This is a genomic window from Ruminococcus sp. RTP21204st1_B2_RTP21204_210225 (assembly GCF_040914135.1).
In the GTDB taxonomy this organism is placed as follows: domain Bacteria; phylum Bacillota; class Clostridia; order Oscillospirales; family Ruminococcaceae; genus Hominimerdicola; species Hominimerdicola aceti.
Genome location: NZ_JBCPGA010000008.1, coordinates 1 through 57,671, shown reverse-complemented (window position 1 = coordinate 57,671; position 57,671 = coordinate 1). Strand labels below are relative to the sequence as shown.

Sequence of the window (57,671 nt, the reverse complement as noted above, 5' to 3'; positions counted from 1 at the left end):
CCCGGGTCAAGCGAACACAACACCGGGCTTGCTGTGGATCTCGGCAGAGAGGGTGACAATGATGTGAGCGACGATTTTTACAAGACGCCTGAATCTCGGTGGCTTTGTGCAAATGCCGCAGATTTCGGCTTTATCCTTCGTTATCCTCGCCTTAAAGAGCAGATGACCGGCATTGATTTTGAGCCGTGGCATTATCGTTATGTGGGCGTTGAAGCCGCTCGTATCATTGCCGCAGGCGGGCTTTGCCTTGAGGAATTTCTGCACTTTTACTCGGAAAAATATATCTGAAAATCCTGTGAAAATAATTGACAGAAAGAGCATTGTGTAGTATAATTATAACAAAGCTATGAGCGATAGCCGCAAGTTTTTGTATGCTATTGCGAAAGAAAGGAAGTTTTGTTATGTCAAACTATTCAAGAAAAAAGTCGTTCTGGACTTTAATGGGTGCGATGATACTTGTTGTTGCGTCAACTGCGCTTTTTGTATACAAATATTTTGAGGATAAGGAGCATGCCGAAAAGTGGAAAGACTATGAGGAGTGCGGTATACAGTAAATAACAGACAGCTTTAAAGGCACTGCTTTTTGTGAGCAGTGCCTTTGTATATCAACACAATTCATTGATGTAAAGTTTATCGAAATCGCTGAAAAAGCGTGCTTGCACTTGAAATGCGGTTTGAAATGTGATATAATAGTCGTAATGACCTGATGACAAACTTGTTCTAGGGAGGGACGTTATAATGCAGATAAGAGAATCAGCTGAAAATTATCTCGAAACGATACTTATTCTCAGCCAGCGCAAGGGCAAAGGCGAGGTAAGAAGCATAGATATAGTAAACGAACTTGAGTTTTCAAAGCCGAGCGTAAGTGTGGCAATGAAAAATCTCCGTGAGAACGGCTATATAACTGTCGACAAGGACGGTTATATTCGTTTGACAGACAAGGGCTTGGAGATAGCCGAGAAAATGTATGAGCGTCATACGTTGCTTTCACAGTGGCTCATAAAGCTTGGTGTTGACGAGAAAGTTGCAGTAGAGGACGCTTGCCGTATGGAACACGTTATCAGTGCGGAGTCCTTTGCGGCTATCAAAAAGCACACAGGTATGGCTTGATAAGATGATAATTGCCGTGGGTCTTCCTGCGGCATTTTTTTGCAAACAAAAAGGAGAACAGCCTTGTGCCGTTCTCCTTTTTTTTGGTTATTTGAATTTGTCTTTGAGCTTGTCAAAGAATGTTTTGCGCTTTGCGTAGTTCTTTTCACCGAGAGACTTTTCGTAGTCACGGAGCTTTTCTTTCTGCTCTTTGGTCAGATTGCGTGGAACTTCAACTGTTACACGAACGTAGTGGTCGCCGTGGTCGTTTCTGTTTACCTTCTTTATGCCCTTGCCTCTCAGACGGAACACTGTGCCTGTCTGTGTACCCTCCGGCACTGTGTATTTTACCTTGCCATCAACTGTAGGAACTGTTATCTCGTCACCGAGAGTAGCCTGTGCATAAGTAAGCGGTATCTCTGTCCACACGTCATAGCCGTCACGCTCGAAAATAGGGTCAGGTCGAACTGTAATGTTGATGTGCAGGTCGCCGTTAGGACCTCCGTTTATACCGCAGTTGCCCTCACCGCCTACTCTAAGTGTCTGACCATCGTCGATGCCGGCAGGAACGTTTATCTCCTTTTCAGATACCTTCTTTACTCTGCCCTGACCGTTGCAGGTATGGCAAGGGTTGTCGATTATCTGACCCTTACCGCCACAGCGACTGCAAGTCGTGGTCTGAGCGATGTTTCCGAAAGGCGTTCTCTGTGTTATCCTTACTGTACCAGTGCCGTGGCAGTCAGGACAGGTCTTAGGCGAAGAACCTGCGGCTGCGCCTGTGCCGTGACAGTCAGGACATTTTTCGGCTCTGTTTATGCGAAGTTTCACAGTCTTGCCCTTGCAGGCTTCCATGAAGTCAAGAACAACGTTCGCTCTTATATCCTCGCCGCGTCTTGGTGCGTTAGGGTTAGCAGAACGTCCGCCACCGAAGCCACCGCCAAATCCACCGAAAATGGAATCGAAAATATCGCCCATATCGCCAAATCCGCCGAAGCCTCCTGCACCTGCTCCACCGCCTGCACCGTAGTTCGGGTCTACGCCTGCGTGACCAAACTGGTCATATCTTGCTCTTTTATCTTTATCTGAAAGCACCTCATAAGCTTCATTTACTTCCTTGAACTTCTCCTCGCACTCTTTGTCGCCAGGGTGAAGGTCAGGGTGATACTGCTTTGCAAGCTTACGGAATGCCTTTTTTAATTCATCGTCTGTGGCAGTTTTAGAAACGCCAAGCACTTCATAGTAATCTCTTTTTTCAGCCATATAAACGCCCATGCTCTGTAAGCTGCAGATCGTGAAAGTCTTGGGGCATGGGCTTGCCTCCTTTTTGTAAGTATAGTCCTTTCACGCTTTTCACACAGCCTTTTAATACGGCAATAGCCCCTGCTCGAAAAATCGGAGCAGAGGCAGCCGTTATGATTTATTCTGCGTCAGTAAACTCAGCGTCTATAACGTCGTCGCCGCCGTTGTTTGAAGCGCCGCCGTTGCTGCCGCCATTTGCTCCGCCCATGTTGTTAGGGTCAAAGCCTGCGGCACCGCCTGCTGCCTGCTGTGCCTGTGCAGCCTGCTGATATACCTTAGTTGCAACGCCCTGGAATGTTTCCTCAAGCTCCTTGTGCTTAGCCTTGATAGCCTCGATATCAGTACCCTTGAGGGCTTCCTTAAGAGCGTCTATCTTAGCCTGACAAGCTGACTTGTCAGCAGCGTCTACCTTGTCGCCGAACTCGCCCAGTGACTTTTCAGCCTGGAAGCAAAGCTGATCAGCAGCGTTTCTTGCGTCAACGTCCTCTTTCTTCTTAGCGTCCTCTGCTGCATATGCCTCAGCTTCCTTGACAGCCTTATCTATATCGTCCTTAGACATATTTGTTGAAGAAGTGATCGTGATGTTCTGCTCCTTGCCTGTGCCAAGATCCTTAGCGGAAACGTGTACAATACCGTTAGCGTCGATATCGAATGTTACCTCGATCTGTGGAACACCTCTTGGAGCAGGAGCGATTCCGTCAAGTCTGAACATACCGAGCTGTTTGTTGTCCTTAGCGAACTCACGCTCACCCTGAAGTACGTTGATATCAACAGCTGACTGATTATCAGCGGCAGTTGAGAATATCTGTGACTTCTTTGTAGGTATAGTTGTGTTTCTCTCGATGATCTTTGTGCAGATACCGCCCATTGTTTCAAGACCAAGTGACAGTGGAGTTACATCGAGGAGGAGCAGACCGTCCTTAACATCGCCTGCAAGTACGCCGCCCTGATATGCAGCACCAAGTGCTACGCACTCATCTGGGTTGATGCCCTTGAATGGCTCTTTGCCAAGGAATTTCTTAACAGCTTCCTGAACGGCTGGTATTCTTGAAGAACCACCGACCATAAGGACTTTCTGAAGGTCGTTAGCTGACAGACCTGAGTCTGAAAGTGCCTGACGAACTGGTCCCATTGTTGACTCAACAAGGTCTGCTGTCATTTCGTTGAACTTAGCCTGTGTAAGTGTCATTTCAAGATGCTTTGGACCTGTAGCGTCTGCTGTGATGAATGGGAGAGAGATAGTTGATGATGCTGTAGATGAAAGCTCTATCTTAGCCTTCTCGGCAGCTTCCTTAAGTCTCTGCATTGCCATTTTATCACCTGAGAGGTCAACGCCCTCAGTCTTCTTGAACTCTGCGATCATCCAGTCGATAATTCTCTGGTCGAAGTCGTCGCCGCCCAGGTGGTTGTTACCTGCTGTGGCAAGAACTTCTGTAACACCGTCGCCCATTTCGATGATAGATACATCGAATGTACCGCCGCCAAGGTCGTAAACCATGACCTTCTGATCCTCTTCTTTATCAATACCGTAAGAAAGTGCAGCGGCTGTTGGCTCATTGATGATTCTCTTAACTGTCAGACCTGCGATCTGACCTGCGTCCTTAGTAGCCTGTCTTTGTGCGTCTGTGAAGTATGCAGGAACTGTGATAACAGCCTCTGTTACCTTTTCACCCAGATAAGCCTCAGCGTCAGCTTTCAGCTTCTGGAGTATCATAGCTGAGATCTCCTGTGGAGTGTAATCCTTGCCGCCCATGTGAGCCTTGTAGTCAGAGCCCATATGTCTTTTGATAGAAATTACAGTGTTGTCATAGTTTGTAACAGCCTGTCTTTTTGCTACCTGACCGATAAGTCTGTCGCCGTTCTTTGAAACGCCAACTACTGACGGAGTTGTTCTTGCACCCTCGCTGTTAGGGATAACAACGGCTTCGCCGCCCTCCATAACTGCTACACAAGAGTTTGTTGTACCTAAATCTATACCGATGATTTTGCTCATAAGATCAAGTCCTTTCAAAATTTACTTAATTTATATCAAGACCTTAAGTCCCGATGTCTTTGTTTATGGGTTTGCTACTATTACCATTGCGTGTCTTATGACCTTGCCGCCTATGGTGTAGCCGTTTTGAAGCACCTGCGCCACAATATTTTCACCCAGGTCAGGGTCGTCAACTGTGCTGACCGCCGTTGCAACGTTCGGGTCAAATTCCTTGCCCGCAAGCTCCATGACCTCAACGTTGAGCTTTTTCAGAGCGTCGCTGAACTGATTGAAGATCATTTCAACACCCTGTTTATAAACTGCGTCCTGAGTTTCTGTGCCTAACGCTCTTTCAAAGTTGTCAAACACCGGCAGGAAGCCGTTTATCACATTTCCCTTTGCTGTGTCTGTAAGCTCCAGTCTTTCCTTTGCGCTTCTTTTTCTGAAGTTATCATATTCAGCCATAAGTCTGAGATACTTGTCATTTGCTTCGGCAAGCTCTTTTTTCAGCTTTTCTGTTTCGCTCTCCTCCGCCTTTTTCTTTGTATCCTCAGTGGCATTTTCTGCGGTATCCGCCGCTTCTTTCACTTCTTCGCTTTCAGCAGAGGTGTTTTCCTCTTTTTCAAGCTCGGTGTCCTTTTCAGTTTCCTTACTCAATTTACGCCGCCTGCCTTTCTTTTTATTTATTTTCGTCATCTTCTTTGTTTTGCTCTTGTGGCTTTTCGGATATCATTTCCGATATCTTTCCTGTGAAATACTCGAGATATGGGATAAACTTCGCATAGTCGAGCCTCATAGGACCTATAAGCCCCAGCGCACCTGCTGTTTTGCCGTCCTTTGAGAACGGAGCTGTTATAATAGAGGAGTTGTGGATAACAAACCCGTCACGCTCAGGGGAGAACATAACGTGAAGCCCTGAGAACGTTTCGTCAATAAATCCTTTAAGCTCCTTCTGATTATCGAGAAAGCTTATTATCTCATTTTGGTTGAAGTCCTTGCAGGTGAGAAGATTACTCTGACCTTTGATAGACACGCTGCTCATTTCCTTTGTCATCTTCATTATCTCGGAAACAAGCGGTGAAAGGGTCATCATGTACGTTCCCATTGCTTCTGTGAGCTTTTCAAGATAAGCGTCCGAAAGACTGTCGATAGGCACGCCGTTGAGATTTTCCTTTACGAAGTTATCAAAAAACTCAAGCTGATCCTGACTGAGGTCGAACTCCAATCGGCAAACCTTATTCTTAATAGAGCCGTTGGACGTTATCATCAAAATAACGTACATTCTCTTTCCTGTAGGTATTACCTCTACCTTTGAGATAAGCGAGAACTTTGGCGTTGCGTTTGCGACCACCGCCGCACATTTCGTAAGATCCGCCAATGCCATTGAAGCCTTGTTCACAAGGTCTTCCTCTGTGACATATTCCTGCGGTATCATTGAATCCAGCATCTTCTTTTCATTTGCTGTAAGCTGGTTTTGCTCCATGAGCTGGTCAACATAAAGCCTGTAGCCCTTATATGTTGGTATTCTGCCTGCGGAGGTGTGTGGCTGTTCGAGATAGCCTTGCTTCTCAAGCTCTGCCATTTCATTTCTTATGGTCGCTGAGGACGCTTTGACGTGAGCCATTATCGCCTTTGAGCCTACAGGCTCGCCTGTTACGATATATTCATTGACTACCGCTGAAAGTATTTTCAGCTTGCGGTCGTCCATTTGCTCACCACCCGTTCTTCTTGTTAGCACTTATTGTATTTAAGTGTTAGCACTCTTTCTTCTCGAGTGCTAAGTATAGTTTATACCCTTTTGACGATTTTGTCAAGGGGTTTAAGACTATTTTTCTCACAAATTTTAAAAATATTTGAATTTCTTTTCCGTCATATTGCACAACACTTTGCTGAAAATGCAAAAAAGCGGGCAGACCGCAGTGGTCTGTCCGCCCGATGTTGGAAAAAGATCAGATAAAATTATTCTTTTGTATAAGCAGAAAGATCAGGAACAGCAAGCAGGCTGTCGTCTGCTTCGCCAATGGAATCTACAGTGAAGTAAACTGCACTTGATTCGTCAGCACCCTCTGGGAGCAGAACTACCTGCTTAAGGTCATATGTAGCGCCGTCAAAGCCGTAAACTATCTGACCCTCACCGCCTGAGACACTGCTGTCGAGGTTATAATACTCGTGAACAACGTTTGTTGTTGTGTCAATATATGCGTGGTCAAAATCGAGGGTCGCGCCGAAAAGAATGTCGGCTGACTTCCACTGATTTCCGTCGTCGTCCTCAATGCTGTAGGTAGTCGTGCCTTCTGAAACGTTGTAAAGCTTTCCGTCGCCAGGGCAAACTGTGTATGACTTCATGCCCTGAACTGTGAGTGCCTGATAAGCCTTGCCGTCCTTTATGCAGATAGTATACTTTGTGCCTTTGTTTGACATCTGACCTGTAAGGTTCGCAAGATAGTTGCCCTCATACTTGTCTTTCATCTGCTCGAAAGCTCTGAAATCACCGTCAACGTCATAATCCGTTGTGCCTACATTTGCGGGAGTGCTGTCAGCGTTGCTTTCAGCAGGAGCGGCAGACTCTGCGGCAGCCGTTGTTGTAGTAGTTGTTTCAGCCTTTGAAGAGCTTGCAGTATCGCTCTTAGTGCAGCCTGCCATTGCTGTACACATTGCCAAAGCTGCAATAATAGTTACCATTTTCTTGTTCATAATATTTTGCCTCCGAAAAATGACAAGAATCACTCGGCTGACTCAGCGCCTGACTCAACATCGAGTTCAGCGTCATAAGGGATATCTTCAGTGTCCTTATCGAAAGACTGCTCTGTCCAACTGTCAAAATCGTCAGGAAGCTTGACTTCAACGTTTTCAGTTGTGAATGAGTTTACTGTAACAGTAGTCGTTGAGCCGTCAGAGATAGTTTCTATCTTAACAATATCCTTTGTGTCAGCATTGAAGTAATACTTGAATGTTGTTGTGAAAGAATAATCGTCAGAATCGCTTGTGTCGAGAGTTACGCCTGATTCAAGCTCGATATCAGGATCTTCTGTGCTTTCAAAAGTTTCGCAGATAAGACCGTCGTCAGTTGTTTCAGAGCTTATGAACTTGTAGCTGTCGTTAATGCCGTAGCCTATCTCGCTCTTGAAGTCGTCGATAGATTCTTCCATATCAACAGTGTAATACGTTTTTGACTCGCTGTCAAGTGTGTACATAACTCCGTCGATATTATAGATATCCATATCCACGCCCATAAAGTTCATTTTCATGTGCATATTGCCGCCTGATATCTCAACAACAGCTGATGAATTGTCATATTCGCTTGCCACTGTCATGTCGATAGCAAGGCTCTCGCCCTGTATCTTCTTTGTATACTGCGCTGTGAGAGTATCCTCGAGATCTGTGGCTGTGCCTGCTTCTGAAGCAGTTGACTCGTCAGCGGCTGCGCTTGTTTCTGCCTTTGATGTGCTGTCTGCTTTTGATGAGCTTGAAGAACTGCTGTCAGAACAGCCTGCCATTACTGCGCATGACATTATAAGTGAAACGAGAAGTGCAGTTATTTTTTTCATTATAAATACCTCTTTCTAAAATTTTAATAAATTATTATTGTTATATAACCTATACTCAAAACTATAACATATTTCACAAATAACGTCAATAGATTTTGTGAAATATTTTTCTCTTTTCGTATCGAATCACAAATCAGCAAAGCTAAGAAAGCTTGATTTAGGTATTTATAATCAAACATATTTGTGGTATAATGTGAATAGTAAGAATAAAAGGAGCGAATTATGAGATACGATAATATACATAAAGGCAAATTTCTATCAAGGCCGAATAGGTTTATCGCCAACGTTGAGATAGACGGCAAAGCCGAGGTCTGCCATGTGAAAAATACGGGCAGATGCAAAGAGCTTTTGGTGGAGGGGTGTACTGTTTGGCTTGAACATTCAGACAGCGAATCGAGAAAGACCGCTTTTGACCTTGTTGCAGTGGAAAAAGGTGACAGGCTCATAAACATGGACAGCCAAGCCCCGAATAAGGCGGTAGGGGAGTGGCTGAGAGAAAAAATGCCTTTTGGCGAGGGCTTCTCGGTCTATCCCGAAAAGAAATACGGCAATTCACGCTTTGACTTTTACTTAGAGTCGCAGGATAGGAAGATCTTCATGGAAGTCAAGGGCTGTACGCTGGAGAAAGACGGCGTTGTGCTTTTCCCTGACGCTCCTACCCTCCGTGGGGTGAAGCATATAGAGGAACTTTCTCACTGCCTTGATGAGGGGTATGAGTCTTATATAATGATACTCGTTCAGATGAGCGATGTGAAATATTTCACTCCAAATTATGACACTCACCCTGAGTTCGGAGAGGCTTTGGAGAAAGCTTCCCGAAAGGGCGTGAAGATACTATGCTATGACTGCAACGTGACCCATGACTCTATGACAGTGGGCAAGCCTGTTAAGGTGAAGCTGGGCAGGTAATATGACGGCTCGTCCTGCATATACATTATAATACTAAGATGTATATGGGAGTGACAGCATTGGATATAAAGAAAGTCTGCCTGCGTTGTGTTGCAGTTATAATAGTGGCGTTCGTTATGCCCACGGGGATATGGCTTTATGCAAGATCTGCAAGCAGGTTCGGCAGGGTGGCGGCTGTGGCGGCAGGGGTGGCTATGGGAGAATACAAGCCTTGTTTCGCTATGGAAAGCGAAACGGATACGGCATCAAAGCCTGTGGTATCAAACAAGCTTGAAGCGGCAGTGGTGTCAAAGCACAGCATATGGGATATGGATATGGCGCCACAGGAGAAGCAAACGCCATCTGTAAGCGCAGAAGTGCCAAGTCCTTTGCCTGCTCAGGACGTGACGGACAAGATACCATATCCTGCAAGCATGGAGGGGAATGACGGTGTTATAGAAAAATACACCTACGGAAGATATGACGGCGAGCAGTATTTCGACCTTGACGGCGGCGGTCAGGTGAGAAACTGCACTGACCTTTCAAATGATGAGCTTTACGAGGAAAGCTCAAAGCCATATGATTTTCAAATAGACGGAAATTCCTCTGAGCCGCAGATACTTATTTATCATACCCACGCCACGGAAAGCTTTGAGCCCACAGACAAAGACCACTATGACAGCTCCTTTTCCTGCAAGACCACCGAACCTGAAATGAATATGCTGTCGGTAGGGGACAAGATATGCGAACAGCTTGACAAAGCAGGCGTTGCGTATATCCACGATACACTTGTGCATGATTATCCCAGCTATGACGGCTCTTACGATTCAAGCCGAATGGCGGTAAAGCAGATATTGGAGGAGTACCCCTCTATAAAGGTATGTCTTGACGTTCACCGTGACGGCATAGAGCGTGAGGACGGCACAAGGCTCGCACCTGTGGCGGAGATAGATGGCAGAGAAGCGGCTCAGCTTATGATAATATCAGGGTGTGATGACGGCACTATGGGTATGCCTGACTATATGAAGAATTTTCACTTTGCCTGTGCTTTGCAGTCGGCTTTGGAGAGCGATTGGCAGGGGCTTACACGGCCTGTTCTTTTCGACTATCGCCACTATAATCAGGACTTGACCACCGGCTCGCTTCTTATAGAGGTGGGAAGCCACGGCAATTCTATCACTCAGGCACAGTATACAGGCGAGCTTATAGGAAAGACCTTGGGTGAGATGTTCGGAGGAGAATAGGTGCAATAACGCACAAAATATGTGCGGCGAATTGTCTTAAAATGCCGAAAATACGGCTTTTAGCGGTTGGTTTCTTGACAAGAACGGGGTTTTGCGTTATAATTAAAGGGACTACATAAACGTTACAGCGTGAGAAATATATAATACGCTTATATTTTGGAGAACTGATATTATGAAAAAAATTTACCCCATGAAAAGAATAGCCGCAGGCTGTATGGCTCTGTGCATAGCTTTTGCCGCCTTTGGTTTTTCTGACGGAAGCGTAAGTGATATCGCTTTGGCGGATAACGATACATACAGCAGTCAGCTTGAAGAGCTAAAAAAGCAACAGCAGGAGCTTGATAAGCAGATAGCTGACGCTGACAAAAAGCTTGCCGACGAGCAGGACAACCTTGAGGCTATAAAGAAAAAATATAAATCCATACAGAAAAAGATAGCAAATTCAGAGAAATATTCCTCTGAGCTTGAAGATCAAATGGCAGAGCTTGACGGCAAACAGCTTGACACTCAGCACAGCCTTGACTTGCAGGAAACTGCAATAAACGAGGGCAAGGACGATTTTATGGAGCGTATTCGTGCAATGTATGTTGCAGGAGGAGCAGATTCGTACACGAACGTGCTGATAAATTCATCTGATTTTTATGACATTCTTATGAGGATAGAGCTTGTGACGAGAGTTGCAAAGCACGATAATGACGAACTTAACGAGCTTTTGGATCAGTATAAAAAGCTTGAAAAGACCAAGGCGGAGCTTGATGAGCAGATAAAACAGCTCAAAGCAAAGGCTGAGGAATATGCCAAGGAGCAGAAAACTTTGGCGGGCGAGCAGGCGGAGCTTCTGAAAATGGAGCAGGAGTCGGGCAAGCTTATCGAGCAGATAAAGAACGATAAGAGCGACCTTGAAAATAAGTCACAGCAGGTGGACAATAAGTATGCGGAGGTGTCCTCAAAGGCGAATACCACCACGACTACGACCACCACCAAGAAAAAGACTACCACCACCAAAAAGAGTGGCAACAGCGGTGAAAAGACCACTACCACGAAGAAGCCGGCTCAGACGGAAAAGCCTGACGAAACTACGGTTCAGACCACCACAACTCCGCAGGAAACAGCTAAGCCAAAGCCTGAAACAAGCAAAAAGACCACTACCACAACAACAGCAGCGCCTGCGCCTAAGCCTGATAATTCAAGCAGTTCTAAAATAGACACTGTTGTTTCGTATGCCAAAAGCATGGTGGGCGGAGCGTATGTATGGGGCGGTTCACAGTTTGGTGCAACGGATTGTTCGGGTCTTGTGATGCTCTCGTTCGCACAGGTGGGAATAAATCTTCCGCACTTTGCGGCTTCGCAGGCTTTATACGGCACTACAGTTTCATATAACAACATGAAGAAGGGCGATGTTATCTTCTTTGGCGGAGCGTCGATCTCGAGCATTTACCACGTTGCTATCTATATCGGCGACGGCAAAATGGTACATGCCCAGAACACTGCCACTGGTATCGTTATTTCAAATGTTGAGTATTTTTCAAGATACAACAACATTACTATAATCAAAAGACTTATATAACGTAAAAACGCAGTCTGCAAGGGCTGCGTTTTTTTATATCTATAATTATTCAACATAAAACGCCACGAAAATTCATATAAAATTACTTAAATGTGAACATTCATTTTCAAACCTATTGACAAAGCTAAGTATTTGTGATATAATTAAATCAAATAAAGATTGTAGGCTTTGATAACAATTGCTGTACAAAACAGCAGTAAGGCAGGGGGAAGAATAATGGATAGTCTGAAAACGTGTTTTTTTGGCGGCTATGATAAGCTTGATACATTAAAATATATCGACACAATAACCAGCGAGATCTATATGCTGGAGTCGGCTATCGAAAAGAAAAAGAACGGTGATAACTTTGTTATCCCCGGAGAAACAGGTCAGCGAAAGCTTAAAGGCTCAGCGCTTGGTGGATTTGCAAAGCCTGATGTGGACAGCTACATCTGTGCGCTTCTTGGAAAGGCGGCTGAGCTTCGTGAAAAGCTTTGCAGCTAACGGCTAATAAAGGCAAAAAAATATCCGCAGAGGTCATTTTATATGGCTTCTGCGGTTTTTTGTCGCATCTAAAAGAGCAAAAAAATTAATACCCACTTCCATCGGCTGAAATGAGCATTAATTTTTTATAGAATTATGAAAGGGATTCTTTGGTATTTGGTAAAACCTAAAGACGAGGAAATGTATCAGCGACTTGGGGAATCGCAGAGGGAAAGAAGACAAAAACCTGACTTTAAGTTTTACCAATTACCAAAGCTTTTTTTGTATCTTCTGCTGTGATTATATAATACCAGTTCTGTGTGAACCGAATATGAATTTTCAGGGGGTTTCGGAGAGTTTTTTGAAAAAAATAAATGTTAATCACCAGTTCACAATTATAAGCTATAATGTCATTATTGGGGAATTTTTTTTACGAGGGAGGATATTTTATGTTTCAGATACTTGTGGTGGAGGACGACGCAAGCCTTAGAAAACTCATGTCTGCCGCACTTAAACAGCATGGCTATGTGACTTTTCTTGCAAATGACGGTCTGGAGGCTTTGGACGTTCTTGAAAAAACGAATATAGACCTTATAATTTCAGATATAATGATGCCGAATATGGACGGCTACGAGCTTACAAGACAGCTCAGAAAGGCTGATTTCAATCTGCCTATACTTATGGTCACCGCAAAGGAGACCTTCGAGGACAAGCAGGAGGGCTTTTCTGCCGGCACAGACGATTATATGGTAAAGCCTATTGATATAAATGAGATGATACTCCGTGTGGGTGCGCTTTTAAGGCGTTCAAAAATGGCGTCGGAACATTCTCTTACTGTGGGAAACTGCGTGCTTGATTATGACGCTATGAGCGTGGCGGTTGACGGCGGAGCGGCGGAAACTATACCGCAAATGGAGTTCAAACTGCTTTTTAAACTGCTCAGCTACCCTGACAAGATATTCACACGCCGCCAGCTCCTTGACGAGCTTTGGGGAATGGATAAGGACGTTGACGAGCGTACTGTTGACGTTCACGTTAAAAGGCTGAGAGAGCGTTACGGAAGCTGTGAATCCTTTGATATTGTCACGGTTCGTGGACTTGGCTATAAGGCTGTGAAAAAGCAGTGAGGGATAAGCTTGAGGGGTGAGGGGTTTGGATAAGAAAAAGACCAAAAATAAAACAAGTTTGCAGTTCAAGCTGACTCTTATGTTTTTCTTTGTGATGCTGGTGTCGGCTTCTATATCGGTGTCAGTGCTTGTAATGGTGTGCAGTCCTGTAATGAAAAGCAATGCCGAACAGCAGTTGGTGGAGCTTTCCATGGCAATGGATCAGCTTGAAGAAAAGGGCGGCTTCACTGTGGACGAGATAGTTTCCATTGTGAACAATTCAGCCTATAGTCTGTCAGTGGTGGATAAAAACGATTCAAGAGTACACGACCATTTTGCAGATATCGTGCATAAGGGATATTATGTGTCCTCAGAGGGTGTTGTGCCTAACGCAACTATAATCTCCCAGGTCTATGATAAGTTCGTTATCATAGACAGCTTTTCAAGCGACAGCGTTTACTGGGTAGTAAACCTTGTTGTCATCATAGCTTTTATGGTCTGTATCGTTATCGGTACCATTATAACAGCGTTCATGAGCCGAAGCATTATACAGCCTATACGAGATCTTAGTGCGGCGGCGGCTGAGATAGCAAAGGGCAATTTTAAGGTAAGAGTAAGAGAGCCGTCTGATCCTGAATACAGCATACTTGCGCAGAACTTTAACAAAATGGCTGAGGAGCTTGCAGGTACGGAAACGCTGAGAGGTGACTTTATCTCAAACATTTCCCACGAGTTCAAAACGCCTCTGGCTTCCATACAGGGCTTTGCAAAGCTTCTGCAATCTGACGATATAACCGAGCAGGAGCGTGAGGAATACACACAGATAATAATCGATGAAACATCACGGCTTTCAAAGCTTTCGTCAAATATTTTGAGGCTCACAAAGCTTGAAAATCAGAAAACAGTGGGCAAAAAGACAAGATTTTCTCTTGACGAGCAGATAAGAAAAATACTTCTTGTGCTTGAACCTGAGTGGTCGAAGAAAAAAATCGACCTTGATATCGACCTTGAGGATATCATGTATGTGGGCAGTGAGGAGCTTATGGCGCAGATATGGCAGAATATCATCAACAACGCTATCAAGTTCACCCCGGAGGGCGGAAAGATAAGCGTGAAGCTTTTCCGCAACGAGAAGAATATCTCGGCGGAGATATGGGACAACGGTCCGTCTATAGCCCCTGACGTAAAGGCGAAGATATTTGATAAGTTCTATCAGGGCGACCGCTCCCGTGCAACAGAGGGCAACGGTCTTGGACTTGCACTTGTAAAAAGGATAATCGAGCTTTCCGAGGGCAGCATAGAGGTAGAAAACGATATGAAAAAAGGCGGCGTTTGCTTCCGCATAAGCCTGCCTTATCTTATTGAGGATATGATGTAGTGTAGGGGCAACCCATTATACATACGAAGATTTTTTTGCAAACAAAAAGGAGCAGTTCATTGCGAATTGCTCCTTTTATCTGTCTATCATATTTTAGAACAGACTTGCCACAAAGCCTGCTGCCACACCGAAAACATAAAGTATTCCCATTATGGCGAAATTCTCTTTCATGTTGTGCTTGTTGGTCTTGAAAAGCACCAGAAGTCCTACTCCTGCCCCTGTGCAAAGTCCTGCGATAAGCGAGCCGAAGCTCACAACACCTTCGATATAAAGCTGTGTAAGAACAACAGAAGCCGCACAGTTCGGGATAAAGCCTATTATTCCTGCTATGAACGGCTGAACTATGCTGTCAGACATAAGCAGGGTCTTTACTGTGTCCTCTCCTGCAAACTCCATTACCGCACCGAGAATAAGGTTTACCGCAAATATAAAAAGTATTATGCTTACAGTGTGGTGAAGTGCCGAGTGCAAAATACTGTGGTGTTCGCAGTCGCAGTCCTCACAAATCTCCTTGAAAGGCTCTTCGTCCTGCTTTTTGCCCATAAGCTTTAAGATAAGGTCAACAAGCACACCTGCTATTATAGCCACAGCTACCTTTATAAGAATAAGCTGCCAAAGCTTGCCGGCAAATGCAGGGTTTGCTATCATCATTGGTATTGCCTCGTCGCTTGTGGCAAGGTATACCGAAATGAGAGTTCCCATTGTGATGAGCCTGCCTGAGTAAAGGTTGGAAGCCACAACGGAAAATCCGCACTGGGGCACTGCTCCAAGTATGCTTCCTCCTATCGCACCAAAAGGTCCCATTTTTCTAAGAGCCTTTCCAAGCTTGTCGGCAGAACGATGCTCTATATACTCTATAAGCAGATAAACTCCGAACAGAAAAGGCAGGATCTTAAGGCTGTCTATTAATGCGTCAAGAAAAACGTCAACTAAAGTTTCAAACATATATCTATCTCCTGTAAAATATCCATGGTCTTAAAACGATCTCTGTATCAACTCGACTATTATACAATATTTATTCACCCTTGTCAATCTTATGTTTATATGATAATCTGTTCATTTGTTTACCCTTTTCAGCAACAAAAAACGAGCGAAATTTCTCCGCCCGTTTGATGTTTTTATTCTGTTTTATACAGAACGCTTTGTAAAGCCGTCCCATGCGGTGAGTAGGAACACCACCATGTGTGCTATAAGAACGCCTACGGCAAAGGTCAGGCTGTGCTGAGCAAATATCGAGTAGCCCTTTGAGATAGAAGCAAGGTCTGTGTTTGCGAACACAAGGAATCTTGCCCAATCCTGCCCAAGCTGACCCAAAAGCTGTGTGACTGTTGAGCCTATGCACATTGTGAATACGCTGACGCCGATAGCAAGAGCTGTGCTTCTTACGAGTGACGAGATAGCAAACGCCAGTGTTGACATTACCACCATTTCAACGCTTTTCATCAGATATTGCTCTGCCGCATAAAGCAGTGTAGGCATTTCCTTTACCTCGCCGCCGCTTACATAGATATAAGGCGTTGAGAAGCCGTCAAAGCCGAGCATAAGCCCTGTAATAGGTATCATCACCACGAAAAGTATGCAAAGCATTATGTAACCCACTGTGATGACAGTGAAGTATTTTGACATGAGTATCTTCCAGCGTTTAACAGGGTTTATAAGCAGGAACTTGACAGTTCCCTGTGAAAATTCAGAGGATACAATGCCGCCTGCGATAACGATAGCAAGCAGTGCGACTACTGTTACAAGGGAAGTGCTTGTGAGAAACACAGTCCAGAATGTTATCTGCTCAGGCTCGCTTGTTTCAAACAGCGTCATTTGGTTTGCTGTGTTGTCGAGCTTATCATTGTCAAGCTGATAGAGTGCAAGTTTTATATTATCCTCCAGCTTTGCTCTGCTGTTCTGTCCGTCAGACTTTGCGTCGCCCATGGTCGCAATGGTGTTTTTTGCATTTGCAACTGTCATGATAAGATCGTTTTTCTTTTCGTTTGACTTGTCAAAGGAAATATCCTTGTCCAATCTGTATTGATATTCCCACTTTTCGCCCTCTGTGAGTATGTCATTATCCAGCCTGTATTGACAGAAGCCACGCCAATCGTTGTCGTCAAGATACTTCTTTATCCCTGACATATCACCGGTGCCGTCTGCGAATACGGCTGACAGTACATCATATCTCCAATCATCGCTGTCGATATCGTTGTCCATAAGATACTGCCACATTGCGATCTCGTTAGGGTCGCCGTTTGTGTTTTTGAGCCAATCTATGGTTTCCTGATAATCACCAGTTGCGTCATAGCTTGAATAGTTATTGCTCTCCATATTGTGCTTTGCAAAAAGTGCAATGCCTGAAAGTCCAAGCGCACATATTATTATAAGCACGATCATTATTTTTGTTGATAGCTTTTTGAAAACCTTTATGTACTCGTTTTTCACAAGTCTGAAAAATCTAGCCAATCTGTACGCCCCCTTCCTTTCCTCCTGTAAGCTCGATGAATACGTCCTCAAGCTTCTTGTTCTCTCTGCGGTGAACAGTGTAAAGTGAAACTCCGCCCTCGATAAGCGTCTTGTTCACCGAGGCTATCTTTTTCTTCTCTATCTCCACAGGGATAGAAAGGACAACTGCACCTGTTTCCTTGTCGATACGCTTGCCCTCGTCTGCGAGCTTTATAAGACCCATAGCCTTTTGAGGGTCGTCAACTTCAAGTACATATTCAGCAATTGAGCTGTCAGACTGTGAGATAAGCTCCTCCATTGTGTATGAGCCTATCATTTTTCCGTTTGCGATAATGCCCACTCTGTCGCACATCATTTCCATTTCACTCATGAGATGTGACGATACCACAACGCAAGTGCCTTCCTTGTGAGCAAGCTCTTTGAGTATGTCACGAAGCTCCTTTATGCCCTGCGGGTCAAGACCGTTTGTAGGCTCATCAAGGATAAGAAGCTTTGGTCTGTGAAGGATAGCCTGCGCAACGCCAAGACGCTGACGCATACCCAGAGAGTATTTCGACACCTTGTCATTAATGCGGTTTGAAAGCCTTACAAGCTCCACCACCTCTTTGATACGCTCCTCAGTTACTCCCTCTCTCATTCTCGCATACTGACGTAGGTTTTCAAGTCCCGAGAGATATTTATACATCTCAGGGTTTTCAACAATGCCTCCAACGTTCGCCATTGCGCCCTCAAAGTCTTTTCTGATATCCTTCCCGTTAATGGATATCTCCCCCTCGTCAAGCTGTAAAAGCCCCACTGCTATCTTTATAGTTGTGGTCTTTCCTGCACCGTTAGGACCGAGAAAGCCGTAGACCTCGCCACTGTAACACTCCATATCTATGCTGTGAAGTATCTGCTTTTTGCCAAGGGTCTTGTTAAGCCCCTTTATCTTTAGAATAGTATCACTCAACGCTGTCTGCCCCCTCGCTGTCGGATTTTTCTGCACTGTCTGAGCTTTCTGCACTGCTGTCCGGAACTATCTCAGACTCAGCCTTGCTTTCATCAGCCACGCTGTCACTGTTGTTATCATCAAAGTTGTAATCCTCGCTATATCCGTAGTCGCTGGACGTTGCTATCTTCCAGCCGTCAGAAGTACGCAAAAGATAAAATTCAGCATTTTCATAACTGAAAATCGCCTTGTATGAAGATGTGCTGGGTTCATAGTTGTCGGAATTTGTGTAGTTACCGCTTGTCATGGTGTTTATGCCGTTGGTTGTGAGAAAAGTTGGGTCGCCCTTTGATACGTCATAGCACACATTGTATATCATAGTGACCTTTGCTCCGTCAGCTCCACTCTTGTTTATTGACATCTCTTTTATGTCATACTCAGCCGAGGTGATATCTCCTCCTTGCGTTGCAACTTCAGCTTGGTTTATTTCGTCCAGAAGTCCTGACTTTGACGAAGCGTACTCATTGTCAGAAGTGGTGTAGTCAGCATAATGCTTATCCACAAAATCTGTAAGTTGACTTTTTAACTTATCACTGCTTCCAACGTTTGCACTTGTCAAGTCTGCGATATAATCCCTCATGGTCTGTTCTATCTCAGGCTTGGAAGTCTTGAACTGGTTGTTATCATACACTGAGTAGCACACAACACCCAGCGCAAGCACACCGCCAAGAACCAGACCTCTGTTTATGTTTCTTAGTTTCACAGTTTCTCCTCCTTGTGTTTTGTCTTTTTCAGACGTATTTTTTAGTGGCGTTTATAAGTATATCATAGCCCGTTCCAACTGTCAACCGCTTTAAGAAACGCTTAAGATTTTCATAAGACAACCATACAGACCATAAGATAAAATACATTCTTTGTTTAAATATCTGTAGTGGTGAACAGTTCGCTCTCCTTATTAGCGTATTTGCAAGCAAAGCAAAAAGGCGGTGGAACACGCACGATAACGTATTCCACCGCCTATATGAAATGAGGAAAATTATCCTTTTTATAAAAACAGCTTCAGGTCATTCTCTGCCCTTTTCGGGTCTTTAAGACTTATGCTCCTTACCGCCTTTCTCAGCGGCAGTACCCTTGACGGAACTACCGACAGCATATCCACATCAAGCTCCAGAAATATCTCTGTGAGCGTTGGGTCGCCTGCTATCTCACCGCAAATGCCTGCTTTTATGCCGTTTGCATGGGCGTTGTCGCACACCATTTTTATCATTCTAAGCAGTGCCCTGTGATTTTTCGGTGATACCCTGTCATAACATGGGTTCTGCCTGTCAAGTGCAAAGGTGAACTGTTCAAGGTCGTTGGTGCCGATGTTGAAAAAGTCCACCTCTTTGGCAATGATATCGCTTGTTATCACCGCCGCAGGGGTCTCTATCATTGCCCCGAGCTTAACATTGTCGGCAAATTTCCTGCCCTCTTTTATAAGCTCTGCCTTGACCTGCACGATAAGCTCTTTCACCCTCAGTATCTCGCTCACGTCTATGACCATAGGCAGAAGTATTGAAAGCTGTCCGTAAACAGACGCTCTGTATAACGCCCTTAGCTGTGTTTTGAATATGCTTTCTCTTTCAAGACAAAATCGTATGCCTCTACAGCCCATAGAGGGATTTCTCTCAGCACTCATGTCTGCACAATCAGGTATCTTGTCTGCACCTATATCATAAGTGCCTATTATGACCTCTTTACCCTCCATTGCCTCCAATGCCTTGCGGTAGGTGTAAAACTGAAAATCCTCGTCAGGAAAAGCAGGTCTGTCAAAGCACATAAACTCCGTTCTGAAAAGACCTATCCCACCTGCGTCGTTTTTTACCGCCGATTCAAGCTCCTCAGAGTTGAGTATATTCGCATATATCTTTATCTCATGTCCGTCACGAGTGATGTTTTTTCTTCCTTTGAGCCTTGTGAGAAGTTCCTTTTTCCTGCCCTCAACGGCTTCCTTGTATTCAAGCTGTCTGAGAGTATGCTCATCAGGCTCTATGTAAAGCGTTCCGCTGTAGCCGTCAAGGACGGCTTCCTTGCCCTCGTATTCGTCAGAAAGCTCCGCTCCAACGTTTACAATGGCAGGTATGCCAAGATTTTTCGCAAGTATCGCAGTATGAGAGTTCACAGAACCGGACCTTGTGCAGAAGCCCTTTATCTTCGTTTTGTCCATGAGCAGGGTTTCTGAGGGCATAAGGTCACCTGTGCAGATAATGGCATTCTCTCTGAGTATGGGAAGCTTGTCGGCGCAGTTTAATATGTGTCTTAAAAGTCTGTTTGAAACGTCCTTGACGTCAGCCGCTCTGCTTTGCATATATTCGCTGTCCATTTGTGCCAGCATCTCCGCAAAGCTTCTTGAAGTGCTTGCAACTGCATAATCGGCATTGAAATGCTCGTCAAGTATCTTTGTGCGAATACTGCTGTCGTATTGCTCGTCGGTGATAAGCATTTGGTGTATCACAAATATTTGAGCGTCGCCTTCCCCAACGCTTAACCTTGCACGGTCATAAAGCTCCCCAAGCTCCACAAGAGCAGCGTTTTTAGCCTTAACATATTTTTTGTATTCAAGTTCAGGGTCGGACACTTTTATCTTGTTGATGATAAATTCGTCACGATGATAAAAGGTCAGCTTTCCTCTTGCAATGCTTCCGAATACCGATCGTCCTTTTATGCTTATCATGAGCGCTCACCCCCAAAAAACATACCTATCTGATATAATTATATCACCCTTTGTTTAACGATAAAAGTAAAATGCCGTCTGTTTACAAAATGTTAACAATATTCGTGATTTTAGCAAACAAGACAATCAATATTTCAGCAAATTTAACAAATCAGAAACATTTTGCGACCTTATGTCAAAATCAGAATAGTACAATCCCTAAAAATCATATGATTAAAAAGCGTATGAGCGATACTTTATATAAGGAGGGACAAATATGTTTTCAGCACTGTTTGAACTGCTTACGGGGAATTTTCTATTTTTCGCACTGCATTTTGACAGCCGCAGCGTATTTCCAAAACCGTTGTCTGCGAAAGAGGAGCGTGAGTGTTTTGAGAGAATGGCGCAGGGTGACAAGGCGTCAAAGGATAAGCTTATCGAACACAATCTCCGTCTTGTGGCACACATTATAAAAAAGTATTATTCAAATTCCACAGATCAGGAGGATCTTATCTCTATCGGCACTATCGGTCTAATAAAAGCTGTGTCAACATTTGACCACAAGAAAGGCTGTCGCTTCGCCACCTATGGGAGCAGGTGCGTGGAGAACGCAACACTAACATAAAGTCGTATTTTTATCACGATGTTGCAAAGGATAGTCCATCTGGGCGGCATTGGCGAATTTATAAGGCATTCAGCAACAACTTCTTCGTCTTTTATTCAAATGACAAAATACCCCTGTTCACTCCTGTATACATTCACACCATCTCTATTCATAACCCTTTTCCTAAGCACAAGAATGTTGACTATGTGCATAAGATGCAGAGTTCTGAAAGCCCAGAAACGGTTTCGGACAAGCTTAAATTTTACCGCTGTAAAAACGGCTATCTGCAAAGCGAAATTGCCGATTACATTAATGTTGACAGAACAACCTATATAAGATATGAGGAGAACGTATTAAGTGTATATCCTATCGATAAGATCATCTTACTTGCAAAATTATATAAGGTGGACGTTTGCGACTTGCTGGACGATTATAACAAATTCTTATATAACGATCAAGGCAAACAAATAAAAAAGCTGCGTAAACGATTATCGCTTACGCAGCTTAAGATGGCTGAATTATTGAACGTGGGTCACTCGACCCTTAAACAATGGGAGTACAATAAAGCCAATATGACCCAAGAAAACTACCTCAAAATAAAAAGCTATTTAGACTGAGGTGACATTGGTCTGTAATGCCGAAATTACTGCCTGCAAAACATCTTCACGTTTCTTGGCTTCGGGAACATTTCTCGTTATGTAATTCTTGATGATGTGTCCGTGTAGGTCTGTGACACGCTTTTGCAGCTCAAGAACTCCCGCCTCGGTTTCTGGTTCGTGTACAACAATTCTCATTTAGATTACCTCTCCTATAAACATATTTATACGAAAAGCTCGTCCGATATGCATACTTCTGCCGATTTCGTACACCAGAAATATTTCATCTCAGGTTTCATCACGTTGTACACTTTTCATCTCGATTTATTATTTCATCTCAGCGTTTTTATCGGCGTTCTTAAGCTTATAGAACGATGTCTTCTTTAATCTCAGCTTTTTCATCGCCTCAACAGCCGTTATCTCACCCCGATCAAGAGCAATTATCACACTATTCCAGTTGGAAGGTTTGTTTACCTTAGGTCTGCCAAATTTTTTGCCTTGCTTTTTGGCAATGGCGATACCCTCTGCTTGCCGCTTTCTGATTTTTAGCCGCTCCTGCTCTGCCATACTGGAAAGCACTTCAATCAGCACGGCGGTTATCATATCGCCTACCCATTTATTCTCATTTTCGTATGTTGTTTTAGTAGTGGGAATGTCAAGAATTACTACCTTAATTTTCATTTGTCGATAGTACTCAAGCTCGGCTTTTATGTCAGACTTATTTCTCGACAGGCGATCCAGCTCCTTGATTACCAGCGTATCGCCCTCACGGAGAATGGCATTTCTCAAAATCTGATACTGTTCACGCTGGAGATTTTTCCCCGACTCCTTATCAATGTAAATGCAGCTATCGGCAACGCCGTACTCTTTCAAGGCGGCAAGCTGCCTGTCTTCGTTCTGCTGCTTAGTTGATACCCTCGCATACCCAAACACCATAAAAATTGTCCTCCTGTTCGTAAAAGTTCACTTTATATACGAACGTCCGCAAAGTCAAAAACACAGACTTTGCGGACGTTTTCTTTGTGGTTCGTAAATGTATAGTTTTTCAAACTTACTTCTTGCCAATGTTTTTGTTCTGAAGTCGGAAAATGAGATTTACCACATCTTCCTTTGTGTAGCCGCTGCCCTTGGTGGAAGTACCCGACAGGATCTCTAGCAGAAACGTGAGCTTGTCGGGATTGACCCTTGAACACTTTAGCGACATTCGCACAAGATCGTACCTTGCGAGAAACTCAAGTTCACGCAGGCATTGACTCAGGTTGTACACCTGAGTAGATGTTCTCCCGTTCTTCAGAAACATCTCCATAACCTTTTCAGGTATCCAGTTGCTGGCTGTCTCGTACCCGTAAAGATGGTAATGGAGTTTGCAGCACAGCTTGAAAAGATCATTGGAATTTCCGTTGCGGATAACAGCAATGCAGTCCTTGCCAATAATTGAATAGATCTTTCTGCTGGCATAGCTACGCAGACTTCTTACGGTGCTAGGTGAAATACTCAGCACCGTTGCCGCCTGAGAGTCAGACATTCTCGCCACATTAACGAGATCTCTCGCTCTCTTGCTCTGACACCACTTGCAGCTGCTTATATACTGCCAAAGCTTATTTGCGGCAATGACTCGCTCTTGGGTAAAGTACCCTGATTGCCTTGTCTGCAAGGCTAACTTTTTGTCGTAATTAATGTCTTTGAGCAGGGTTAAGCACTCTGCAAAAATCGACCTTTGTTTCACAGGCATATTAATCGCCTCCCTATAAAATTTTGCCCCAGAGAATCCAGAGCGGACAGCCGTGAATTTCAGGTTATTGATTTTAAATTCAACGCATCCGTTCACTCTGGAGCTACTAATATAATCGCAGCTTAGCATCTTCAAAATTAATATCAAAATATTTTTAAAATTTCTTGATCGGAAATTTGATCTGTATTTTCATCAATCTCAGCTCTTTTATTTGCAAAAGTGGCATTTAGCGTTTATCGCAAACAGGTCTTGGCTAATGGCGAAACAGCTTGCAAATTTCCACTTGGCTTGGCTGCAAAAAGTTTTGCTTAAAACGATAAAAGATTAACTGATTTCGTTGTTGCTTGCAGACGATCTACTGTCCCAAACGGTCGCAAGATACCCCCACCCACGCCGTAAGCCGCTGAGTGCCGCCGTGTCGAGCTGCAGCAATGCCGTAGGGTAAACATACCCAAGCAGCGGAGCAAAAGCCGTGTACGCCGCCGTGTGCGGCTGTGGCGGCAAAAGGAAAAAAGCACAGCCAGACCGCAGGAAAAATGCCGTCAAGCCGTGCTCTTTTTATTTAGTAGTACCCATAGATAGTGAATTTTTTAGTTTAGATGCAATTCAAATCTCCAAAATTACGAATAAATCTCACCCGAAAATCTACCCGGATTTTGCAGGGCGGCTAATAATGCAAAATAGCTGCTGAAAACCACCCTAAAATCGGTCTGCGGCGATAAATGCACTCCCTTGATACCCCATATTGCTAAAATCCAATGGTGCAAGAGTTTTCGCCAACAGGACTTGATTTGATGCTGTTTATCTGCTAATTTTGTATCAAAGAAGAGGTGTGATACCCAAGCCTAAAGGTACTCGTGCCATTATTAAGTAGGTGTTGTCAAGGTCTTGAGATATGTGCTCAACTACTTCACCACTCAACATATCAGCTCTATCTATTATAATCAATTTATCTGAGAGGGGAGTTAAATCCCTCACTGAATTTACGCCTCTTTCAAATACGACTACATCTGGGTGGGGATTTCCATTTCTTATCAGATTGCACATATATGTCTTACCTGTTGCGGCTGCTCCTCTAACTACATTTATTCTACCTCTGAGTTGTATGTCAAAGGTTACTACTTCTGCTGATGATACTATCAGATGTCTCGTTTTCTTATCGTAACTTATCATACTTTCAAATCCTCTCTTTAAAGAAAAGAGAGCGAACTCTTTGAAAGAAATCGCTCTCTTTGTTGATGCATTTAATCTGAGGTAGACGTAATTAACTCGCAAGTAAATTATAATCCTGTTATTTCACCATTAGGGTAAACAACGTAAGGATACTCGTACCCTAAACCGAAGGGGTCGCCCCACATCTGAGTACCCGTGCCGTATTCATTTCCATTCGGTGTCTTACCATCCTCAAACGTGCCACTCTGCCAGTTTCCGTTTTCATCCTGCCAAGTCCAAACGTGACCGTCATCAGAACCGCCGTTATTATTAGAGCTACCTCCACCATTATTGTTGCTAGAGCCACCGCCATTATTGGAGTTGCCTCCATTGTTATTGGAGCTACCGCCGTTATTGGAGCTACCTCCGCCATTATTGTTGTTAGAGCCACCGTTGCCTCCGTTGCTCCAGTTGTTGTTATCGGAGTTGCCACCATTGTTATTGCTGTAGTTATCTCCGCCATTGGTATTGTTGTCAGAAGTCTCCTCGACATTCTTGTCCTTCTTCTTTTCCTCTGGCTTTTTCTTGATAATAAGCTTTGATGTAGCGGTCACTTCGTTACCGCTGCTGTCCTTAGCCTTGTAGGTGATAGTGTATTTTCCAGCCTTGTAATCAGACTTCTTTGCCTTGCCGTCAAGCTCCGCTGTGAACTCTACACTCTCATCATAGTTATCCTTCACGGATACCCCTTTCTTGAAATCAGGGAGCTTGTCACCCTCCGTTATTTCATACTTCTCCTTGATACCCGTGAATTTAGGTTTCTCACTGTCAACTACCGTTACCGTGATGTTCCAGAGTTCTTCCTCTCCTGTGGCAAGCTTGATGTTAAGTGAAATGCTCTGTACGCCCAACTTGTCAAGTGCTATCTTTTCTTCGCCGCTGGCAAATGCAGCTGTGTCGATCTTATCACTGCTCAGCTTTGCAGCAAGTTCAGCTGCGGTCATTTCGCTGCCTGCCTCAAGCTCACATTCAAACACCTTAGGCTCTTTCACCTCAGCCTCAGAGCTGCTATCCTCAGCTGCGGAAGATATCGAACTTGTGTCCGCAAGGCTGCTTGTTGTGCCTTTCTTACCCTCGTCATTTCCGCAAGCGGTAAGAAATACCCCTCCTGCTATCGCCAAAGCTGCTGCCGCAACAATAATGTTTCTCGCCATTTTTGATACCCCTCTTCTAATAGATTTTCCAAATACTTTAACTTCAAGTGCCTTAGGCACGTCAGTTTCATTCTCCATACCCTCAAGACCAGCTCTGAGCCAGAAGAACGGAATGATACATCTGAACTTCTTGTTCTCTTCCTTCTCAAGGCGTTCTATCTCGTCACGCATTTTCTTAGACGCTCTGCTGAGCCTGCTTTTCACAGTACCCAAAGAAACTTCAAGCGTGTCTGCTATCTCCTGCAAACTCATTTCATCGTAATACCTGAGTATCACACACATACGCTGCTCCTCAGGCAGGCTTTCAACTACCCTGCGTACACATTCGATAACGTCCTCATTTCCAACTAGCTCTCCGGGAATAACACCGTCCGTGTCTTCGAGTTCGAGTTCTGTACCGTCCTCTGTCATATCTGACAGGTATAAAGGTTTTTTCTTTCTAAGATAATTCTTACATCTGTTTGCTACTGTTGTTCTCAGATAAGACTTAAAGCCAGCTGCGTTCTTGATATTGTCTAACTTCTGAAATACACATATGTAGCTGTCGTGAATAATGTCCATTGCTTCCTCATCGCTTTTGACGATGCTCTTAGCAAGGAAAAACATATGCTGACAAGTTTCTATGTACAGCACTTCTTTAGCCTGCTGATCACCTTGCTTCGCTTTCTCCACCGCTTCGGTGTAATCCACGTCTTCCTTCATTTTCTAAACTACTCCCATCTTCAATGATTTTCCTAAACAATGCCTTTTGCTGATCTTCGGTCAACTGATACCCTTCGGCAAGTTTTCCAAAGATCATACAGAGAACTTCTTCATTCATCTGACCACCTCTTGTCCTCTGTGTATATAGACAAATGAGATGCAGAAAAAGTTCCACCTTTCTAAAAAATTTTTTCTTCTATTCCAGTATAACATATTTCTCACTCAAAATCAACACTTTCTTAATAATTAATTCCTCATATGAGTAATATTATTTGAACTATACAACTCATATTTACATCTTCAATTATCTGTCTTATTTCTTTAAAATAATAATATAAAGCAAAGTTAAAGAAACTGACAGGAGAGATACCCAAATGATCAATGAAAACTGGATACTCGTAAAACTTCGTAAGTACCTCACTGACTACGGCTGGAGCATTTATAAGCTTGCCAAAGAGTCTGACATACCATACTCAAGTCTGAATAATATCTTTGTAAGAAATACAATGCCAACTGTGAGTACCCTAATGAAACTCTGTAATGGTCTCGGCGTATCTATGTCGGACTTCTTCAAAGACGATACCCTAGATCAGCCTGTCTCCCACGTTGTCAAGCTCTCTGATGAACAAGCTGATATACTCAGCAAGTACGATAGGCTTTCTGCTAGTGATAAGAAACTCTTAGCTGCGTACCTGTCAGGCTTGGCTAAGGAGTAGGTCTTTTCTTATCCCACCCAACCACCCCTTGATGTGATACTGGAGTTAGCTGACATACTTGAATCAGTTGTTCCAAGTGTCATATCCTAGTATGCACCTTCTTCTCTGATCCGCATTATAGAACTTGGTGTGTATCTTGTAGTGTTATATTTTAACTTAGCTGTAATCTTATAGGAAAATCCAGCTTTTCCTAAGCGATTTTACCTTGCTCTTAACCTATACTACCCATAACCAAATCTTGTTCGCCACTACGATTGTCTGATCGTGGTGGCTTTTTTCTTGCCCTTTCGTCTGTCGGTCGAGTGCATATAAGCTGTTCGATTTCTGTATAAGATACTGCCAGCTGAACGTACGCAGATAAAATCTTAAAACTTTTATTTTTCTAGCCATATTTTTTGTTCTAAATAAAAAAATCGGGTAACTGCGATGTTTATTTATGGGTTATTGCTTTGGAGGACAGGCTAAAAAGTCTCCCAATATCTCGAACGTGTAGTCCTCAATCTCTTATAATTTCAAGCCAAAACTAGCAAATATACAATGTTCTTTAGGAAAATGTAGCTTTAATCACTGTGCCAAGTATTTTCTTAAATTATAAGCCTAATCTATCATAAATTCAAATATTCTTGTGGCATAATCACGATAAATATACATTAATTGCTACCATAAAAACGAGAATTGCTGCAATGTGCAATGTCAATATTATAGTAAATACACATCAATTACCATGATAAAATCTGAGGTTCACATAGCTTGATCTTACCCAATATTATGTTTAAAATACATTAATTGTTACCATAAAATCGTAATTCTTTGCAGTATGAAATGTCAATATTATAGTAAATATACATTAATTACTACGATAAAATCTGAGGTTTACATAGCTTGTTCTTACCCAATATTATGTTTAAAATACATTAATTGTTACCATAAAATCGAAAATTTTAGCAGTGTAGCAATGCCAAGATTATAGTAAAAATACATTGATTGCTACCATAAATCTTAAAATTGCTGTACCACTAATTGGATATTATTCTTTTATACTGACCACTCCTTGCTTCAACTGTGCAGCTTTTTATTGTTCATTTAACTACTGTTCTCTATTTTTTCACGTCTTATCGATGAAAGAATTATCGAGATAAAATTAATACTGACATAAAAAACAACAAAACCTGAAAATGGCGATATTTTTCGGGTTTTGTTGTTTTTTCTTGCGAGTTACTACTATTTGCTGTTCCAGATGAGATTACAGCTTGAAATCAAATAAATTATTTCTCAGATAAATTTCTTGCATATCGAGATCAATCTATACCTTTCTGAGGGTATACATCGAGATTTGTATATGAAAAATGAGATACGTCTATACCCTCAAGATTAATATACTTGGAGGGCAAGATGATGAAAGTAGGATCTAGAAAGGTTATAGTAAGTAAAGTGTTACTTGAAAGGGTTTGTAAACTGTTAGGCGAAGAACGCCAAGGAACTATAATTATTCGGGCATTTGTATTTTTCTTATGTGATTTTTACAACGAGTGCTCACCACTCTATTACAAAAATACAGGTCAAAGTCCTGAAGATGCATATGCTTCTGCCTACAATAAGCTGTGTGGTAAACCTTGGATCAAAAGGCACATAAACGATATCGAGAAGAAAGTAACTGTATCAGTTAATATTCCTTATGACATAGATCAGTTACTGAAAATAATAGTTCTGACTAATGATAGATCGAAAATAGCTAATTTGTGCCTTATGTTCGTTATCTCACATTATAAGTCATCGAATGAACTAACTATACCAGCTATCAAGCTGCATGGAAATAAGTTCAACCCTATTATGAGAGATACAATTAGGGCACTCGTAAGAGATAATAAATATGAAAGAATAACCGATGTCTTTGCTGGTGCTCTTGGAATTTCCACAAGAGTTCAAAAATATGGAGATAAGCTTTATGTCAATGTATATGACGACGTTGCTGCAAAGATCGATATGCAGAAAACACAAGGCATAGATGAGGCTCAAGCTTTGCCGCAAAAAGGACTCTACAACTTGATGGAAGTTGTAAAGAATCAACCATTTGGGCTTATAACAAATATACTAACACTTGATGTTTCTAAGGATACTTTTACAAAGATAAAAGAATTATATGATAGTAATAACAATAATAAGAACAAGAACGATAGCTCATTAGCTTATGCCACTTATTATTTTTATATTAATGCACTTAGCGTAATAAATAAAATGACAGATTTCAATAGTAATGCAAAAACAGACACTCTTCTCAATGCTGCCAGACATATATATGAATATTCACTTTTTTTGAATCAGAAAAATACTTACTTGAAGAGTAACAATTACAAGGAGCTCATAGGGGTAAGGAGAAGAGCTTTTTCGGAGAACTCTCTTGTTATTTATGATCCTCCTTACATTGACGGTGAAGGTTATAATACAGAATTTACTCTTGAAGACCACAAAAATCTTATTAAAACTGTTGTCAACAGCAAAGCTGATTTTATCTATTTTGTAAGAAATCGAGTAAGTAGAAGTGTTAGCAATGATAAAGATAAAAGTATAAAAGTAATCAATATTTCTCCACAAGAACTTAAAGCTGGAGATGAAGTATTGCAAAATGAGCTTAGAGAACTTTTCAAAGATAAAGGAAAAAAGGAAAAATTGTATTATATTCTTATACCATATAAAAGAGCTAAATTTCCGAATAACGAAAATGAAATAGTTGACAGGGAGTTTGGTGTCACATATGAGCTTATTGTTACCAGCATTAAGCCCAATGACGATCGTTTTAATGAGCTAAAGAACAAACACTGGGATGACTGGGATAATGAAGGTTACTGGGAGGGTTTCAAAAGGGAAATCAAATGGGGCAGTTCTGACGAACCTGAAAAATGTTCTGAGAATTTAAATTAAAGCTCAACTCTTGTAATAACATCTTATATTAATGTAACCACCCAACTATACATATGATAATAATAGTCAAGTATTAATTTTCTCGATACTTGACTATTGTTTATTGACTTACACCATTTATTGTGGTATGCTGTATGATACCCAATAAAATAAAAAGGAGAACCTCATATGAGTACAAGCAATACTGGCTGCGATAATCGAAAGTACGCCATATATGCCCGTAAATCGAAGTTTACAGCAAAAGGCGAAAGTATAAATCAGCAGATCGACCGCTGTAAACTTCATCTTAGCAGTATGAACGTCGATGAGGAAGATATTATCATATTCGAGGACGAGGGCTATTCTGGCGGCAATACCGACAGACCTCAGTTTAAAGAGATGATGGATATGTGTGAGGATAACAAAATCCAATGCGTAATATGCTATAAGCTCGATAGAATAAGCCGATCTGTGTCAGATTTTACAAATACATTCAACAACTTAGAAAAGCACAATATTCGCTTTATCTCCGTCAGCGATGGTCTCAACGGAACTAACAGCCCTATGGATAAGGCAATGATACAGCTTGTAGCCGTGTTTGCCGAACTGGAGCGAAATATAATTGCTGAACGTATTATTGATAATATGACCGAGCTAGCACAGAAAGGTCGGTGGCTCGGCGGCACAACTCCAACGGGTTACAAAAGCGTTGAAACCTTCGGCAGTACTAATAAAGAGGGCAAAGTGCACTACGCCCGAAAACTCGAGATAGTACCCGAAGAAATGGAACTAATCAAGAGAATTTATAAGCTTTATCTCAAAACAGAATCCCTTACGGCTGTTCAGGCAACCCTACTTAATGATAATATCAAAACGAAAATGGGTAATGAGTACACACGTTTTGCAATAAAGGTTATTCTAAGTAATCCCGTATATGCTAAGGCTGATAACGCTGTCCTTAAATTTTTTGAGAATAAAGGCTCGACAATATACGCAGAAGACACCGAATTTGACGGAACTAAAGGAATGATGGTTTATAATAAAACCAAGCAAGAGAAGAATACCAGCCATAAAGTTAAACCTTACAATGAATGGATCGTAGCTATTGGCGAACATGAAGGTGTTATAGATGGAGCAGACTGGGTAAGTGTTCAAAATATTCTGGATAAAAATAAGGATAAGAACTACAATCGCCCACGCAGCCATTGTGCATTGCTTTCTGGATTGCTCAGATGCAAATGCGGTTCTATAATGTACCCTCGTGTGGCAAAAACTTATAATGAACGAGGAGAAAGAAACTTTGCGTATGCGTGTAAGATGATGCTTAACTCAAATCGACAAAGATGCAATGTAAAACGCATAAACGGCAACTTCCTCGATGATCTTGTCTGGGAGCAAATCAAAGTTCTGACATCGGATAAATCTGAATTGGCAAAGCAGCTGAAAGAGGTACAGGGCAATTTTGAAAGCGATGAACAGCCTGTACTTAAAGAACTGGAGCAGATGAAAAAAAGGCTTAGCGACAATAAACAAAAACAAAAGAACCTTATAAATTTTATTGCCAATAACGGAAGTAAAATGTCGCCTGAAATGTCCGATCACGCTAATGAGCAATACCGAAAGCTTGAAAACAGCAACAAAGAGATCAGCTCAAAAATAATCAAGCTTGAAGAAGTTGTCGCACAAAGCGAGCAAGCATTTGCTAATTTCAAAGATCTTGCAACTCGCCTATCTGAATTTTCAGCAGCCTTAGATACCCAAACCACCTTTGAGGACAAACGTTACGCTGTGCGGCAAGTCATAGAATACGCTGAATGGGATGGCAAAAATGTAAAATTATTCTTTACTGGCAATAGAACAGTAGAACTTCAGGATATAAAGGACGAACTCGCAAACTATAAAAAAGCCCACAGAAAGCGGGCAAAGACAAGCTCTGATGAAAATACGACATTAGGTGAGGATAGCGAACGAGATACTAATGCACTTCCGATCCCAGAAAAAGTCTGCCAACGATATCCACTTTGACGAGCCTGTTGATTCCGATAAGGACGGCAATCAGCTTTGCCTTATAGATATAATCGCAGACGGAGAGGACGTTGCCGACAAAATAGAGCTTTCCATTCGCAGTGAACAGCTCTACCGCTATATCGAAAGCTCCCTTGATGAGCGTGAAAGACAGATAGTCACTCTGCGCTATGGCCTTTTCGGTCAGCCGCAACTGCCGCAGCGAGAAGTCGCAAAACGCCTTGGTATCTCACGTTCCTATGTTTCAAGGATAGAAAAGAAAGCCTTGAAGCTTCTTAAAGACCGCTTCGATAAGCAGTGATAGGCGTTGACGCAGTAGGGGCGAACAGCGTTCGCCCGCTGATTATCATATCATGTCATGACATTATTTTAGCACTCATAAAACTGATATGCTAGCACTCATATAATGAGAGTGCTAAAATTCAGCTAATGTTCACAATATCTTCACACAATGAACACATAGCAGGGGTATCATAAAGACAATGAAGAAAGGAAATGATACCAATGGAAGAACAGAATAAATGATAAAAGCTTACAAGATAAATTAAGATATAACACATCAAGGAGGAATTTATATGTTTGGACTTACACCATTTGAAAGAAAGAGCTACGACCTGTTTAACGCATTCCATGATTTTGAGAATGATTTCTTTGGAGAAAATGCACTCCAGAGCTTCAAGACCGATATCAAGGACGAGGGCGACAAATATGTAATGGAAGCAGAGCTTCCGGGCTTTGATAAGGACGATATCAAGCTTGACATCTCAGGCAACGATCTTGTTCTTACCGCTGAGCATAAGGCAGAGACAGAGGATAAGAAAGACAAGTATATCCGCCGTGAGAGGACATACGGTTCTTATCAGAGAAGCTTTGACCTTACAGGCATAGATACCAACAATATCGCCGCAGAGTACAAGAATGGTATCCTGACCCTTGACCTGCCAAAGATGCAGGAGGTAAAGCCTGAAACCAAAAGGCTTGAGATAAAGTGATTTAAGTAAAGCCAAAGCTTTGAATGAGGCGATACCAATGGGTCACGATATGATTTGCAATAGGTTTTGCTAGAATAAAATATCCGTGAGAGCGAAATGCCCCCACGGATATTTTTTGTTATCACGATTTTTTCTCACGGCTTTTGAGCCATATTTTTCGTATTAATATGGCAAGTAAAATTCCTGCCACTGCACCGCTTGTGTCGATAAGAACATCACGCACCTGCCCTGCACGCCCTGGCACGAAAAGCTGATGTATCTCATCGCTTGAAGCGTAGATGCAAGAAAAAACTGCCGCAAAAAGCCCTCTGTATCCAAGCTTTTTCACCATAGCAAGATTTATAAACGCCAGTATTCCAAGCAAGGCGTATTCGCTGAAATGCGCAAGCTTTCTTATGATGAACGTGGCGGTGTCCTTGTATTCCGCCTGCGCTGTAGTGTCAAGGCTGTCATATACAGGGTTGACAAATTCTATCACTGTGTTAAACACCGCATTTGATTGCTTGTTGGACTCGTCAGCATTGTTTGCCGAGAACATGAATATCACCACGCACCACAGCACAAGTGCCGACCCTTTAAGTATTATCTTTATCCTGCCTTTTGAAGTTGCTTTCAATGTAGCCTTTCAGCTCCTCTTTTTTGTTTTCCACCTTTTCGTCTATAACACCGTTCAATGCAAGCTCCAGCCCGATGCCGATATCCTTTCCGCCAAAGCCCATTTGTAAAAGATCCTTGCCGTTTATGTCAAGGTCGCAAATGTGGATACACTCGTTGTCCTCTTTTATCTCCATTGCAAGCTCTGCGATATGGTCAAGTTCTGCAAGCTTTTCCTGCCGTTTGTAGTCCGACTGGGCATATGTGTCAGCCCTGCGCACCTCCAGATAATCCATAACAAAGTCAAAGTCATGCTGAGCCATAAATCTCCGCACCGACTTTTTCGTGGCAGGTATCCTGTTGTCATGCTCCCATATAAGCTCATAAATATATTTCGCCGAAGCGTTGTCTATCCTGAGCCTTTTTAATATCTTCTCCGCCATGTAAGCCCCCTCGAACTGGTGCTTTTTAAAGTGGGAAATGCCGTTCTCGTCAACAGTGTGCATTCTTGGCTTGCCGATATCGTGAAGAAGCATAGTAAGCCTCATCTGCCACTGTGGTCTGACGTTCTCAACGCTCAAACAAATGTGACCGTAAACATCAAGAAAATGGTGGGGATTGTTCTGCCTGAAATCAAAGCTTTCCCGAAGCTCAGGTATGAACACCGCTATGACCTCACGATAGTCAAGCAATATTTTCCTTGCACCCTTTCCACAGAGAAGCTTTTTAAGCTCCGACGCAATGCGTTCGGCAGAAATGCTTTTTAAAAGCTCACGTTGTTCAAGTATAGCCTTTGAGGTCTTTTCCTCAATCTCAAACCCAAGGCATGAAGAAAATCTCAGCCCTCTTAATATCCTCAAAGCGTCCTCGTCAAAACGCTTTTCAGGCTCGCCAACGCATTTTATAATGCCCTTTTCAAGGTCGCCTTGTCCGCCGTAAAGGTCAATAAGCCCCTCTTTTGGTGAGTATGCCATAGCGTTCACCGTGAAATCACGACGTTTTAAGTCCTCCTCCAGCGAGCTTTCAAATGTCACCTGAGCAGGCTTTCTATGCCCTATATACTCTCCGTCACTGCGATAACAGGTTATCTCCACCGGCTCGCCCTCTATCAAAACAGTGAGCGTGCCATGCTTCAGTCCGGTTTCAATAGTGCGGAAATTTGCGAAAACTTCAAGCATTTTGTCAGGGGTGCAGTTTGTGCAGACATCGTAATCATGAGGCTTTTTGCCAAGCAAACTATCTCTTACACAGCCACCGACTATATATCCCTCGTAGCCGCACTCATTCAGCCTGTCAAGAGCCGTCCTGACAAACTGCGGAATAAAGATCTCCAATTTACTGCCTCCCTTTATAGTTTTGTGAATTATGTGCGACTTTCGGGTCATAATATTTACATGAATATCTCGAAAATAATTGACCCCAAAATCTCACGGAGAGCGTTCCTCGCCCTTACGGGTATAGTGAGCGCGCTTATGCAATCTATCTTGAATTTGCCGTGGCTTGCGTTTTTTATCTTTGCTCCAATGGTGCATTGCCTGTCAGTCTGCCATGAAAAAAGGGCTTTCAGGCTTGATTTTCTGTGCTTTTTTGTACCATATTATCTTTTTCAGCTCACTTTTATGCTCACCATATGGAAAATATGTCCTCTGCCGTCCTTTGCCTCTATACCTCTTGCCACTTTAGCGTGGTTAGGTCTGACCTTGTGGGAGTGTATCCTTATGTATCTTCCACTGAGCCTTTTCCTGCCCCTGCGACCGCATCTCAAACACCGTTTGTCTGAGATAGTTTTGCTCTGCCTGCTTTTGACAGCAGGGGAGTGGCTTCAAGAGAAAGTTCCGATTTTGGCGTTTCCGTGGTCTGCGGCATGGCTAGCTGTAACAAGTTCGCCACTGCTTTTGCAATCCGCCACGCTCATAAGCTGCCGCCTTACAAGCTTTATAATTTTCCTGCTCAACGGTCTGCATGGGGAGATATATACAAGCAAAAAGCGTTTTGCCTACACCGCCTTTGCACTGCTTTTGCAGGGGGCAAATTTAAGCTACGGACTTTATTCCATAAACCTCGACAAAAAGCTTGATAACATCTACCCTCAGATAGACGTTATCTGCGCACAGGATAGTCTGGAGGGCAGGGAAAAATCACACCGTAAAGCCCTTGATTCAGCACGCTCCTATCTTTCTATAATGGAAAGCTGTTGGCGGTGGGGTACTGATCTTGTTCTGCTTCCTGAAACTGCCGTGTCGAAAGACTATGACGAACAGCTAAAAGAATTTTCCCTTATATCAGACTTTGCCGCCACCCATGGGTGTACCCTTGTGACAGGTTCGTTCTATCTTGAAAACGGCAAGGATTACAACGCCCTTTTCGCCTATGATAAAAACGGCATTGCGTCTTCGCCCTACCTGAAACAAGTGCTTGTGCCTTTCGGTGAAAAGACACCTTTTGCAGGCATTTTCCACCTTGACACTATGAGCGAATGTGCAGACGAAAGACGCACCAAGCCCCTCGCCTCAGACGGCATGACCATAGGCTCTGTTATCTGCATAGAGTCCATTTTTCCAAGCCTTGTGAGCCGACAGAAAGAGCAGGGCGCACAGATAATTTGCGTTTCCACCAACGATTCATGGTTTGGCAAAAGCTCTGCCCGTGAACAGCATTACCGCCACTGCATAATGCGAGCCGTTGAGAACAGAAGATATGTCCTCCGTGCAGGAAACTGCGGAATATCAGCGATAATATCTCCCACAGGCGAGCAACTGTCCGTAAAATCGGACAAATCAAAAGGTGCGGTGTGGGGAAAAGTTACCCTTATTGGCAGGTAACTTTTTTTACCACTCTATCTCAAAAAGTCTAGCCATATAAGGTCTGTCAAACTTAACGGAAACATTGCCTGTCGCCTTTGAAAACTCCACAGGGGTCTCACTGAAATCAGGATAAATGCACTTCACCCTTGCTTCAACACCCTTGAGGAAGTCGATAGGCAAAACGCAGGTGTCGCTCTTGCCCTCTCTCCTCCATACGGCAAGATAAGCCTTGTTGCCGTTTCTCAGACCGAGAGATACCCAGTCGTCCGAAAATTTGGACAGTCCCAAGCTCCAGAACGGCACTGCTTCCTTTATGTCCGCCCTTATCTTCTTGTAAACGCTGATAGCTTCCTTAACAAGTGCCTTGCGTTCAGGGTCGATGTTGCCAAGGTGACCGCTCTGGTGGATACGCAGAAGCATTGCATTTATCATGTTGAAAACAACTTCTTCTCTGTCACCTGAGGTGATAGGATAAGCCCAGATAGCCGATTGCTCAGGGCAAAGGGCAGTAGGGGAGTTCGCCGCAATGGTGCAGTATTTTTTGTAATCGTCCTGATCTGATGTGGACTGAATGGAGTATCTTGAAAGCATCGCATAGTCCATTCTGAGCCCACCGCTGGAGCAGTTTTCTATAATAAGGTCAGGGTGACGAGCAAAAACACCGTCAAGCCATTCAAGATAAGCCTTTTCATGACCCCACAGACCCTCGCCAACGCTGTCGCAGTTCTGCTCAGTGCCTATACCAGGCTCTATGTTGTAATCCATTTTTATATAGCCTATGCCGTATTCAGAAACGAGCCTGTCTATTACCTCGTCAGCGTGGGAACGGACTTTGGGATTCCTGAAATCAAGCTGATAACGGCTTCTGTCATAGACTCTCTTGCCGTGACGTGTGAAGAACCAACTGTCATCGCAAACGCTGTCCACAAGCGGACACTTTATTCCCATGACCTCTATTTCAAGCCAAAGCCCGGGTATCATGCCCTTTTTGCGGATATAGTCGGCAACTTCCTTTACGCCGTTAGGAAAACGCTTTCTGCTCTCTTTCCATTCACCGACCTCGTCCCACCAAAAGCCGTCAGCATACCAGCCTGCGTCAATGCAGAAATATTCACAGCCTGCTTCTGCCGCAGCGTCCACAAGGGGAAACTCCTTTTCTGCCGTAGGGTCGCCCCACAGACAGTTCATGTAGTCGTTGAATATTACCGCAAGCCTCTGATTATCCTTGTTGCGGCGACGTATTTTTCTGCGGTATTTCGTCAGCTCGCCCATAGCCTTATCAAAGCTTCCTGTCACCGAGCCTACTGCACATTTCACGCTTTCTATGCTCTCGTTAGGCACAAGGTTTTTATACCAGTGGGACTCTATCTCCGACGGCCCAGAAAGCTGTAAATAGAAGTGTCCTCCCACGTCCGAAAGCTCCCAGTGCCAAGAGCCGTTTTGCTCTATCTGCCAAAACAGCACCGAGCCTGCTTCTGTGTTTTCAAGCACACCCATTGGTATGTATTCCTTTGCCGACCAGTTTCCAACGTTTGTGCAGGCAAATACCTTTGATGAACGCTGTTCCGTAGGCTTAGCAGAGGACGCAAGCCCCACCTGTTCAAGAGTGTAGTCCTGCCACTGCAATTCACGCTGCCATGAGTTGTGGCATACCCATATCTTCATCTTGTCCTCAGGCTTTTTAAGCCCCTCTTTTTCTACGCCCGTCAGCGCAAAGGAGGACATATATTCAATGGTCTGTACCTCGCTGCCCTTGTTTGTAAGGGTAGTCCAACAGTGTACAACAGACGTGCCAGTGTAAAACTGATAGTGGGACACAGCTTCAAGACCTGTGCCCTCATCAAATGTCACAAGCTCAAGCTTTCTGCCATGGTCATTGTTCACATCACGGAAATCCTTGAACTTCATTCTCCAGCCCGGAGCGGTCACGATATATTTGTTGCCGTGACGCTCGTCAGGGCGGTCGATACCGCTCGCCTGTATCTCTACAGGTCTGAAAGTTTTCAGCCCCATGTATGAAGCCGTCTTGGCTTCATCAAAAGGCAGAGCAGAGAAGTGCAGAAGCTTTGCCTCGTTGTCGTCTGTTATCTCAAATACTATATTAATGCCGTTTTCATATATCTCAATACGTTTCATATGGCGTATTTCCCTTCGTGATCTGTTTATCTGTACATATTATCGTACACTTATATCATTTTCGCAAGCTCGTCAAGTATCCTGTGAGCGGCTTGCTCTTTGGTCATAATAGGCAGCTCCACAGCACCGCCCTCAGTGATAAGGGTGATAACATTAGTGTCCGTCTTGAAGCCTGCGCCAGCGGTCTTTAGTGAGTTTGCGCATATCATATCGCAGTTTTTGTTGGTGAGCTTTTTCTCAGAGTTCTTGATAACGTCCTGCGTTTCCATGGAAAAACCGCATGTGACCTGACCGTCACGTTTGTGCTGACCTAGATAGCCAAGAATATCCTTCGTGCGTTTTAGCTCTATCTTCATGTCATCGTCAGACTTCTTTATCTTGTTGTCAGCCACCGCAACAGGCGTGTAGTCAGCCACAGCCGCCGCCTTTACGATAATATCCTGCTCAGGAGCAAGCTTTGTGACAGCTTCAAACATATCCGCCGCAGACTTTACGTTCACAACGTCCACGAACATAGGCGGCAAAACCTCCATGTGACCTGCCACTAACGTCACCTTTGCACCTCTTTGCATAGCCGCTTTAGCCACTGCACAGCCCATTTTTCCGCTTGAATGATTAGTGATGTACCTCACAGGGTCGATAGCCTCCATGGTCGCACCAGCCGTAACAAGCACCTTTTTGCCTGCAAGATCTTTCTCGAAAGCAAGCTCCCGAAGAATGTATTCAAACAACACCTCAGGCTCAGGCATTCTGCCGTCGCCGTCATCACCGTTTGCAAGCATACCTCTGTCAGGAGCGATCATCTCGTAGCCGAAACGTTCAAGCTTCTGGATATTGTCCTGCACAATAGGATTGTGATACATATTGTGATTCATGGCAGGGGATATCATTTTCTTGCAAGGGCAAGCCATGACAGTGGTAGTGAGCATATCGTCAGCAATGCCGTATGCTATCTTTCCGATAACATTAGCGGAAGCAGGAGCGACCATAACAAGGTCAGCCTGCTTTGCAAGAGCAACGTGTTCAACGCTGTATTGAAAATTTCTGTCAAAAGTATCTATAAGGCACTTGTTGCCTGTGAGGGATTCAAAAGTGATAGGGTTTATAAATTGAGTGGCGTTCTGTGTCATGAGTACCTGAACATTGCAACCCTGCTTTTTGAGCAGTCTTGCTAAAGTTGGGATCTTGTAAGCCGCAATACTGCCGCTGACGCCGAGAACGACCGTCTTACCTGAAAGAAGCATAGAGATGACCTCCTTAGTGGAAATATATAAGGCAACACCGCACAAAGCCCGCCTGACGGCTTTGCACGCCATCTGCTTGCAGATTTTCCGTCATATCACACAAAAATCTGACTACGCATCTGACGCACAATCTTTGTGCGGTATTGCCTTAAATATAGTATAACACAGATCATATTGAAATGCAAGATTTCAAGTGATAAGTGAGCATGGAAAATAACAGAAAACCGCTGCCCACAGATGCCCGTGAACAGCGGTCTGAACATATGTCAATCCTTGTATTGCGAAGTTATCCCGAAGTATTCTTCAAGAGAAAGTCCGCTGTTGGTTATGTTTTGTGCTAAAGGCGTGCCTACATATCTTATATGCCAAGGCTCGTACTGATAACCGGTGTAAGCCTCCTTGCCATTTGGATAACGAATTATAAAACCATATTTCGCACAGTTGTTGGCAAGCCACTTGGCTTCTCTTGTGCCGCCAAATGAGTCGCTGGCGTTGTTTACGTCTATTGCCATGCCCGTCTGATGGTCGCTGTAGCCGGGTCTTGCGGAGTATTTGTCTGCCGCAGCCTTGCCGTCACGGTTGCAGTACATATTATAAAGGTACCTCTGATCGTAATAAGAGCGGTAGCCTGAGCATACCCACAGGCTTATGCCGTCTTTATATGCAGCGGTCTGCATCTTTTTGAATGCCGCTGATGTTTCTTTGGTCAGACCCTTTGGGTCATAGCTTGCAGGGAGGGAATATGTTTTGTTCGCCAAAAGAACTCCGTCAACATAGCTCATGCCGTTTATGACCTCGACAGTGTGGTCTGGGGTCTTGACGGTTATCTCCTCGGAATATGCTCCATAGTGATTTGAACCTTTATCGTCCGTCTTGCAGGCTCTTACCTTGAATCTGTATGTAGTCTTTGCGTAAAGTCCGTTTATTGCGCAGGAATTTACCGTAGATGAAGCTATGTTCTTCCACTTGCCGTTTGTGTATATAAACACCTTGTAGCTTGTGCAGCCTACAGACTTCCAGTTAAGGTCAAGTGTCGAAGCGGTGATGTCAGAAGCTTTTACTCCTGTTACCTTCCTTGGATTTGTGGCGGAATTGTAGTTTTCACAATAGTCGCTGTATATCTTAACTCCGTCTACTATCTTATATGCTCTTACCTTGAAATTCTCCCTTGTTGCCGCAGGCAGACCCTTGACAGTGTAGGTCGTGCCTTTCACGTCAGCTATCTCAGGATATTTACCCTTTGAACGCATTCCCACAGAATAGCCGTCCGCATCGCTCACAGCGTTCCAGCTAAGCTTTATAGAGCTTGTGTTAGGGGTCTTAGATGTCAGACCGGTGACCTTGTTCACCATGACAGCCTGTGCCGTTATCTCCTGCGAATATTTGCCGTAGTGATTTGCACCCTTATCGTCACGCTTGCAGGCTCTTACTTTAAATTTATAGCTTCCTGCGTCAAGTCCTATGACAGTGTAGCTGTTTGTATCTGTCTGCGCTATCTGCTTCCACTTGCCGTTTTTCAGCATAAAGACACGATAGTTTGAACAGCCCACCTTTTTCCATGAAAGGCTGACGGAAGCATTGCCCGTCTGAGCTTTAAGACCGCTTATAGGGCGTGGATTTGTGGCGGAATTGTAGTTCACTGAATAGTCGCCATAGACCTTTTGACCGTTCACTATCTTATAGGCTCTTACCTTGAAGTTCTCCCTCGTTGCCGCAGGCAGACCTGTAACAAGATATGTAGTGTCCGTAACGTCTGCTATCTCAGGATACTGACCCTTTGAACGCATTCCAATAGAATAGCCGTCCGCACCGCTCACAGCGTTCCAGCTAAGTCTTATTGAGCTTATATCAGGCGTTTTAGATGTCAGCCCTGTGACCTGAGGCAGACTTGTCTGCTCCACAGCTTCGGCCGCCTGCACAGGCATACTCACACTTAGCACGCTGTCAGGCACAGCACCTGCCGCACATATCATCATAGCGGCACAAGCCACTGCCGCTGCATTTTTTCTGTTTATTATCTTTTTCATTTTTCAGACCTCCTTTGATGAAATTCTTTTGCACTTTAAGTATAACACATTTTTACCAGTTTGTAAACACGCAATTCCGAATTATTTTTGTTCACATTTTGTTTTTTATGTTTACTTATACTCAGTTGCAAAACCTCTCTTTTGGCTGCTGAAAGAATGTATAAAAAAACAAAGACCGCAGAAAAAAATCTACGGTCTTTTGTGGCTGGGGTGGAAGGATTCGAACCTTCGGAATGACGGAGTCAGAGTCCGTTGCCTTACCACTTGGCGACACCCCAATGTTTGTTCGATTTAGCTTGTTTTTGGTTGGGATAGATGGATTCGAACCATCGGAATGACGGAGTCAAAGTCCGCTGCCTTACCTCTTGGCTATATCCCATCGTCATGTCCCTCACTCAAACAGCTTAATCATTATAGCACACCATTTCGGGAAATGCAATACCTTTTCATGTTTGTTTACAAAGCATTTACAGCATATTAACATATATGTGCAAAACGACGTAAAACCGTACGATTTTGTAGAAAAACTATTGAAAATGGTCAAAATATGTGATAAAATGGCCATAAGAGCGTGGCTCGGAACAAAAAACGAAAGGTCGTAACCGTTATGGAAGAGAAGAAAAAAGGATTTATCAAGAAGTTTGTAAATGAGTTCAAGGCGTTTGCTCTCAAAGGAAACGTCATGGACTTGGCAGTGGGCGTTATCATAGGTGCTGCGTTTCAGGATATCGTAACGTCATTTACGGAGAATTTTATCAATCCGATAATAGGCTGTATAGGCGGTGCTGACGTAGAGGGCAAGATACATTTGCTTGGAAATCAGTACATAAACTACGGCGCATTTCTGACGGCAGTGATAAACTTCATAATCATGGCGTTCGTTATTTTTGTAATAATGAAGGTCATAAACAAGCTTGCGTCACTTGGCAAGCATGAAGAGCCTGAAAAGCCTGCAGAGCCACCGGTGGACATAGTGCTTCTTACAGAGATCAGGGATCTTCTCAAGGCACAGCAGGGGGCTGAGGCGAGCAAAGAGGAAGAAAAGGCAGAAGAATAAGATCTGAAACGGTACACTTTTTTAGTTAAGGGACAGCTCCCATGTGGGGCTGTCTTTTTTTGTTGGTTATCTTTTTGACGGTATTCGCTCAAATTCAGGTAGGGGCAAACACTTTTCTTCTGTAAAAACTCCACAATTATTGCTTCTTCACTTTGTCACTTATTCTGTTTTAAATCTCTTTACTTTTTTGTCATCATATGATAAAATAATAACATATATGTTTGTGAATACTTTTAAGCTTTTAAGTTTTCTAGCTTTCAAGCTTTTAATTATGAAAGGAAGTTTTTGTATGCCTATAACCGAGATACTGGAGCGTAACGCACGAGAGTTCGGAAATGATGTTGCTCTGGTAGAGGTCAATCCTGAGATCAGAGAAACCAGACGTGTGACTTGGAAGGAATATGAGCTTATCGAGCCTAACCCAGTCTGTCATTATCGCCGTGAGATAACCTGGAGCGTTTTCAACGAAAAGGCTAACCGCTTTGCCAATCTGCTTTTATCCCGTGGGGTAAAAAAGGGTGACAAGGTGGGTATCCTGCTTATGAACTGTCTTGAATGGCTGCCTATTTATTTTGGTATCCTCAAGACGGGTGCGCTTGCAGTGCCGCTGAATTTCAGATACACTCCAGAGGAGATAAAATACTGTCTTGACCTTGCCGAGGTGGATATTCTTGTATTTGGTCCTGAATTTATCGGCAGAGTTGAGGAGATAGCTGATGAGATAAGCAAGAACAGACTTCTTTTTTATGTTGGCGAGAACTGTCCGTCATTTGCGGAGCATTATGACAGGCTCACTGCAAACTGTGCAAGCACTACTCCGTACATAGAGCTTACTGATGAGGATGATGCGGCTATCTACTTCTCGTCAGGCACAACTGGCTTCCCGAAGGCTATCCTGCACAATCACGAGAGCCTTATGCACGCCGCAAGAGTTGAGCAGAACCATCACGGTCAGACAAAGGAGGACGTTTTCCTTTGTATTCCTCCCCTTTATCATACAGGTGCGAAGATGCACTGGTTCGGAAGCCTTATCTCAGGGGGCAAGGCTGTGCTTCTCAAGGGCGTGAAGCCTGAATTTATACTTGATACTGTATCAAGGGAAAAGTGTACTATAGTATGGCTTCTTGTGCCTTGGGCACAGGATATCCTTGACGCTATCGACAGCGGTGAGGTGACACTTTCAAAGTATGAGCTTTCACAGTGGAGGCTTATGCACATAGGCGCACAGCCTGTTCCGCCGTCACTTATTGCACGCTGGAAAAAGGTTTTCCCTAACCACAAATATGACACTAACTATGGTCTTAGCGAATCTATAGGTCCCGGCTGTGTACACCTTGGCATGGATAACATTGACAAGGTAGGCGCAATAGGCAAGGCAGGCTTTGGCTGGAAGGTCAAGATAGTTGATGATAAGGGCAACACTGTAAAGCGTGGTGAAGTTGGCGAGCTTTGCGTAAAAGGTCCTGGCGTTATGACCTGCTACTACAGAGATCCAAAGGCGACGGCTGAAACTCTCAAAGACGGCTGGCTTTTCACGGGCGACATGGCTCAGGAGGACGAGGACGGATTTATTTACCTTGTTGACCGCAAAAAGGACGTTATTATAAGTGGTGGAGAAAATCTTTACCCTGTACAGATAGAAGACTTTTTGAGAAGTCATGACGCTATCAGGGACGTGGCAGTAATTGGTCTGCCTGACCAGCGTTTGGGCGAGATAGCGGCGGCAATAATCGAGCTAAAGCCAGACCACCCATGCACAGAGGAAGAGATAATGGCGTTCTGTCAGAAGCTTCCGAGATACAAGCGTCCGCACAAGATAATTTTTGCAGACATACCGAGAAACCCGACGGGCAAGATAGAGAAGCCGAAGCTCAGGAAGATATACTGCGGAGAGAGTCTTGTTGCAAAGCAGAATCACGGATAAAAAGTAAAGAGGGGTAACAAAAATGGGACGAGAAGTAGTATTTGCCAACATACGAAAAAGAATGATAGCAATGATAGTTGGCGGTGTGATACTCACGCTAATGGGTGGATTTATCTCATTTGCGGCGGTAGTAGCCGGTGAATACAGCGTATTGATACTTGGACTTTTTGCGCTTACGCCTGGTGTTATATTTCTTATATTTGGTACGTCACGGAGGACGCACCCTGAAAAGAGCGGCATATTCAAAGCCAATCCCGATCTTTTACAGCAGGCTGACGAGCTTTACGCCAACATACAATATCAGGACGATTATATTATCGTATCCGACAGGGTGCTTGCCAACAAGAAAGCGCCATTTCAGATGTGCTGGCGAGAGGAAGCCTACGGCATTTACCAGCACACAGCGAGTATGAATTTCATCAGCTACACCAACGAGATAATCGTCTGCACGAAGCACAAGAAGAATGTACTGCGTTTTAACGTATATGCCAAGGGCAAGGACACCGCCATGGGGCTTATGCAATTGCTTTCCCAATGTTGTCCCAACGCAATGGTGGGCTACACTCCTGAAACGCTTGCATATGTTAAGGAGATGCAGAGGCGTGCTCAGCAATAGATAATGGACAAGCTCTTTGTGCTTAAATTTGCACAAAGGGCTTGACTTTTTTTGCGATTACTTGTATAATAGTATAGTTGACACAAGGAGATGTACCCAAGTGGCTGAAGGGTCCGCACTCGAAATGCGGTAGTACGGCAAAACCGTAGCGAGAGTTCAAATCTCTCCATCTCCGCCAGCAGGGGCTTGCCCCTGCACCTAATTCCGCCTTACTGTGGTAGGGCGGATTTTTTTGTTGCCGCACAAAATCTTGCATTTCCACCCGAACTGTGTTATAATCCTATATATCAAACATCATAACACGGAGGTCTATCATGTACGAAAATTTTAAATATCTCGACGCTGTTGCACAAAAAGAGATAACCAAGGGTGTTTTCTCAGGCTCAGTTCTCAGCGTTATCCATAAAGGTGAAACGGTCTATCTCAAAAGCTTTGGTCTTGCTGACAAGGAGAAAAATATCCCTATGAAAACTGACAGCATTTTCAGACTTTTTTCTATGTCAAAGCCTGTCACAGCCGCTGCCACAATGATACTTATCGAGCGTGGCCTGCTCGACACTCGTCACCTGCTCAAGTGGTTTATCCCTGAGTTCTCCGACCCTGTGGTTCTTGATGAGAACGGTGAGTGTCCTGCTGACAGAGATATAACCATAGGCGACCTGCTCACCATGACTTCCGGTATTCCTTATCCTGACGACACTCCCGCAGGTCAGAAAATGGGTGCGCTTTGGGGCGAGCAGTCTGAAAAATATCTCAAAGGCGAAAAGCTTCTGGATACTGTGAGCTTCGCAAAGGAAATGGGCAAGCGTCCTCTTATGTTCTCCCCTGGTGAAAAGTGGATGTACGGTGCGTCTGCCGATATCATGGGTGCTGTTATCGAGGTGGTTTCTGGCATGAAGTTCGGAGATTTTCTTAGAAAAGAGATCTTTGAACCCCTCGGTATGGATGATACAGGCTTCTATATCCCAGCGGAAAAGTACAGCCGACTTGCCCAGTGTTATGAATACAAAAATGGCGGAAACGAGCCGTTCACTCACTTCCACCTTTGCCTTACTGATTACACTGTACCTCCTGCCTTTGAGTCGGGCGGAGCAGGTCTTGTTTCCACTGTAGAGGACTATGCAAAGTTTGCCAAAATGCTTATGAACAAGGGCGAGCTTGACGGCGTGAGGATACTCGGCAGAAACACGGTCGATTTCATGACAAGAAACGGTCTTACACCTGAACAGCGCAAGACCCTTAACTGGGACAGCACAAAGGGTCACGGCTACGGTAACTTCATGCGTATCCTTGAAGACCCTTCCACCGCAGGACTTATCCAGTCAGAAGGCTCTTTCGGCTGGGACGGCTGGATGGGCTGTTATTTCAGCATTGACCCAAAAGAACAGCTCTGCATACTATATTTTATCCAGCAGACAGGCGCAGGCACTACCGATTCTGCAAGGCGTTTGCAGAACATCGCATGGGGTGCAGTAAAATAAGCAGAGGAGGTCTGAGATTTGAAATTACAGGAAGGCAGATTTATACAAGGGCTTAGAAATATGTTCAGTCTGCGCTGGGATATGGCTAACCCTGATGAGATACATAATACGATAATATCTGGCGCAAAACTTCAGGGTACTAATATGTGTATCCTCATGCTTGCCATACTTATAGCTTCCATAGGTCTGAATATGAACTCCACCGCCGTTATAATCGGTGCTATGCTCATCTCACCTCTTATGGGCGGCATCACAGCCATAGGCTACGGAATCGCCACCAATGACCTGACTCTTTCAAAGGGTGCGGCAATAAGACTTGGCATACAGGTGGTCATTTGCCTTATCACCTCGACTATTTACTTTACTATCTCACCTATCACCACAGCCTCCTCCGAGCTTCTCGCCCGAACCACACCTACAGCGTGGGACGTTCTTATTGCCCTTTTTGGCGGACTTGCCGGCATAATAGGTCAGACCCGTAAGGAGAAAAGCAACGTTATCCCAGGCGTGGCTATCGCAACAGCACTCATGCCGCCTCTTTGTACCGCAGGCTACGGCTTGGCAAGACACCGCCTTGACTATTTCGGCGGAGCATTGTATCTCTTTTTCATAAACAGCTTTTTCATCTGCCTTGCGGCTATCGTTGTGCTGAAGCTTTTAAGGCTGCCTCATGGCAACGATATTTCCCCGAAGGCTTTGAAAAAGATACACAGAAATATCGCTTTTATCACAGTTATTACCATGCTGCCTAGTATTTATCTTGGCTATGATATTGTGAAAAAGACAATGGATAACAGCAGTGCAGAGAAGTTTATCACCGAGAATTTTGACTTTGACGGCACTCAGATAGTGCAGAAAACAATAGATACCGATAAACGTATGATAGAAGTGGCACTTCTTGGCAAGAAGATAAGCACTGCCGATACAAAGGCGCTTCAAAGCGAGCTGAAAGCTTTCGGATTGGGAGATTATAAGCTTGTGATAACACAGACCGAGGTGGAAAGCGGTGTTACCGCTGACGAGGTCGAAAAGATGCTTGAAAAGAATGCCGACGATGAGGAAACACAGAACAAGGTGGCACAGGTGCTTGCGCAGAAAGAAAACGACGACCTTAAAGCCGAGAATGAAAATCTGAAGGCACAGCTTGACAGCTATCAGAGCTATGATATCGACATGAGCGATATCGCCGAGGAGCTTGCTATCGTTTATCCAAACATAACAGGTGCGGCAGGCGGTCACATGAGCAGCCATTCAGTAGGCTCGCCCACAACAGTTAATGGCATAGCAGTGGTGCTATATGAGAACAAGGCTCTTACCGATGAACAGCTCAAAACTGTCACAGAGCTTCTGAAAAAACGTCTTGATGTGTCAAACGTCACAGTTATCCAGCAGGTGGAGAAGCAGAAAGATACTACCTCAAAGGCTGAAAGCACCGATAAAAAGAAAAAGAATTGAAAAAATTCTGAAAACCCCTTGCAATCTGAGAAGATGTGTGCTATAATATATTAAAATGTATAATTATGTTTTGGAGGAACAAAAATGAGCGTAATTGAGATCGTTGCAGGCGCACTGCTGATCGTAGCCAGCCTCGTTATCATACTTGTAGTTCTTGCGCAGGACACCAAAGAGCAGGGTCTTACATCTGCTATCGGCGGTGGATATAACGATTCTTTCTATGGAAAGAACGGTTCAAACACCAAGGACGCTAAGCTTAACAGACTGACAAGGATAAGTGCGATACTGATATTCGTGATAACTCTTGCTGTAAATATCATTTATCAGATCAAGAAATAATTGCCCGCCCTGCTCCGTGCAGGGCTTTTTCTTTTGGAAAGTAAAGTAACAGTAAAAAGAAAGGAAATTTATGAAGTTAGATTACAGAAAAATAATATACTCAAAATTAAAAAAAGCAGGCAAAAAGCCCCTGACTTTCAAAGAACTGCTGAGATCATGCAGAGGAAAGGGCTTTGAGTTTGAAAAATTCACAAAAGCCGTTGACAAAATGAAGAAAAATGGCGAGATAATGGAAGACAAATTCGGCATAAGGCTCGTTGACCCTAAGAAATTCGTCAAGTGCGAGGTGGTAAGGCTCAATAAGACCTACGGCTTTGTGAAAAATCTTGACACTGACGAGGAAATTTTTGTTGTGGGCAAGTATCTAAAAGGCGCAATGCCACACGATATCGTCCTTGTGAGAACCTTCAAGGGCGAGGGAGCTTGCACTGAGGGCGAGGTCATGAGCATTGTGGAGGAGAATTTTGCTAAGTTCACAGGGGAGCTTGTAAGCGAGTTCGGCGTGCTGAAAATCGTTCCTGATATGCTGTCAAAATATGCAATGACATTTGAGAACCCAATGCGTCTTGAGCTTCACGAGGGCGATAAGGTGGTGGCGCAGATCACAAAGCGTGGAAACAGGCACTCAGAACACGTCTGCGAGATAGTTTCAAGCTATGGAAGCTCCATGAAAGCCTCCGCCTGCGCAATGAGCGTCCTTGAGGTCAACGGTCTAACACCTGTTTTCCCAAGCGAGGTCATCTATGAAGCTAGGGAAGTGTCTGATTATTCAAGGATAAAAGATGAGATACCCAACCGCCTTGACCTCCGTGACAAGCCGATATTCACCATTGACGGCGCAGATACAAAGGATATCGACGACGCAATTTCTGTTGAACGAACCAAAACAGGTTATCTCCTTGGCGTTCATATCGCTGACGTTTCCCACTATGTTCAGCCAAAGTCACAACTGGATAACGAAGCTTTCAAACGTGGCACAAGCGTCTATTACGCAAACCGTGTTATACCAATGCTCCCTAAGGAGCTTTCAAACGGCATCTGCTCCCTTAATCCGAATGAGGACAGACTTGCGTTCTCATGTCTTTGTGAACTTGACAAGCAGGGCAATATCACAGACTATAAGTTTGCAAAAACTGTTATCCGCTCCCGTGTAAAGGGCGTTTATTCCGAGATAAATTCACTTTTGGCAGGCAGTGACGATGCTGAACTTAAAGAAAAGTATGCCGAGGTTTCAGATCAGCTTCCTATTATAAAAGAGCTTGCGGATATTTTGTATAAAAACAAGAAAAACCGTGGCTGTCCTGAGCTTGAAACCTCTGAGAGCAAGCTTATCATCAATGACGAGGATATCTGCGTGGGCGTTGAGAGGCGTACCCGTGGAAGAAGCGAGGAGATAATAGAGGACTTCATGCTTGTTGCAAACGAGTGTGCCGCAAGATTTGGCATGGATAATAACCTGCCGTTCGTTTATCGTATCCACGAAGAGCCGTCAGACGAAAAGCTTGAATCTCTGAGAGAAGCGCTTGTCAAGCTCAACGTCCAGTATAAGCTGGGCGAAAAGGCTTGCCCTGGGGATATGTCGGAGATACTCAAAGCCGCAAAGGGTACTGATATCGACCTTATCATGAACAATATCGTTCTGAGAAGTATGTCAAAGGCAAGATATTCCACTGAGCCTGTGGGTCACTTCGGACTTGCGCTGGAGGATTACGCCCACTTCACCTCGCCTATCAGACGTTACCCTGACCTGACTATCCATAGAATAATGTCAGCTTTTCTCAGTGGCAGCAGTGCAGAGGAGTGCGCCACAAAGTTCAACAAGTTCGTTAACGCCTCAGCCGATCAGTCCACAAAGACGGAGCTTACCGCAATGCAGGTGGAGCGAAGCTGTGAGGATTGCTACAAGGCTGAGTATATGAACGCTCATATCGGTGAGGAGTTTCAGGGAACAGTGGTTTCAGCCGTTGAGTTCGGTCTTTTTATCGCACTTCCTGACACCTGCGAGGGACTTCTTCACACGGACAATATGCCTGACGGTGAGTATGTATGCGACGATATGGTGAGCCTGAAAAACCTTACAAACGGCATGGAATATCGTGTGGGCGACCCTATCAGAATAAAGGTGATAAACGCAAATGTAAACTCCGGCAAGATAGATTTTGCACTTGCTGACGAGGACTAAATTAGAAATCAAAAGGACGGCGAAGAAAAGCCGTCCTTTTTTGTGTGTTAAAAAAATGTAGGGGCTGGCGCCCTCGACAGCCCGCCTTTCTCGCACGTCACTATTTATGTTGCTTTTCACATTGAATAAACATCGCACAAACAATGAGGGGCTGGCGCCCTCGACAGCCCGCTTTTCTCGCACGTCACTATTTATGTTGATTTTCACATTGTATAAACATCGCTCGAACCATGTAGAGGACGACGCCCTCGTCGTCCCGTTCCTTTCGCTCATCTTGTGGTCTTACAAATTTATCGTTTCATGAATTGCGTATATGTACAAAAAAATCGGACAGTCGCACCAAGCAACTGTCCGATAATTTTTTGTATTAATAAATTACTTTGAAAGACCCCAAATATCTCTAGCGTAGTCCTCAACAGAACGGTCTGCGGAGAAAATGCCGGCGCCTGCAATGTTTGCAAGGCTCATCTTCTGCCACTTTGTCTGATCCTTGTAGCACTCAGAAGCGTAAGCCTGTGCCTTCTGGTAAGAATCGAAGTCCTTGAGAGCCATGTATGGGTCAGAGTTCTTCAGGCTGTCAGCGATCTCGTTGAACTGCTGTCCGTTGATGCCGTACTGAAGTGTGTCGATAGCCTGCTTAACAACTGCGTTGGAGTTGTAGATGTCCATAGGCTTGTAGCCTGACTTGCAAGCGTTTACCTCGTCAACGTTCATACCGAAGATGATGATGTTGTCGTCGCCTACCTGCTCGTGTATCTCAACGTTTGCTCCGTCAAGAGTACCCAGTGTGATAGCACCGTTTATCATAAGCTTCATGTTACCTGTACCTGAAGCCTCTGTACCTGCCAGTGAGATCTGCTCAGAGATGTTTGCAGCTGGCATGAGTATCTCAGAAAGTGATACGTTGTAGTCCTCGAGGAAGATAACGTTGAGCTTCTCGTTGAGCTTCTTGTCCTTTTTCAGCTCCTGAGAAATGTTCCAGATAAGCTTGATGATCTGCTTTGCCATGTAGTAGCCAGGAGCAGCCTTTGCAGCAAAGATATATGTCTTTGGTACAAAATCAGCGTTTGGATTAGCCTTGAGGTAGTTGTACTGTGCTATGATGTTCAAAGCGTTGAGCTGCTGTCTCTTGTATTCGTGAAGTCTTTTTACCTGAACGTCAAAGATAGAGTCAGTGTTGAGAACAACGCCGTACTGATTCTTTACATACTTTGCAAAACTCTTTTTGTTGTCAAGCTTGATCTTTGCAAGTCTGTCAAGAACGTCCTTGTCGTCCTTGAATACAGCAAGCTTTGAAAGCTCAGCGGCATTCTTGAGGAAGCCGTCGCCTATCTTCTCGCAAAGAAGATCTGTCAGACCCTCGTTAGACTGATAAAGCCATCTTCTGTATGCGATACCGTTTGTAACGTTCTTGAACTTTGTTGGTGTGTCAAGATACTCGTCCTTGAATGTTTCTTTCTTGATGATCTCAGAGTGTATCTTTGCAACGCCGTTTACGCTGTGGCAAGCGTGTACGCAAAGTGTAGCCATTTTCACCTTGTTGTCCTCAACGATAGACATATGTGAAACCTTAGCCTGATCCTTGTATCTCTCCCAAAGATCCTTGCAGTAACGCTCGTTTATCTCGATAATGATAGAGAAGATTCTAGGGCAAACGCTCTTGAGGAGGTTGCAGTCCCACTTCTCCAAAGCCTCAGGCATTACAGTGTGGTTTGTGTATGCAAATGTGTTCGTAACGATGTGCCAAGCCTTGTCCCATGAATAGCCGCAATCATCAAGAAGAACTCTCATAAGCTCTGGGATAGCAAGTGTCGGGTGAGTATCGTTGATGTGGATAGCTACCTTTTCATGGAGATTGTCAAGTGTGCCGTAAACGCTCATGTGCTGATTTACGATATCGCCGATAGAAGCAGCGCAAAGGAAATACTGCTGTCTAAGTCTGAGTGACTTACCCTCTGCATGGTTGTCGTTAGGATAAAGCACCTTTGTGATAGCCTGTGAAATAATGTTCTTGCTAAGAGCCTTCTGATAGTCGCCCTGATTGAACATTGACATATCAAAGTCAGCCATTTCAGCTTTCCAAAGTCTGAGCTTTGAAACTGCCTCGCTGTTGTAGCCTGATACGAACAGATCGTATGGAACAGCCATAACTGATGTGTAGTTCTCGTGAGTTACGCAGTGATACTGATTGTCCCAGTATTCCTTAAGCTCGCCGTCAAAACGAACCTCGACAGCCTTTGACGGAACAGGAACGAGCCATACAGAGCCGCCTGGGAGCCAGTTGTCAGGAAGCTCGGTCTGCCAGCCGTCCTCCAGCTTCTGCTTGAAGATACCGTATTCATAGCAGATAGAATAGCCTGTAGCATGATAGCCGTCGGCAGCAAGAGCGTCAAGATAGCAGGCAGCAAGTCTTCCAAGACCACCGTTGCCAAGACCTGCGTCAGGCTCACACTCGTAAATGCCGTTTATAGAAATGCCCATGTCCTTAAGGACCTTTGTAGCCTGCTTCTGCATTTCAAGGTTATAAAGAGAAGTCTTAAGGCTTCTTCCCATAAGAAATTCCATTGAAAGATAGTAGACCTTCTTCTTGCCCTCAGACTGAGTTTTAACGGTGAACTTTCTTCTCTTAGCTTTAAGAATGCCTACAACGATCTTAGAAAGAGCCTCGTATACCTGCTGATCGGAAGCGTCCTCAGGTGTTGTCTGGAAATCGTTGTGAAGAACGTCAAGAAGCTTTTCTTTAAGTTCCTGCGTGGAAATTGTTTTTTCTACAGCACTATTTGCCATAAATCTTTACCTCCTATATACTTTCAAGTCGAGCTTTGCGCTCTGCACCTTTATTACTGTATTGGCGAAAACGTTTGAGAAATAAGGATAGTTTTCACCCGTTGGGGGAATAGCACGCCCCTGCTCCTGATAATTATACCACAAGCCGACAATTTTTGCAAGAAAAAATGCCAAACGCCCCTAAAATTTAAACACTTTTTACATAGGGCAGGCGTATGATTTGTAGAAATCATAGACGCTGATATGCTATTTCTGCAATAGCTGTCATATTATGTTTGGAATATAACACAGGATATAGTATTTACCTAATTTTATTATATGGTATAGTTGCATAATTGTCAAGGCGTTCAATTGTATAAAATGCTGATTTTGGAAGAATGAACAGCAAAAGGGGGCAGTAGGGGCGGTAGTTTTTATATAATCACAAGAATATGAATTTGCTAGGTGGGCATATAGTCCATACGATATGTGTTCAGAAAAAAGTGTACTTACGTTATTTGCAGCAAAAGGCTCAATTTCTATGATGCAGAAATTGAGCCTTTTTATATATTCGTTCGTTTTGATATAATATCTATTCTTCTTCTATCTTTTCTTCAGCCTTTGCAAGCTGTTTCTTGTCATACACGCTCTTTGCTACCTGAATACCGAACACGATCGCCGCACCGATGATAAAAAATACGATGCTGAATGTACTGAAGGTCATAGGGTCTTTAGGCTCTTTAAGCGTTGTAGGACCTATAACAATGGCGTACAGTGAGCCTATCATCATGCCGATAACGCAGTAGATAGTCTGGCTTCTGAACTTTTCAAGAGCCTTTTTGATAAGCCTGAGAGTAACGAAAACGCCGAGGATAATGCCGATACCCAAAGAGCAGAGAAGTCCGAAATACTCGAAATTCAGATGAAGGAACTCTTTTATTCCCGTGATAACAGGCATATAAAGACCGAATGTGAGAAGTATGGTGGAGCCTGAAATGCCGGGAAGCACCATTGCAGATATTGCGCACATTCCTGCAAGAACAACGAATATCACTGTGCCTATATTCATGTGAGAAACGTCAGCACCGCTGCCGGAGGGATTTATAAGGGAAATGCCCACAACGATAGCAATGCCGATAACAGCCCATATGATGTTGTAATATTTGCCCTTAATGCTCTCTTTTTCTTCCATTATCATGACCGGTATCGCCAGAATGATAAAGCCCAGAAACAGCGAGCTTACCTTGTAGATTCCGCTTTCAAACACGTTGGCAAGAACGCTTACTGCAAGAAGCATACCGATCACCCAGCCAATGCCAAGCTTTATAAGAAAGAAAAATGCTTTTTTACGCTTTGCATTGTCACGTCCCATAATGTCGTTAAGGGAATTTATGAAGCTGTCATAAAAACCTAGCAGGAATGCTATAGTTCCTCCCGAAACTCCCGGAACGCTGTCCGCAAGAGCCATGCAAAAGCCTCTGAGTGCGTTTATTATCATACTTGTTTCTATGCCTTAAAAGGCATATCCTCCTTCCGTGGTGTTGTCTGCTTTCGTATCAGCAGACTTTTCTTTTGTTCTGATGTAAGCTTTTTCTACCTGCGTCATCAGCTTTCCAAGCTGTGCTTCCTGCTTATCGTCACTAACGAGCGCCGCACTTTTTTCAGCCGAAGCCTTTGCCGATCTCACATCACCCTGAGCGAGAAAACACTCGCCCTTGTAAAGCTCACAGTTGCACCGAAGCGTCTTGTCAGCGTCACGGCTTTTCTCTGCGCTGTCAAAAAACTTCACCGCTGCTTCAAAGCGTTCGTTGAAATATTCTAGCAGACCAATGGTGAAAAGCATTTGCCCATTGCGTTTATCGAGAAGACCTCGCTTGAAGTAATGCTCTGCCGAAACAAATATCTCGTTTGCCTGAGAAATATCTCCTGACATGAGTCTGCCGTAAAGAAGCAGTTCAAAATACTTGTTCTGATCTGAGGGGGTAAGCTTATCAAAAGCTATACGGTCAAGTGTGAGAAAACAGTTTTCAAAGCGTTTTTCTGAAATGTAAACAGCGGCAAGCTTCAAAAGCCCGTGGCCCTTATCTTTGTTCTGCCTGAGAAGATATTTTTCAAGAAGCTCAAAATATTCGTCACAGCCGCCCTTTTTAGCGTAGAGCCTTTCGAGCTTTTTTATTTTGAAGACCCATATGAAAAGCCCTGCAAGCTCGACGATGCACAGGAATATAAGACAAAGAGGAAGCGCTCTCATAAAAACGTTTATGCAAAACTGCGCTCCATAGCGACAGCCCTTTGAAAGCCATGCAATGCACATCACAGCATAACTCAGCACCAGGCTCAATGCGGCAATGAGCCACAAGGTCCTTATAACGCCTTTATGCACCTTGCTCACCTCTTTGTAAATCATATCACATATAAGTAAAAATCAAATGTTGTCTGTGTAAAGAATGGGTAAAAATGTATAAACTGTTCAAAAATTTTTAAATTTAATCTATTGCCGTCTACTGCATATCCTTATTTCTGTTTTTGAGAAGCTTCTGTCTTTTGCGTTCGTGTCTGTCCATAACTATCTTTTCGCAGAAGTCTACGACTTTCTTCATGAAAGGCTTGAAAATGTAGAAAAATTCGCCCTCATAGGTAACGACCTCGCCGTTAAAGCCCTTTTTGAACTTGTATACGCCGTAGTTAGGGTTTGTTTCATCGTTGTAGAATGGTATGCCCTGAAAATCATAGATATAGTTTTTGCCCTCCAAAGCCCAGTTTATCATCGTCCACTGCATGAGATAGTTAGGGTAGAGGTTTCTGTGGTGGTTTGAGGAAGCACCATAAACATAGCAGGTCTTGCCTGCATACTGTGTTGTTACTGCACCTGACAACGGTATCTGCTTGCCGTCCTCGTCAACATAGCACATGAAAAGTCGGCAGTGTTCAGGACCAAGACCATTGAGCATTTTTACAAAATACTCCTTTGAACGGATAGAGAAGCCATCTCTGATACCTGTTGCCTGCATGAGAGGGTAGAAATCGTCAAGAGCCTCAGTGCCGCAAGCCTTGCAGTAAACGCCCTTTCTAGGGGCTTTTCTGATACGGTTTCTCCAGTCAGGCTTGAAAGTCGCCATGACCTCGTCAGGGGTCTTGCCCTCGATATTTCTGAGCATATAGTTATTACGAGCCTGAATAGTGGTCAGCTCAGCCGCCTTGTGTATGTGCTTGAAGCCCATGTCCTCGATAAGCTTTGTACACTTGTCGTCGCCCTCCTCGAAACAAGGGTCCCACATAAACTGGTAGCATTTGTATTTCTTTGCAAGCACCTTTACGCCTTCAAAAAGGTCGGTCATGACCTCTTTATCAGACCAGTCGCAAACAGGGCCATGAGGGGCATACATAAAAGTAACACCGAAAATAGGCACTTTTTTGATTATGATAAGGCAAGTTCCACGGATATTGCCGTCAGCGTCACGGGAGATAACAGCGTCCCAGCCCCAGTTGTCCTTTACTTTCGGCCATTTGAGGGATTGCATGAAATTGCCGTATTTGCTGGTGCTTGCGAACTGTTCATATTCTGCAAGGAGTTTTTCATCGGACTTATTGATTATTTCCATTTTATAAAGATCCTCTCTGTAAGAATTTTTCTGTTATTATGCACTATTTCATTTATTATACTACATATTACGGGAAAAATCAAGGGGGGAGGGGAGTTTAAGTGAGGAGTGAGTGTAGTGCTACAATAGATATTGGACAAAATTAAGAAAAAAGAAAAGAGAGATAGGCAAAAATCTGATAAAATAAAG

The 57,671-nt window shown here is 43.8% G+C and carries 50 protein-coding genes and 3 tRNA genes (1 of these 53 running past the window's edge); 25 read left to right on the top strand and 28 right to left on the bottom strand.

Features of this window, described 5'->3' with window-relative positions; genetic code table 11:
* The 3 genes from AB5123_RS04975 to AB5123_RS04965 all read left to right on the top strand — a co-directional run.
* Positions 1–288: the end of a M15 family metallopeptidase gene (locus AB5123_RS04975; protein ID WP_349197721.1), read on the top strand. 288 nt of this gene lie to the left of the window's left edge; 288 of the gene's 576 nt are visible here — the last part of the coding sequence; its start codon lies off the left edge, out of view; its stop codon occupies positions 286–288.
* Between the two features lie 113 nt (positions 289–401).
* Positions 402–554, top strand: coding sequence for a hypothetical protein (locus AB5123_RS04970; RefSeq protein ID WP_022287719.1), 153 nt, complete (start codon positions 402–404; stop codon positions 552–554).
* Between the two features lie 184 nt (positions 555–738).
* A complete protein-coding gene (locus AB5123_RS04965) occupies positions 739–1,110 on the top strand; it encodes a metal-dependent transcriptional regulator (protein ID WP_022287718.1) in 372 nt (123 codons plus the stop codon).
* Positions 1,111–1,197: 87 nt separating this feature from the next.
* Here AB5123_RS04965 and dnaJ read toward each other — a convergent pair whose 3' ends face one another.
* The 6 genes from dnaJ to AB5123_RS04935 all read right to left on the bottom strand — a co-directional run bounded on the left by dnaJ (position 1,198) and on the right by AB5123_RS04935 (position 7,908).
* Positions 1,198–2,349 (bottom strand): molecular chaperone DnaJ, encoded by a 1,152-nt coding sequence (gene dnaJ / locus AB5123_RS04960; protein ID WP_022287717.1) that lies wholly within the window; start codon positions 2,347–2,349, stop codon positions 1,198–1,200.
* Between the two features lie 157 nt (positions 2,350–2,506).
* A complete protein-coding gene (gene dnaK, locus AB5123_RS04955) occupies positions 2,507–4,381 on the bottom strand; it encodes a molecular chaperone DnaK (protein ID WP_041337396.1) in 1,875 nt (624 codons plus the stop codon).
* A gap of 63 nt (positions 4,382–4,444) precedes the next feature.
* A complete protein-coding gene (gene grpE, locus AB5123_RS04950; RefSeq protein WP_243246465.1) occupies positions 4,445–5,017 on the bottom strand; it encodes a nucleotide exchange factor GrpE in 573 nt (190 codons plus the stop codon).
* Positions 5,018–5,039: 22 nt separating this feature from the next.
* Positions 5,040–6,068 (bottom strand): heat-inducible transcriptional repressor HrcA, encoded by a 1,029-nt coding sequence (hrcA, locus tag AB5123_RS04945; protein WP_046439417.1) that lies wholly within the window; start codon positions 6,066–6,068, stop codon positions 5,040–5,042.
* A 251-nt stretch (positions 6,069–6,319) separates the two neighbouring features.
* Entirely contained in the window at positions 6,320–7,054 is a 735-nt protein-coding gene (locus AB5123_RS04940) for a hypothetical protein (RefSeq protein ID WP_368364576.1), read from the bottom strand.
* A gap of 29 nt (positions 7,055–7,083) precedes the next feature.
* Positions 7,084–7,908 (bottom strand): hypothetical protein, encoded by an 825-nt coding sequence (locus AB5123_RS04935; RefSeq protein ID WP_195220937.1) that lies wholly within the window; start codon positions 7,906–7,908, stop codon positions 7,084–7,086.
* A gap of 222 nt (positions 7,909–8,130) precedes the next feature.
* Between AB5123_RS04935 and sfsA the strand changes: the two genes are divergently transcribed.
* The 6 genes from sfsA (at position 8,131) to AB5123_RS04905 (ending at position 14,553) form a co-directional block, all read left to right on the top strand.
* On the top strand, positions 8,131–8,817 hold the full coding sequence (sfsA, locus tag AB5123_RS04930) for a DNA/RNA nuclease SfsA (protein WP_278340338.1): 687 nt from the start codon (positions 8,131–8,133) through the stop codon (positions 8,815–8,817).
* A 59-nt stretch (positions 8,818–8,876) separates the two neighbouring features.
* Positions 8,877–10,040, top strand: a complete 1,164-nt coding sequence (gene spoIIP, locus AB5123_RS04925; RefSeq protein ID WP_288162998.1) for a stage II sporulation protein P — start codon at positions 8,877–8,879, stop codon at positions 10,038–10,040.
* 172 nt (positions 10,041–10,212) lie between these two features.
* Positions 10,213–11,607 (top strand): NlpC/P60 family protein, encoded by a 1,395-nt coding sequence (locus AB5123_RS04920; RefSeq protein WP_347503211.1) that lies wholly within the window; start codon positions 10,213–10,215, stop codon positions 11,605–11,607.
* 216 nt (positions 11,608–11,823) lie between these two features.
* Positions 11,824–12,090, top strand: coding sequence for a hypothetical protein (locus AB5123_RS04915; RefSeq protein WP_022287708.1), 267 nt, complete (start codon positions 11,824–11,826; stop codon positions 12,088–12,090).
* Positions 12,091–12,518: 428 nt separating this feature from the next.
* Positions 12,519–13,196 (top strand): response regulator transcription factor, encoded by a 678-nt coding sequence (locus AB5123_RS04910; protein ID WP_022287707.1) that lies wholly within the window; start codon positions 12,519–12,521, stop codon positions 13,194–13,196.
* A gap of 25 nt (positions 13,197–13,221) precedes the next feature.
* Entirely contained in the window at positions 13,222–14,553 is a 1,332-nt protein-coding gene (locus AB5123_RS04905; protein ID WP_368364575.1) for an ATP-binding protein, read from the top strand.
* A 93-nt stretch (positions 14,554–14,646) separates the two neighbouring features.
* Here the strand turns inward: AB5123_RS04905 and AB5123_RS04900 are convergent, their stop codons facing one another.
* From AB5123_RS04900 to ptsP, 5 genes are all read right to left on the bottom strand, one after another.
* Positions 14,647–15,498, bottom strand: coding sequence for a putative manganese transporter (locus tag AB5123_RS04900; RefSeq protein ID WP_022287705.1), 852 nt, complete (start codon positions 15,496–15,498; stop codon positions 14,647–14,649).
* A 183-nt stretch (positions 15,499–15,681) separates the two neighbouring features.
* On the bottom strand, positions 15,682–17,004 hold the full coding sequence (locus tag AB5123_RS04895) for an ABC transporter permease (RefSeq protein ID WP_337812255.1): 1,323 nt from the start codon (positions 17,002–17,004) through the stop codon (positions 15,682–15,684).
* On the bottom strand, positions 16,997–17,953 hold the full coding sequence (locus AB5123_RS04890; RefSeq protein ID WP_242998143.1) for an ABC transporter ATP-binding protein: 957 nt from the start codon (positions 17,951–17,953) through the stop codon (positions 16,997–16,999). Before AB5123_RS04890 ends, AB5123_RS04895 begins: the two co-directional genes overlap by 8 nt.
* On the bottom strand, positions 17,946–18,695 hold the full coding sequence (locus AB5123_RS04885; protein ID WP_368364574.1) for a hypothetical protein: 750 nt from the start codon (positions 18,693–18,695) through the stop codon (positions 17,946–17,948). The genes AB5123_RS04890 and AB5123_RS04885 overlap by 8 nt, the downstream gene beginning before the upstream one ends.
* A 282-nt stretch (positions 18,696–18,977) precedes the next feature.
* A complete protein-coding gene (ptsP, locus tag AB5123_RS04880) occupies positions 18,978–20,645 on the bottom strand; it encodes a phosphoenolpyruvate--protein phosphotransferase (protein WP_337812254.1) in 1,668 nt (555 codons plus the stop codon).
* Positions 20,646–20,901: 256 nt separating this feature from the next.
* Between ptsP and AB5123_RS04875 the strand changes: the two genes are divergently transcribed.
* Entirely contained in the window at positions 20,902–21,249 is a 348-nt protein-coding gene (locus AB5123_RS04875) for a sigma-70 family RNA polymerase sigma factor (RefSeq protein WP_368364573.1), read from the top strand.
* Between the two features lie 194 nt (positions 21,250–21,443).
* Complete coding sequence (locus AB5123_RS04870; RefSeq protein WP_278340392.1) at positions 21,444–21,845, top strand: helix-turn-helix transcriptional regulator; 402 nt, start codon at positions 21,444–21,446, stop codon at positions 21,843–21,845.
* On the opposite strand, the gene AB5123_RS04865 is transcribed toward AB5123_RS04870, so the two are convergent.
* The 6 genes from AB5123_RS04865 to AB5123_RS04840 form a co-directional block, all read right to left on the bottom strand.
* The gene (locus tag AB5123_RS04865; RefSeq protein ID WP_302839431.1) at positions 21,837–22,022 is read right to left on the bottom strand and encodes a hypothetical protein; all 186 of its coding nucleotides are present in this window, start codon (positions 22,020–22,022) and stop codon (positions 21,837–21,839) included. The genes AB5123_RS04870 and AB5123_RS04865 overlap by 9 nt on opposite strands.
* Before the next feature lie 129 nt (positions 22,023–22,151).
* Positions 22,152–22,760, bottom strand: a complete 609-nt coding sequence (locus tag AB5123_RS04860; RefSeq protein WP_302839430.1) for a recombinase family protein — start codon at positions 22,758–22,760, stop codon at positions 22,152–22,154.
* Between the two features lie 115 nt (positions 22,761–22,875).
* The gene (locus AB5123_RS04855) at positions 22,876–23,556 is read right to left on the bottom strand and encodes a hypothetical protein (RefSeq protein WP_302839429.1); all 681 of its coding nucleotides are present in this window, start codon (positions 23,554–23,556) and stop codon (positions 22,876–22,878) included.
* A gap of 819 nt (positions 23,557–24,375) precedes the next feature.
* Positions 24,376–24,729 (bottom strand): hypothetical protein, encoded by a 354-nt coding sequence (locus AB5123_RS04850; protein ID WP_368364572.1) that lies wholly within the window; start codon positions 24,727–24,729, stop codon positions 24,376–24,378.
* Positions 24,730–24,836: 107 nt separating this feature from the next.
* Entirely contained in the window at positions 24,837–26,624 is a 1,788-nt protein-coding gene (locus AB5123_RS04845) for a sigma-70 family RNA polymerase sigma factor (RefSeq protein WP_368364571.1), read from the bottom strand.
* Entirely contained in the window at positions 26,572–26,742 is a 171-nt protein-coding gene (locus AB5123_RS04840; RefSeq protein ID WP_267301374.1) for a hypothetical protein, read from the bottom strand. The genes AB5123_RS04845 and AB5123_RS04840 overlap by 53 nt, the downstream gene beginning before the upstream one ends.
* A 256-nt stretch (positions 26,743–26,998) precedes the next feature.
* Here AB5123_RS04840 and AB5123_RS04835 point away from each other — a divergent pair, with 256 nt between their 5' ends.
* The 5 genes from AB5123_RS04835 (at position 26,999) to AB5123_RS04815 (ending at position 33,255) form a co-directional block, all read left to right on the top strand.
* Positions 26,999–27,340, top strand: a complete 342-nt coding sequence (locus tag AB5123_RS04835) for a helix-turn-helix transcriptional regulator (RefSeq protein WP_349197697.1) — start codon at positions 26,999–27,001, stop codon at positions 27,338–27,340.
* Between the two features lie 1,395 nt (positions 27,341–28,735).
* Entirely contained in the window at positions 28,736–30,259 is a 1,524-nt protein-coding gene (locus AB5123_RS04830; protein ID WP_368364570.1) for a hypothetical protein, read from the top strand.
* A gap of 168 nt (positions 30,260–30,427) precedes the next feature.
* Positions 30,428–32,263 (top strand): recombinase family protein, encoded by a 1,836-nt coding sequence (locus AB5123_RS04825; protein WP_337812301.1) that lies wholly within the window; start codon positions 30,428–30,430, stop codon positions 32,261–32,263.
* Positions 32,217–32,564 carry a sigma-70 family RNA polymerase sigma factor gene (locus AB5123_RS04820; protein WP_022287558.1) on the top strand — a complete coding sequence of 116 codons (348 nt, stop codon included), beginning with the start codon at positions 32,217–32,219 and terminating at the stop codon, positions 32,562–32,564. Before AB5123_RS04825 ends, AB5123_RS04820 begins: the two co-directional genes overlap by 47 nt.
* A 274-nt stretch (positions 32,565–32,838) precedes the next feature.
* A complete protein-coding gene (locus AB5123_RS04815) occupies positions 32,839–33,255 on the top strand; it encodes an Hsp20/alpha crystallin family protein (protein ID WP_046439395.1) in 417 nt (138 codons plus the stop codon).
* A 121-nt stretch (positions 33,256–33,376) separates the two neighbouring features.
* Here AB5123_RS04815 and AB5123_RS04810 read toward each other — a convergent pair whose 3' ends face one another.
* Positions 33,377–33,871, bottom strand: a complete 495-nt coding sequence (locus AB5123_RS04810) for a VanZ family protein (protein WP_117956707.1) — start codon at positions 33,869–33,871, stop codon at positions 33,377–33,379.
* Positions 33,831–35,183, bottom strand: coding sequence for a CCA tRNA nucleotidyltransferase (locus AB5123_RS04805; RefSeq protein WP_278642812.1), 1,353 nt, complete (start codon positions 35,181–35,183; stop codon positions 33,831–33,833). Before AB5123_RS04805 ends, AB5123_RS04810 begins: the two co-directional genes overlap by 41 nt.
* Here AB5123_RS04805 and lnt point away from each other — a divergent pair.
* Positions 35,064–36,671 carry an apolipoprotein N-acyltransferase gene (gene lnt / locus AB5123_RS04800; RefSeq protein ID WP_337812300.1) on the top strand — a complete coding sequence of 536 codons (1,608 nt, stop codon included), beginning with the start codon at positions 35,064–35,066 and terminating at the stop codon, positions 36,669–36,671. The two genes, AB5123_RS04805 and lnt, sit on opposite strands and share 120 nt — an antisense overlap.
* A 6-nt stretch (positions 36,672–36,677) precedes the next feature.
* Here the strand turns inward: lnt and AB5123_RS04795 are convergent, their stop codons facing one another.
* The 5 genes from AB5123_RS04795 to AB5123_RS04775 form a co-directional block, all read right to left on the bottom strand.
* Positions 36,678–38,789 carry a glycoside hydrolase family 36 protein gene (locus AB5123_RS04795; RefSeq protein ID WP_368364569.1) on the bottom strand — a complete coding sequence of 704 codons (2,112 nt, stop codon included), beginning with the start codon at positions 38,787–38,789 and terminating at the stop codon, positions 36,678–36,680.
* Positions 38,790–38,839: 50 nt separating this feature from the next.
* Positions 38,840–40,033: a bifunctional phosphopantothenoylcysteine decarboxylase/phosphopantothenate--cysteine ligase CoaBC gene (gene coaBC, locus AB5123_RS04790; protein WP_278649506.1), complete on the bottom strand. Its 1,194-nt coding sequence runs from the start codon at positions 40,031–40,033 to the stop codon at positions 38,840–38,842.
* Positions 40,034–40,299: 266 nt separating this feature from the next.
* Positions 40,300–42,060 (bottom strand): D-alanyl-D-alanine carboxypeptidase family protein, encoded by a 1,761-nt coding sequence (locus AB5123_RS04785; RefSeq protein ID WP_289148566.1) that lies wholly within the window; start codon positions 42,058–42,060, stop codon positions 40,300–40,302.
* Positions 42,061–42,262: 202 nt separating this feature from the next.
* Positions 42,263–42,338, bottom strand: a tRNA-Gln gene (locus tag AB5123_RS04780).
* Positions 42,339–42,363: 25 nt separating this feature from the next.
* Positions 42,364–42,439 (bottom strand) — tRNA-Gln (locus AB5123_RS04775).
* Positions 42,440–42,667: 228 nt separating this feature from the next.
* Here AB5123_RS04775 and mscL point away from each other — a divergent pair.
* From mscL to rnr, 8 genes are all read left to right on the top strand, one after another.
* The gene (mscL, locus tag AB5123_RS04770; RefSeq protein ID WP_289148567.1) at positions 42,668–43,117 is read left to right on the top strand and encodes a large conductance mechanosensitive channel protein MscL; all 450 of its coding nucleotides are present in this window, start codon (positions 42,668–42,670) and stop codon (positions 43,115–43,117) included.
* A gap of 289 nt (positions 43,118–43,406) precedes the next feature.
* Complete coding sequence (locus AB5123_RS04765; RefSeq protein WP_117924498.1) at positions 43,407–45,041, top strand: class I adenylate-forming enzyme family protein; 1,635 nt, start codon at positions 43,407–43,409, stop codon at positions 45,039–45,041.
* A gap of 22 nt (positions 45,042–45,063) precedes the next feature.
* On the top strand, positions 45,064–45,657 hold the full coding sequence (locus AB5123_RS04760; RefSeq protein WP_337812395.1) for a hypothetical protein: 594 nt from the start codon (positions 45,064–45,066) through the stop codon (positions 45,655–45,657).
* 86 nt (positions 45,658–45,743) lie between these two features.
* Positions 45,744–45,835, top strand: a tRNA-Ser gene (locus AB5123_RS04755).
* A gap of 136 nt (positions 45,836–45,971) precedes the next feature.
* Entirely contained in the window at positions 45,972–47,138 is a 1,167-nt protein-coding gene (locus AB5123_RS04750; protein WP_368364568.1) for a serine hydrolase domain-containing protein, read from the top strand.
* An 18-nt stretch (positions 47,139–47,156) separates the two neighbouring features.
* Positions 47,157–48,593, top strand: a complete 1,437-nt coding sequence (locus AB5123_RS04745; RefSeq protein WP_267301584.1) for a DUF389 domain-containing protein — start codon at positions 47,157–47,159, stop codon at positions 48,591–48,593.
* An 84-nt stretch (positions 48,594–48,677) separates the two neighbouring features.
* On the top strand, positions 48,678–48,932 hold the full coding sequence (gene secG, locus AB5123_RS04740; protein WP_022287545.1) for a preprotein translocase subunit SecG: 255 nt from the start codon (positions 48,678–48,680) through the stop codon (positions 48,930–48,932).
* Between the two features lie 70 nt (positions 48,933–49,002).
* The gene (gene rnr, locus AB5123_RS04735) at positions 49,003–51,114 is read left to right on the top strand and encodes a ribonuclease R (RefSeq protein WP_337811891.1); all 2,112 of its coding nucleotides are present in this window, start codon (positions 49,003–49,005) and stop codon (positions 51,112–51,114) included.
* Positions 51,115–51,489: 375 nt separating this feature from the next.
* Here rnr and AB5123_RS04730 read toward each other — a convergent pair whose 3' ends face one another.
* The 4 genes from AB5123_RS04730 to AB5123_RS04715 form a co-directional block, all read right to left on the bottom strand.
* Positions 51,490–53,901 (bottom strand): glycogen/starch/alpha-glucan phosphorylase, encoded by a 2,412-nt coding sequence (locus AB5123_RS04730; protein ID WP_022287542.1) that lies wholly within the window; start codon positions 53,899–53,901, stop codon positions 51,490–51,492.
* Positions 53,902–54,472: 571 nt separating this feature from the next.
* The gene (locus tag AB5123_RS04725) at positions 54,473–55,378 is read right to left on the bottom strand and encodes a DUF368 domain-containing protein (RefSeq protein ID WP_368364567.1); all 906 of its coding nucleotides are present in this window, start codon (positions 55,376–55,378) and stop codon (positions 54,473–54,475) included.
* 15 nt (positions 55,379–55,393) lie between these two features.
* Positions 55,394–56,287, bottom strand: a complete 894-nt coding sequence (locus tag AB5123_RS04720) for a hypothetical protein (RefSeq protein ID WP_147343268.1) — start codon at positions 56,285–56,287, stop codon at positions 55,394–55,396.
* Between the two features lie 94 nt (positions 56,288–56,381).
* Positions 56,382–57,482, bottom strand: a complete 1,101-nt coding sequence (locus tag AB5123_RS04715) for a peptidoglycan bridge formation glycyltransferase FemA/FemB family protein (protein ID WP_278945496.1) — start codon at positions 57,480–57,482, stop codon at positions 56,382–56,384.
* Between the last annotated feature and the right edge of the window lie 189 nt (positions 57,483–57,671).

Bases quoted from the DNA above. Each gene is read 5' to 3' on its own strand.
- AB5123_RS04970 (WP_022287719.1), top strand. From the start codon at position 402: ATGTCAAACTATTCAAGAAAAAAGTCGTTCTGGACTTTAATGGGTGCG.
- AB5123_RS04965 (WP_022287718.1), top strand. From the start codon at position 739: ATGCAGATAAGAGAATCAGCTGAAAATTATCTCGAAACGATACTTATT.
- dnaJ (WP_022287717.1), bottom strand. From the start codon at position 2,349: ATGGCTGAAAAAAGAGATTACTATGAAGTGCTTGGCGTTTCTAAAACT.
- dnaK (WP_041337396.1), bottom strand. From the start codon at position 4,381: ATGAGCAAAATCATCGGTATAGATTTAGGTACAACAAACTCTTGTGTA.
- hrcA (WP_046439417.1), bottom strand. From the start codon at position 6,068: ATGGACGACCGCAAGCTGAAAATACTTTCAGCGGTAGTCAATGAATAT.
- AB5123_RS04940 (WP_368364576.1), bottom strand. From the start codon at position 7,054: ATGAACAAGAAAATGGTAACTATTATTGCAGCTTTGGCAATGTGTACA.
- AB5123_RS04935 (WP_195220937.1), bottom strand. From the start codon at position 7,908: ATGAAAAAAATAACTGCACTTCTCGTTTCACTTATAATGTCATGCGCA.
- sfsA (WP_278340338.1), top strand. From the start codon at position 8,131: ATGAGATACGATAATATACATAAAGGCAAATTTCTATCAAGGCCGAAT.
- AB5123_RS04920 (WP_347503211.1), top strand. From the start codon at position 10,213: ATGAAAAAAATTTACCCCATGAAAAGAATAGCCGCAGGCTGTATGGCT.
- AB5123_RS04915 (WP_022287708.1), top strand. From the start codon at position 11,824: ATGGATAGTCTGAAAACGTGTTTTTTTGGCGGCTATGATAAGCTTGAT.
- AB5123_RS04910 (WP_022287707.1), top strand. From the start codon at position 12,519: ATGTTTCAGATACTTGTGGTGGAGGACGACGCAAGCCTTAGAAAACTC.
- AB5123_RS04900 (WP_022287705.1), bottom strand. From the start codon at position 15,498: ATGTTTGAAACTTTAGTTGACGTTTTTCTTGACGCATTAATAGACAGC.
- ptsP (WP_337812254.1), bottom strand. From the start codon at position 20,645: ATGATAAGCATAAAAGGACGATCGGTATTCGGAAGCATTGCAAGAGGA.
- AB5123_RS04875 (WP_368364573.1), top strand. From the start codon at position 20,902: ATGTTTTCAGCACTGTTTGAACTGCTTACGGGGAATTTTCTATTTTTC.
- AB5123_RS04870 (WP_278340392.1), top strand. From the start codon at position 21,444: ATGCAGAGTTCTGAAAGCCCAGAAACGGTTTCGGACAAGCTTAAATTT.
- AB5123_RS04865 (WP_302839431.1), bottom strand. From the start codon at position 22,022: ATGAGAATTGTTGTACACGAACCAGAAACCGAGGCGGGAGTTCTTGAG.
- AB5123_RS04860 (WP_302839430.1), bottom strand. From the start codon at position 22,760: ATGGTGTTTGGGTATGCGAGGGTATCAACTAAGCAGCAGAACGAAGAC.
- AB5123_RS04855 (WP_302839429.1), bottom strand. From the start codon at position 23,556: ATGCCTGTGAAACAAAGGTCGATTTTTGCAGAGTGCTTAACCCTGCTC.
- AB5123_RS04850 (WP_368364572.1), bottom strand. From the start codon at position 24,729: ATGATAAGTTACGATAAGAAAACGAGACATCTGATAGTATCATCAGCA.
- AB5123_RS04845 (WP_368364571.1), bottom strand. From the start codon at position 26,624: ATGAAGGAAGACGTGGATTACACCGAAGCGGTGGAGAAAGCGAAGCAA.
- AB5123_RS04840 (WP_267301374.1), bottom strand. From the start codon at position 26,742: ATGAATGAAGAAGTTCTCTGTATGATCTTTGGAAAACTTGCCGAAGGG.
- AB5123_RS04835 (WP_349197697.1), top strand. From the start codon at position 26,999: ATGATCAATGAAAACTGGATACTCGTAAAACTTCGTAAGTACCTCACT.
- AB5123_RS04830 (WP_368364570.1), top strand. From the start codon at position 28,736: ATGAAAGTAGGATCTAGAAAGGTTATAGTAAGTAAAGTGTTACTTGAA.
- AB5123_RS04825 (WP_337812301.1), top strand. From the start codon at position 30,428: ATGAGTACAAGCAATACTGGCTGCGATAATCGAAAGTACGCCATATAT.
- AB5123_RS04820 (WP_022287558.1), top strand. From the start codon at position 32,217: ATGCACTTCCGATCCCAGAAAAAGTCTGCCAACGATATCCACTTTGAC.
- AB5123_RS04815 (WP_046439395.1), top strand. From the start codon at position 32,839: ATGTTTGGACTTACACCATTTGAAAGAAAGAGCTACGACCTGTTTAAC.
- lnt (WP_337812300.1), top strand. From the start codon at position 35,064: ATGAGGCTTTTTGCCAAGCAAACTATCTCTTACACAGCCACCGACTAT.
- AB5123_RS04795 (WP_368364569.1), bottom strand. From the start codon at position 38,789: ATGAAACGTATTGAGATATATGAAAACGGCATTAATATAGTATTTGAG.
- coaBC (WP_278649506.1), bottom strand. From the start codon at position 40,033: ATGCTTCTTTCAGGTAAGACGGTCGTTCTCGGCGTCAGCGGCAGTATT.
- AB5123_RS04785 (WP_289148566.1), bottom strand. From the start codon at position 42,060: ATGAAAAAGATAATAAACAGAAAAAATGCAGCGGCAGTGGCTTGTGCC.
- mscL (WP_289148567.1), top strand. From the start codon at position 42,668: ATGGAAGAGAAGAAAAAAGGATTTATCAAGAAGTTTGTAAATGAGTTC.
- AB5123_RS04765 (WP_117924498.1), top strand. From the start codon at position 43,407: ATGCCTATAACCGAGATACTGGAGCGTAACGCACGAGAGTTCGGAAAT.
- AB5123_RS04760 (WP_337812395.1), top strand. From the start codon at position 45,064: ATGGGACGAGAAGTAGTATTTGCCAACATACGAAAAAGAATGATAGCA.
- AB5123_RS04750 (WP_368364568.1), top strand. From the start codon at position 45,972: ATGTACGAAAATTTTAAATATCTCGACGCTGTTGCACAAAAAGAGATA.
- secG (WP_022287545.1), top strand. From the start codon at position 48,678: ATGAGCGTAATTGAGATCGTTGCAGGCGCACTGCTGATCGTAGCCAGC.
- rnr (WP_337811891.1), top strand. From the start codon at position 49,003: ATGAAGTTAGATTACAGAAAAATAATATACTCAAAATTAAAAAAAGCA.
- AB5123_RS04730 (WP_022287542.1), bottom strand. From the start codon at position 53,901: ATGGCAAATAGTGCTGTAGAAAAAACAATTTCCACGCAGGAACTTAAA.
- AB5123_RS04725 (WP_368364567.1), bottom strand. From the start codon at position 55,378: ATGATAATAAACGCACTCAGAGGCTTTTGCATGGCTCTTGCGGACAGC.
- AB5123_RS04720 (WP_147343268.1), bottom strand. From the start codon at position 56,287: ATGATTTACAAAGAGGTGAGCAAGGTGCATAAAGGCGTTATAAGGACC.
- AB5123_RS04715 (WP_278945496.1), bottom strand. From the start codon at position 57,482: ATGGAAATAATCAATAAGTCCGATGAAAAACTCCTTGCAGAATATGAA.